The organism is Rugamonas sp. FW305-51 (genome assembly GCF_058786935.1).
This window is the reverse complement of sequence record NZ_JBYSZG010000014.1, coordinates 1-57,671: the sequence shown is the minus strand read 5'-3', so window position 1 is coordinate 57,671 and position 57,671 is coordinate 1. Positions and strand designations below refer to the sequence as shown.

Annotated in this window: 42 protein-coding genes (1 of these 42 running past the window's edge); 21 read left to right on the top strand and 21 right to left on the bottom strand. The window is 67.3% G+C overall.

Annotated elements, in window-relative coordinates:
• The 10 genes from AC3WOS_RS12075 to AC3WOS_RS12030 all read left to right on the top strand — a co-directional run.
• On the top strand, window positions 1–101 hold part of the coding region annotated (locus tag AC3WOS_RS12075; RefSeq protein WP_492716200.1) for a hypothetical protein (this coding region is incomplete at its 5' end). The annotated region extends 328 nt beyond the left edge of the window; 101 of 429 annotated nt are visible.
• Window positions 102–104: 3 nt separating this feature from the next.
• On the top strand, window positions 105–1,313 hold the full coding sequence (locus tag AC3WOS_RS12070) for a hypothetical protein (RefSeq protein ID WP_492716199.1): 1,209 nt from the start codon (window positions 105–107) through the stop codon (window positions 1,311–1,313).
• Window positions 1,310–2,368, top strand: a complete 1,059-nt coding sequence (locus tag AC3WOS_RS12065) for a hypothetical protein (protein ID WP_492716198.1) — start codon at window positions 1,310–1,312, stop codon at window positions 2,366–2,368. Before AC3WOS_RS12070 ends, AC3WOS_RS12065 begins: the two co-directional genes overlap by 4 nt.
• 91 nt (window positions 2,369–2,459) lie before the next feature.
• Window positions 2,460–4,805, top strand: a complete 2,346-nt coding sequence (locus AC3WOS_RS12060; RefSeq protein WP_492716197.1) for a coiled-coil domain-containing protein — start codon at window positions 2,460–2,462, stop codon at window positions 4,803–4,805.
• A 22-nt stretch (window positions 4,806–4,827) separates the two neighbouring features.
• Window positions 4,828–7,122 (top strand): SUMF1/EgtB/PvdO family nonheme iron enzyme, encoded by a 2,295-nt coding sequence (locus tag AC3WOS_RS12055; RefSeq protein ID WP_492716196.1) that lies wholly within the window; start codon window positions 4,828–4,830, stop codon window positions 7,120–7,122.
• 87 nt (window positions 7,123–7,209) lie between these two features.
• Window positions 7,210–7,554, top strand: coding sequence for a zinc ribbon domain-containing protein YjdM (locus AC3WOS_RS12050; protein WP_492716195.1), 345 nt, complete (start codon window positions 7,210–7,212; stop codon window positions 7,552–7,554).
• Window positions 7,555–7,713: 159 nt separating this feature from the next.
• On the top strand, window positions 7,714–8,112 hold the full coding sequence (locus AC3WOS_RS12045; protein WP_492716193.1) for an OsmC family protein: 399 nt from the start codon (window positions 7,714–7,716) through the stop codon (window positions 8,110–8,112).
• A gap of 5 nt (window positions 8,113–8,117) precedes the next feature.
• Window positions 8,118–8,996 carry a pirin family protein gene (locus AC3WOS_RS12040; RefSeq protein WP_492716192.1) on the top strand — a complete coding sequence of 293 codons (879 nt, stop codon included), beginning with the start codon at window positions 8,118–8,120 and terminating at the stop codon, window positions 8,994–8,996.
• 272 nt (window positions 8,997–9,268) lie between these two features.
• Window positions 9,269–11,029 carry a sigma-54-dependent Fis family transcriptional regulator gene (locus tag AC3WOS_RS12035; RefSeq protein ID WP_492716191.1) on the top strand — a complete coding sequence of 587 codons (1,761 nt, stop codon included), beginning with the start codon at window positions 9,269–9,271 and terminating at the stop codon, window positions 11,027–11,029.
• A gap of 50 nt (window positions 11,030–11,079) precedes the next feature.
• On the top strand, window positions 11,080–12,795 hold the full coding sequence (locus AC3WOS_RS12030) for a methyl-accepting chemotaxis protein (protein WP_492716190.1): 1,716 nt from the start codon (window positions 11,080–11,082) through the stop codon (window positions 12,793–12,795).
• 91 nt (window positions 12,796–12,886) lie between these two features.
• Here the strand turns inward: AC3WOS_RS12030 and AC3WOS_RS12025 are convergent, their stop codons facing one another.
• Both AC3WOS_RS12025 and AC3WOS_RS12020 read right to left on the bottom strand, forming a co-directional pair.
• Entirely contained in the window at window positions 12,887–13,348 is a 462-nt protein-coding gene (locus tag AC3WOS_RS12025; protein ID WP_492716189.1) for a GNAT family N-acetyltransferase, read from the bottom strand.
• A gap of 9 nt (window positions 13,349–13,357) precedes the next feature.
• Window positions 13,358–13,957, bottom strand: a complete 600-nt coding sequence (locus tag AC3WOS_RS12020) for a helix-turn-helix domain-containing protein (protein WP_492716188.1) — start codon at window positions 13,955–13,957, stop codon at window positions 13,358–13,360.
• A 404-nt stretch (window positions 13,958–14,361) separates the two neighbouring features.
• Between AC3WOS_RS12020 and AC3WOS_RS12015 the strand changes: the two genes are divergently transcribed.
• Window positions 14,362–16,650 (top strand): hypothetical protein, encoded by a 2,289-nt coding sequence (locus AC3WOS_RS12015; protein WP_492716187.1) that lies wholly within the window; start codon window positions 14,362–14,364, stop codon window positions 16,648–16,650.
• Window positions 16,647–19,010, top strand: a complete 2,364-nt coding sequence (locus AC3WOS_RS12010; protein WP_492716186.1) for an RHS repeat-associated core domain-containing protein — start codon at window positions 16,647–16,649, stop codon at window positions 19,008–19,010. The genes AC3WOS_RS12015 and AC3WOS_RS12010 overlap by 4 nt, the downstream gene beginning before the upstream one ends.
• 669 nt (window positions 19,011–19,679) lie before the next feature.
• On the opposite strand, the gene AC3WOS_RS12005 is transcribed toward AC3WOS_RS12010, so the two are convergent.
• From AC3WOS_RS12005 to AC3WOS_RS11970, 8 genes are all read right to left on the bottom strand, one after another.
• Complete coding sequence (locus tag AC3WOS_RS12005; RefSeq protein ID WP_492716185.1) at window positions 19,680–21,227, bottom strand: FHA domain-containing protein; 1,548 nt, start codon at window positions 21,225–21,227, stop codon at window positions 19,680–19,682.
• A 175-nt stretch (window positions 21,228–21,402) separates the two neighbouring features.
• Window positions 21,403–22,443 carry a PP2C family protein-serine/threonine phosphatase gene (locus tag AC3WOS_RS12000; protein WP_492716184.1) on the bottom strand — a complete coding sequence of 347 codons (1,041 nt, stop codon included), beginning with the start codon at window positions 22,441–22,443 and terminating at the stop codon, window positions 21,403–21,405.
• Window positions 22,440–23,063: an SH3 domain-containing protein gene (locus AC3WOS_RS11995; RefSeq protein WP_492716183.1), complete on the bottom strand. Its 624-nt coding sequence runs from the start codon at window positions 23,061–23,063 to the stop codon at window positions 22,440–22,442. Before AC3WOS_RS11995 ends, AC3WOS_RS12000 begins: the two co-directional genes overlap by 4 nt.
• Before the next feature lie 20 nt (window positions 23,064–23,083).
• The gene (locus AC3WOS_RS11990) at window positions 23,084–24,730 is read right to left on the bottom strand and encodes a hypothetical protein (RefSeq protein ID WP_492716182.1); all 1,647 of its coding nucleotides are present in this window, start codon (window positions 24,728–24,730) and stop codon (window positions 23,084–23,086) included.
• A complete protein-coding gene (locus AC3WOS_RS11985; RefSeq protein WP_492716181.1) occupies window positions 24,700–27,168 on the bottom strand; it encodes an FtsW/RodA/SpoVE family cell cycle protein in 2,469 nt (822 codons plus the stop codon). The genes AC3WOS_RS11990 and AC3WOS_RS11985 overlap by 31 nt, the downstream gene beginning before the upstream one ends.
• Window positions 27,169–27,179: 11 nt before the next feature.
• Window positions 27,180–28,220: a serine/threonine-protein kinase gene (locus AC3WOS_RS11980; protein WP_492716180.1), complete on the bottom strand. Its 1,041-nt coding sequence runs from the start codon at window positions 28,218–28,220 to the stop codon at window positions 27,180–27,182.
• Between the two features lie 121 nt (window positions 28,221–28,341).
• On the bottom strand, window positions 28,342–28,788 hold the full coding sequence (locus AC3WOS_RS11975) for a glycine zipper domain-containing protein (RefSeq protein ID WP_492716179.1): 447 nt from the start codon (window positions 28,786–28,788) through the stop codon (window positions 28,342–28,344).
• 104 nt (window positions 28,789–28,892) lie between these two features.
• On the bottom strand, window positions 28,893–29,468 hold the full coding sequence (locus AC3WOS_RS11970; RefSeq protein WP_492716178.1) for a GNAT family N-acetyltransferase: 576 nt from the start codon (window positions 29,466–29,468) through the stop codon (window positions 28,893–28,895).
• A 190-nt stretch (window positions 29,469–29,658) separates the two neighbouring features.
• Here AC3WOS_RS11970 and AC3WOS_RS11965 point away from each other — a divergent pair, with 190 nt between their 5' ends.
• From AC3WOS_RS11965 to AC3WOS_RS11955, 3 genes are all read left to right on the top strand, one after another.
• A complete protein-coding gene (locus AC3WOS_RS11965; RefSeq protein WP_492716177.1) occupies window positions 29,659–31,098 on the top strand; it encodes a M20/M25/M40 family metallo-hydrolase in 1,440 nt (479 codons plus the stop codon).
• Between the two features lie 127 nt (window positions 31,099–31,225).
• The gene (locus AC3WOS_RS11960) at window positions 31,226–31,474 is read left to right on the top strand and encodes a hypothetical protein (RefSeq protein ID WP_492716176.1); all 249 of its coding nucleotides are present in this window, start codon (window positions 31,226–31,228) and stop codon (window positions 31,472–31,474) included.
• Between the two features lie 195 nt (window positions 31,475–31,669).
• Window positions 31,670–32,935, top strand: coding sequence for a voltage-gated chloride channel family protein (locus AC3WOS_RS11955; RefSeq protein WP_492716175.1), 1,266 nt, complete (start codon window positions 31,670–31,672; stop codon window positions 32,933–32,935).
• 21 nt (window positions 32,936–32,956) lie between these two features.
• On the opposite strand, the gene AC3WOS_RS11950 is transcribed toward AC3WOS_RS11955, so the two are convergent.
• The gene (locus AC3WOS_RS11950; RefSeq protein WP_492716174.1) at window positions 32,957–34,126 is read right to left on the bottom strand and encodes a GGDEF domain-containing protein; all 1,170 of its coding nucleotides are present in this window, start codon (window positions 34,124–34,126) and stop codon (window positions 32,957–32,959) included.
• 114 nt (window positions 34,127–34,240) lie between these two features.
• Window positions 34,241–34,486 (bottom strand): helix-turn-helix domain-containing protein, encoded by a 246-nt coding sequence (locus tag AC3WOS_RS11945; RefSeq protein ID WP_492716173.1) that lies wholly within the window; start codon window positions 34,484–34,486, stop codon window positions 34,241–34,243.
• Window positions 34,487–34,896: 410 nt separating this feature from the next.
• On the opposite strand from AC3WOS_RS11945, the gene AC3WOS_RS11940 reads away from it, so the two are divergent.
• From AC3WOS_RS11940 to AC3WOS_RS11930, 3 genes are all read left to right on the top strand, one after another.
• Entirely contained in the window at window positions 34,897–35,529 is a 633-nt protein-coding gene (locus AC3WOS_RS11940) for a response regulator (protein WP_492716172.1), read from the top strand.
• 190 nt (window positions 35,530–35,719) lie between these two features.
• Window positions 35,720–36,094, top strand: coding sequence for an Hpt domain-containing protein (locus AC3WOS_RS11935; RefSeq protein WP_492716171.1), 375 nt, complete (start codon window positions 35,720–35,722; stop codon window positions 36,092–36,094).
• Window positions 36,091–38,391 carry an ATP-binding protein gene (locus tag AC3WOS_RS11930; RefSeq protein ID WP_492716170.1) on the top strand — a complete coding sequence of 767 codons (2,301 nt, stop codon included), beginning with the start codon at window positions 36,091–36,093 and terminating at the stop codon, window positions 38,389–38,391. Before AC3WOS_RS11935 ends, AC3WOS_RS11930 begins: the two co-directional genes overlap by 4 nt.
• On the opposite strand, the gene AC3WOS_RS11925 is transcribed toward AC3WOS_RS11930, so the two are convergent.
• On the bottom strand, window positions 38,300–39,382 hold the full coding sequence (locus AC3WOS_RS11925; protein ID WP_492716169.1) for a LysR family transcriptional regulator: 1,083 nt from the start codon (window positions 39,380–39,382) through the stop codon (window positions 38,300–38,302). The two genes, AC3WOS_RS11930 and AC3WOS_RS11925, sit on opposite strands and share 92 nt — an antisense overlap.
• A 106-nt stretch (window positions 39,383–39,488) precedes the next feature.
• On the opposite strand from AC3WOS_RS11925, the gene AC3WOS_RS11920 reads away from it, so the two are divergent.
• The 3 genes from AC3WOS_RS11920 to AC3WOS_RS11910 all read left to right on the top strand — a co-directional run bounded on the left by AC3WOS_RS11920 (window position 39,489) and on the right by AC3WOS_RS11910 (window position 42,510).
• Window positions 39,489–40,115, top strand: coding sequence for a glutathione S-transferase family protein (locus AC3WOS_RS11920; RefSeq protein WP_492716168.1), 627 nt, complete (start codon window positions 39,489–39,491; stop codon window positions 40,113–40,115).
• A complete protein-coding gene (locus AC3WOS_RS11915; protein WP_492716167.1) occupies window positions 40,112–41,035 on the top strand; it encodes a pyridoxamine 5'-phosphate oxidase family protein in 924 nt (307 codons plus the stop codon). The genes AC3WOS_RS11920 and AC3WOS_RS11915 overlap by 4 nt, the downstream gene beginning before the upstream one ends.
• Window positions 41,036–41,433: 398 nt before the next feature.
• Window positions 41,434–42,510, top strand: a complete 1,077-nt coding sequence (locus tag AC3WOS_RS11910; RefSeq protein WP_492716166.1) for a GGDEF domain-containing protein — start codon at window positions 41,434–41,436, stop codon at window positions 42,508–42,510.
• 28 nt (window positions 42,511–42,538) lie between these two features.
• Here AC3WOS_RS11910 and AC3WOS_RS11905 read toward each other — a convergent pair whose 3' ends face one another.
• From AC3WOS_RS11905 to AC3WOS_RS11870, 8 genes are all read right to left on the bottom strand, one after another.
• Complete coding sequence (locus AC3WOS_RS11905; protein ID WP_492716165.1) at window positions 42,539–43,456, bottom strand: diguanylate cyclase; 918 nt, start codon at window positions 43,454–43,456, stop codon at window positions 42,539–42,541.
• Window positions 43,437–47,639 carry a PAS domain-containing hybrid sensor histidine kinase/response regulator gene (locus AC3WOS_RS11900; protein WP_492716163.1) on the bottom strand — a complete coding sequence of 1,401 codons (4,203 nt, stop codon included), beginning with the start codon at window positions 47,637–47,639 and terminating at the stop codon, window positions 43,437–43,439. Before AC3WOS_RS11900 ends, AC3WOS_RS11905 begins: the two co-directional genes overlap by 20 nt.
• 180 nt (window positions 47,640–47,819) lie before the next feature.
• Window positions 47,820–48,431 carry an Hpt domain-containing protein gene (locus AC3WOS_RS11895; protein ID WP_492716162.1) on the bottom strand — a complete coding sequence of 204 codons (612 nt, stop codon included), beginning with the start codon at window positions 48,429–48,431 and terminating at the stop codon, window positions 47,820–47,822.
• Between the two features lie 13 nt (window positions 48,432–48,444).
• Window positions 48,445–49,374: a diguanylate cyclase domain-containing protein gene (locus tag AC3WOS_RS11890; protein ID WP_492716161.1), complete on the bottom strand. Its 930-nt coding sequence runs from the start codon at window positions 49,372–49,374 to the stop codon at window positions 48,445–48,447.
• Complete coding sequence (locus AC3WOS_RS11885) at window positions 49,371–52,889, bottom strand: response regulator (RefSeq protein WP_492716160.1); 3,519 nt, start codon at window positions 52,887–52,889, stop codon at window positions 49,371–49,373. The genes AC3WOS_RS11890 and AC3WOS_RS11885 overlap by 4 nt, the downstream gene beginning before the upstream one ends.
• Complete coding sequence (locus tag AC3WOS_RS11880; protein WP_492716159.1) at window positions 52,886–54,274, bottom strand: oxygenase MpaB family protein; 1,389 nt, start codon at window positions 54,272–54,274, stop codon at window positions 52,886–52,888. Before AC3WOS_RS11880 ends, AC3WOS_RS11885 begins: the two co-directional genes overlap by 4 nt.
• A complete protein-coding gene (locus AC3WOS_RS11875) occupies window positions 54,274–55,122 on the bottom strand; it encodes a carotenoid biosynthesis protein (RefSeq protein WP_492716158.1) in 849 nt (282 codons plus the stop codon). Before AC3WOS_RS11875 ends, AC3WOS_RS11880 begins: the two co-directional genes overlap by 1 nt.
• Before the next feature lie 79 nt (window positions 55,123–55,201).
• Window positions 55,202–57,457, bottom strand: coding sequence for a TonB-dependent receptor (locus AC3WOS_RS11870; RefSeq protein WP_492716156.1), 2,256 nt, complete (start codon window positions 57,455–57,457; stop codon window positions 55,202–55,204).
• Window positions 57,458–57,671 lie beyond the last annotated feature (214 nt).

Below are 57,671 nucleotides of genomic sequence, written 5' to 3'. Positions count from 1 at the left end.
CAGATGGCGAATGCGAAAAGAGCTGGCCGTTCGCCACTGCCCCGGCGCCGCACTTCCACCTGTACGGCGCGCGCTTCGCCGTCGAACCGGTCGCACCCTGAGTCATGGGACTGTTCAGACGCCGCCGCCGTCAGCCGACCGACACCAGCGCGCTGGGACGGTCGCAGATCGCCCAGCGCCTGGACCAGGGCGATATCGCGCCCGGGGTATGCTGTGTCGTCATCTTCAACCCGGGCGGCTATGCGCGCCGCGCGGCGGCCGGCAAGATCAACTGCGCCGAAGGTGAATCCGTATTCTGCTTCCACCCCGGCCCCTACAGCGTCGACCTGACTCCGTTCGCCGCCGCGCCGGAGCTGGGCCTGCGCCTGCAGTTCGTCATCGACGCCGTCGATCCCCGCGTGACGCAGCAGCGTTTCGACCTGTTCCTGTACAGCGAGGCGGAGGCCGGGCTGGATGTGGACGGCATGCGCGGGCGGATCGAGGCCGCCGTGCGGACGGAGCTGGCCCAGGGCACGCTCGAACTCCCACCCTGCACCACGCTCGACGAGTGGAACGCCTTCCGCGCGGGCCTGAACCAGCTGCTCTACACCCGCTTCGGCGTCACGGTGGACGATTGCGTACCAGTCGATCTTGGGGACGGCGTCGATTACGCCGACATCCTCGCCGAACGGGCCTTGCAGGCCGCCGCCGCAGCGGCGCCTGCCCCGGACGGGCCTGATTCCGCCGTAAGCGGCGCTGGTGCCGCCGTCCCCGCCGCAAGTGGTGCCGGTGCCGCCACCTCCGGCGCCACGGCTGCCGGCACCGGCCCGCAAGGATGGGAAGCCCCCGGTTACGTTGCCGGCAAGGTCGGGCCATCGGCCGGCCTGCCGCCCGCGGACAGCGACGCACGCTCCATGCGCCGGCTGTTCCTGGAACTGCCCGCCCTGACTACGGCACTGCGCCTGGCGCCCCTGCCTGCCGGCCCCGGGCCGTTCCAGGCCCAGCAAGCGTTGTTGCAGCGCCTGGCCTTGCTCAAGCTCGGTGTGGACACCATGCCGTCGCTGGCCTGGGCCGCACCGGATCAGCCGCTGGAGGCGGACCAGCAGGCCCGCCGCAGCCGTAACAGTACAGCCGCCGTGGCCGCGCTGGACGAGGCGTGGTCACTGTTGGCCCGCCTGCAACTGGCCGTACCGGTACAGTGGGCCGAACTGTCCGACGAGGCGGACCGCATCTGCGCCAATCTCGAACAGGCCCTGGCCCTGCGCCGCGCACCGTACGAACCGATACACGAGGACGAGCTGGCGCCGTCCGCCCGCCGGGAGCCATCGCTATGACCCTGCCTGCCACCGCACTATGCCTGGCCTTGCTGGCCGATGGCCGCCTGCTGACCATCACGGCCAGCCGCCGCCCGCGCGCCAACCGGGCCGACGTCAAGTGCACCGTGGCCGGTGCGCCGGCCATCTGCGAGCGCATGCAGGAAGTGGTGCGCCTGGCCCGCCACACGGAAGCGCGCTTCGACAGCCGCGAGCAGGTGGTGCTCAGCATGGATACGGCGCCGGAGCCGGACGAACGCGATTGGGAACTGGCTGCCGTGCTGGCCGACCGCATGGTGCGCGGCCTGTACCGGCCCACCGGCGGCACCGTGCTGGCCCATGGCCGCTCCGACGCCTGGCATCTGGGCCGGGTGGCGGCCGGCATCCCGCTTGCAATCGAGCGCATCCATCACCATCTGCCGGAAATGCCGGCGCTGGTGGCGGGCGCCGGCACGGCCGTGGCGCCGGACGTCGCCTGCCTGTCCATTTCCCACCTTGGCGGCTTGAACGGCCATCCCGATCCGGCTGCCGCCGTATCGGCCGCCATGGCCTGGTTCCCCCTGCACAGCGGCGGCGTCAACGATAGCCTGGGCTGGGTCGAGGTGAGCGTCTACCCGATCGGGCAGGGCGGGGCGGACGAGGAGGATACGATCGCGGCGCCGGGCCTGGACCTGGGTGGGCAGCTGGCCGTGCGCCAGGCGCTGGCCGGCGCCCGCCATTTCGACGGCCGGGGCCTGGGGCGCTGGCGCAGCGTGGTGCGCTTCGGCCAGCCCCGGTTCCAGGGCGCGTCCTACGAACTGGCGCTGGTCATGGCCGACCGCCTCGCGCGCGGGCGCGAGTGCGTGCCGCGCGGGCGCATCATCGCCACCGGCTGCTCCAGCGCCTGGCATGCGGGCCGGGTGGAGACGGTGGAAGGATGCGGGCCCAAGCTGGAGTTGATAATGAAGCAAGCAGCGACAGGCGACCGGGTGTTGCTGCCGGCCGATTGGCAGGGGCAATTGCCGGAGGGCTTCGGCGCCGCATTGCGGGCGCGCGGCGCCAGCTACGCATGCATAGAACGAATTGGCATGATCTGAATCGTGCGCAAAATGAGTACCGGCAGGCCCCTGCTAAAATCGTTGGCGGGCTGGGGCGGTTGCGGTGGATGAACCCAAGAAGGAGTCTGGCATGTTCCAAATGTTTGGTTTTGGCGGCGTCAAGTGTCCGCGCTGTGGGCACAAGAATGACGGGCAGTCGGGCTATTGCGCCGATTGCGGCCTGACGCTGGGCGCACCGCGCAACGAACCGGTGCTGCGCGACAATCGCTGGATACCCGCCGCCGACGAACTGGCCGTCTATTTCGGCGTGCGGGCGCTGGCCGGCATCTTCACCAAGACCCTGCGCGTGCCGGCCACGGCCCGAGCCTACATCCTGCAGGCCGACAAGGCCACCGAAGTGCCGCAGGGCGAATATGAGATCGAAGGCTTCTTCACGCGCCTGAACCACCTGCTGCGCAACCAGCACGCGGAAATCCTCGTTACACGCGGCACGCCGCTGCCGGTGGAGTTCGCGTTCGACGACCTGCACACGGCCGAACACCTGAAGATATCGGCCCGCTTCACGGTCGGCATCCGCATCGAGAACGTACCGGCCTTCGCCCAGCACTTCATGACGGCGCCGGGCACCGTCACCACCGGCCACCTGCATGAGTTGCTGGCGTCGTCCGTGCGCCAGCTGGCGGCCGAATTCGTCGGCGCCCGCTCGATGCGCGACATGGCCCACAATCCCGACCTGCGCGCCCAGCTGGACGAACGGCTGCAGGCGGCGCTCAAGCTGCGCCTGGCCGAATTCGGGCTGGCCGTGGCGCAGGTGGAAACGGCCGCCCTGCGGCACGACAAGTTCGACAACAACCGCGAGCGCATCGGCACCCTGTGGCTGGTGGCCGACGAGCGCCACGTGCAGCTGGAACATGTCAAGCAGCTCGATCAGATCTACGACGAGGAAGAATGGCAGGCCATCTGGCGCGAGGAGCAGAAGATGCGCACCCAGTACCGCCGCGCGGAACTGCGCCAGGACGCCAGTGTCGAAAAGGCCGAGCTGACGTTGCAGGAAGCGGAGCGGGTGCAGGCCATCCGCGCCCGCGAGGTGGACCTGTACGGCCGCATCATGGAGTCCAAGACGCGCAAGGTGGCGTTGGAAAAGGGCGCCGGCACCACGCTGGCGGAGCTTGAACATGAGCTGGCGAAAAGCCGCGCCGTGCGCGCCGGGGACGCGGCCGAATGGGAGCATGTGCGCGAACTGGCCCAGATCAGGATGCGCACCGGGCTGGAAATCGCCCAGCAGGAAGCGGCCGAACAGCGGCAACTGGCGCAGCAGCGCTTTTCGCACAAGCTGCACCAGCTGGCCATTGAAAACCAGATCGCCCAGGCACTGGCTATCGAGGATGAATCGCACCGCCGCGCCGAACTGGCCCGCCTGCGCCAGCGCGAGGCGGACGACAAGGAGCGCGAGGCGCAGCTGGAAGCGGAGCACCACATCGCCCGCCACCAGGGGCTGGTCCTGGCCAACCTGGCGCGCCGGCGCGAGGCCGAACGCGTCCAGGAGTGGGAAGACCAGATGCAGCTGGCGCGCCAGCGCGAGCTGCTGCGCGGGGACGCCGTCAAGGACGCGTCCAACGCCGTGCAGGTGGCCGAGATCAGCCAGCAGATCGAGGAGTTGCGCCGCACGGGCGCCCAGGCCGACGCCATCGCCCAGCACGAAAAGCTGCTGCGCACGATAGAGGCCGACAGCATCCACACCCGCAACAACCAGGCCAACGCGCGCCAGGCCATGCTGGACCAGCTGGCCGTCGACGAGCAGCGCCAGATGTTGCAGGAGCGCGAGCGCGAAGCCCAGTGGCAGCGCGAGCTGAAGGCCATGGAACATGAGCGCGACGAGAAATTCGCGCGCTGGAAAGGCGAGTACGATTTGCTGCTGGCGCGCCAGGCGCACGAGCTCGCGCATGTGGAAGCGATCGGCAAGCTGAGCGACATGGCCATGGTGGCCACGGCCGCCGTGCCCAATGCGGAAGCGGTGGCGCGCGTCATGCAGCTGCAGATCCAGGGCGGCATGTCGCCGGACCAGATCCAGTCGCTGGCTGCCGTGGTGGCCGCCGAGCGCGGCGTCAGCCCGGCCGAGGCCATGCGCCTGGCGCGCGAGCAGGTGCTGGAAGAACGCGCCCTGCGCGGCGCCGACGTGGACAAGGACCGCCGCCACCAGCTGGACCTGCTCAACCTGCAGAACGCGGCCAGCGCCGTCGCGCTGACCACGCAAAGCCAGCTCGGTGTCGGCGTGGCCCGCGCCGGCATCCCGGACCGTGGCACACTGGCCGTCGCCGCCGCGGCACCAGCGACGGCTATGACGACAGTCGCTGTGACCTCGACCTCGTCCGCCCCGGCGGCGTCCGTGCGCTGCTGCCGCAACGGCCACCCGCTGCGGCCGGACTCCCCGCATGACAAATTCTGCGCCGAATGCGGCGTGCCGCTGACGTCTTGATGGAGCAGGAAAAACACTCGCAATGATGCAAACAGCAAGAGACAAGATCCGCGAACTGCGCGCCCTGCATGAGGATGGCCTGTTGAGCCTGCAGGAATTCGATCGCCGCAAGAACGCCATCCTGGACGCCGAATACGCGCCGCCGGCGGGCAGCGGCGCGCCCGTGCTGGCGCGCCAGGGCACGGAGCTGGGCCTGATGGGAGGCCAGGAAATCGGCCCGCAGAACCGCCGCTACCGGCTCGAGCGCCTGATCGGCATGGGCGGCATGGGCCAGGTGTGGCTGGCGACCGACCTGGCCACGCACGCCGAACTGGGGCACAGCGACCAGGTGGCGCTGAAGATCCTGCCGCCGCAGCTGACCCAGAGCGCCACCCACGCCAAGCTGCTGATCGAGGAAGCCACCCAGGCCCGCAAGCTGGCCCACGAGAACATCGTGCGCGTGTATGAGTGGGCGCAGGACCCGGCCACCTCCAGCTATTTCATCATCATGGAATACCTGGAAGGCCAGGACCTCGATGCGCTGCTCGCGCACGAAGGCCCGATGGCGCTGGAGCGCGTCTGCCAGCTGCTGCAGCCGGTGGGCGAGGCGCTGCACTACGCCTGGGACAAGCACAAGCTGGTGCACCGCGACATCAAGCCCGGCAACGTGTTCCTGACCCAGCGTGGCGAGATCAAGCTGCTCGACTTCGGCATCGCCTCGCGCGCGCGCAGTGCCGGCAGCAGCCTGGGGCTGGAAGTACCCAACGCCGGCACGGCCGGCTACCGCGCGCCGGAAGCGGGCACCCATCAGCGCCAGCCCAGCCCCCGGCTGGACGTGTACGCCGTGGCCGTGATGGTCTACCAGCTGCTGGAAGGGCGCATGCCGTTCGACGATGTGCGCAGCGCCGACTTCCATCCGTCCGCGCCGGCGGCGCTCAACCTGCGCCAATGGCAGGTGCTGCAGGCGGGTTTCGCCTTCGCGCAGGAGCGCCGTCCGGCCAGCGTGGCCGAATTGCTGGAGGCGCTGCGCCGCGCCGCCGGCCCCAGCGAGGAGGAACTGGCGGCCCAGGCGGCAGCCGTCGAACAGGCCCGCGCCCGCGAAGCGCTGCGCCAGAAGGAGCTGGCGGCCCAGGCCGAACAGGGCCGCCTGGCCGAGCAGCAGCGCCAGGCGGAGCTGGCCGCCAAACGGCAGGCCGAGATCCAGGCCGCCGCCCAGGCCGCGGCGCTCGAGAAGGTCAGGCTCGACAAGCTGCGCCGCGAGCAGGAAGCCCGCCAGCGTGCCGAGGCGGAAGCGGCGGCCAAGGTGCGCAAGCAGCAGCTGCGCGAGCAGTTGCTGGCCCGGCGCGAGGCCGACGCCGCCGCCGCCCGCGCCGCGCGCGAAGAGCAGCAGCGCAAGGCCATGCAGCTCAAGGCGGAAGCAGCCTACCGCGCCGAGCAGGAGCGCCACCGCAAGGAGCAGGCCGAACGCAACGCGGCCGAACTGGCGGCCTTGCTGCCCACGCCCGGCAGTCCCGTGGCCGATCCCAGCGGCGTGTTGCGCGACCGCTTCCTCGACGGCACGGGCGTGGGCCCGGAGCTGGTGCTGATACCCACCGGCCGCTTCCAGATGGGTTCACCGGAACACGAACAGGCCGTCGCCATCAAGGCCGGCGCCCAGCAAGGCTGGCTGGAACGTGAAACGCCCCAGCACTGGGTGGGCATCGAGCATTCCTTCGCGCTGGGGCGCCATCCCGTCACGGTGGGGCAGTGGAAGCTGTTCGCCCGCGCCACGGGCTGGGAGTCGCTGTCCGACACGGACTGGCGCCAGCCCGGCTTTGCGCAGACGGACGACCATCCGGTGGTGGGCGTGAGCTGGAACGACGCGCAGCGCTATGTGCATTGGCTGTCCGAGCGCACCGGCCAGCTGTACCGGCTGCCCAGCGAGGCGGAGTGGGAATATGCTTGCCGGGCCGGCACCAGGACGGCGTTCAGCTTCGGCGACGAGATCAGCACCGAGCTGGCCAACTACGACGGTAACTACACCTACAACGGCAGCGCGCGCGGCGAGTTCCGCCAGGGGACGACCAAATGCGGCACGTTCGCGCCCAATCCCTGGGGCCTGTTCGACATGCACGGCAACGTGTGGGAATGGGTGCAGGACGTGGTGCACGATAACTACCTGGGCGCGCCGGCCGACGGCAGCGCATGGGAGGCCGGCGGCGACCAGGTGCGGCGCGTGCTGCGTGGCGGCTCGTGGCTGTACAACCCGCGCTATCTGCGCTCGGCCGTGCGCAACGGCTACTCGGCGGTGCTGGCCAACGACATCGTCGGTTTCCGGGTGGCGCGCAAATTGACGTAGATGGCAGCCGTTGGCTGGGAATTTGGGTGGTGAAGCTGTATAATGCTGGTTTTTGCCGGCAGTTGCCTAACTTTTCAGGACCATACGATGAGCGCTTTACCTCCATGCCCCAAATGCCATTCCGAATTCACCTATGAAGACGGCGACCAGTACGTGTGCCCGGAATGCGCCCACGAGTGGAGCGCGCAAGCTGCCGAAGCGGCCGAAGAAGGCGCCAAGGTGTACCGTGATTCCGTCGGCAACATCCTGCAGGACGGCGACACCGTCACCGTCATCAAGGACCTGAAGCTGAAGGGCGGCGGCGGCACCGTCAAGGTGGGCACCAAGGTCAAGAACATCCGTCTGGTCGACAGCGATCACGACATCGATTGCAAGATCGACGGTTTCGGCGCCATGAGCCTGAAGTCGGAATTCGTCAAGAAAGTGGTGTGATGCCCGGGCGGCCCCGTGCCGCCTGCGTTGCCCGACAGCGGCGGCCTTCCCGGGCCGCCGTTTGCATTTCCGGCGCCGCCATTGCGCTCTTGGGGCAGGCGCGAATCGCCCAAACGGTGTAAATTGTCGGTTCTGTATCATTGCCCAACAAGGAACGCCATGACTATCAAAGTAATCCGCGACCAGTCGCTGCCGATGCGCCACATCGTCCACGTGCGCAACCACCTGATCTCGACCGACGGCACGCTGGAAGAGGGCGGCAACGACGCCGGCCCTTCGCCGCACGACCTGTACGACGCCGCCATCAGTTCCTGCAAGGCGTTGACCGTGGTCTGGTACGCCAAGCGCAAGGGCATCCCCGTGGAACAGGTGGAAGTGACGACCGAGCGCGACGCGAGCGATGAGCGCAAGGGCACTTATCGCCTGGCCACCACGCTGCACCTGACGGGCGAGCTGACGGAGCAGCAGCGCGCCGACCTGCTGGCGGTGGCCCAGAAATGCCCGATCCACAAGCTGATGACGGCCGTGACCACCGAAGTGACGACCGTGCTGGGGTAAGCGCCATGACCATTTCCACCGTTTTAAAAGGCCACGAGAAGGATCTGGGCGGCGGCCTGGTGGTGCGGCGTTTCCTGCCGGCCGCCGTCAAGCAGGCCGTGGGCCCGTTCATCTTCTTCGACCATTTCGGCCCGATGGACGTGGCGCCGGGCGCCAACCACGACGTGCGGCCCCATCCCCACATCGGCCTGGCCACGGTCACCTATCTGTTCGAAGGGGCGATGGACCACCGCGACAGCATCGGCTCCGTGCAGCGCATCGAACCGGGCGCCATCAACTGGATGACGGCCGGACGCGGCATCGTCCACTCCGAGCGCACCCCCAAGGACCTGGTGGACCGCCCGCACCGCACCCACGGCCTGCAGCTGTGGGCCGCGCTGCCGCTGGCGCACGAGGAAGATGAACCGAGCTTCTGCCACACGGCGGCCGACGAGATTCCCGAGCTGACGGTGCAGGGCGCCCGGGTGCGGGTGCTGATCGGCAGCGCCTTCGGCAAGACCTCGCCTGTGCGCACCTACAGCCAGACCCTGTATCTGGATGTGACGCTGCAGGCGGGGCAGGAGATCGGCCTGACCGGCCTGCCGCCGGAAGCGGCCATCTACCCCATCAGCGGCGCGCTGGAAGTGGACGGCGTGCCGCTGGCGCTGCACACGATGGCGCTGCTCGACACGGCCACGCCCCAGCGCGTGCTGGCCGGCTCGGACGCGCAGTTCGTCGTGATCGGCGGCGAGCCGCTGGAAGGGCGGCGCTTCATGTCGTGGAACTTCGTCTCCTCGCGCAAGGAACGCATCGTGCAGGCGTCCGAGGACTGGAGCGCCCAGCGCATGGGCCAGGTGCCGGGCGAAACGGAATGGATTCCGCTGCCGCAAAGGATGCCGATCTGACCTGAACCGTCCGCGCCATACGCGCCTGCCCGATACCGTTGGTGTAGGCGCGTAACGGACTGTTTGTCGTCCATGGCGGCAGATGGTGCTCAAACTGTGGTGAGTAGGCGAAGTCAAGTGGTCGCTTGATGGGCGCCTTGATCTGCATCAAGGTTTTCTTCTGTTCCATCCGGGTACAGTGTGTGTGTCAGGATTTTTATCCTTCAATTAACACTGTCATCTGACGGCGCGCCCAGCAAATGCGCTCTTGCAGGTCCCAGGACGAGAGCGTGATGATGTCTACCAGTCTGCTGTTTGTTCATGCACTACCGGTATTGGATTTATTGCAGCACCAGATGATCGGCGCCGACACGACCATGCTGGTGGTCGACGCCGAGGGCAAGACTGTCCATGCGCGCGGTGGCGCGGACCTGGCGCAACAGACGGAACGCCTGGCCGACGCCGTGCGCGTCACCCTGGCCGGGCAGCATCCGGTCTGCCTGCCCACCCACTGCGGCGGCCAGTGCGCCCCGCCATGCCAGCATGACCTGCCGGGCGGCGCCACCGCCCCCATCGTCGACATCCGGGGGCAGTTGTGCGGCGCGCTGGCCATCGTCGGCGGCTGCGCCGGCGACCAGCCGTGCATGCTGGCGCTGGCCCGCATGGCGGCGCAAATGATAGAGCGCAAGCTGTTCCTGGCCGCGGCGCCGGGCGGGCTGACGCTGCAATTTCACGCCCGCAGCGCCGGTATCGGCACCCTGCAGGACGGCCTGGCCAGCTGCAACGTGGATGGCCGGGTGGTCATGCTTAACCAGGCCGGCCTGGACCAGCTTGGCCTGCCGCGCGCGGCGCTGGCCTCGCATACCTTCTCGTCGCTGTTCGGCGCCTCGCTGGCGCAGCTGACCGAGCGCTGCCGGGCCGCCGCGCCCGGCGACTTGCAGTGGCAATTGCCGCAGGGGCTGCAGGTACACTGCCGTGCGCAATTTTGGGACAACTGTGACACGATGGACCTGCGGGCAGCCGGCGCCGAGCCAGCTCAGTCGGCCCATCCGGCCCGCCGCGGCCGCGCCGCCCTGGGCCGGGGGGCGGACGCGCCGATCGCAACGGCGCTGGGCCAGCTGGACCTGGGCGATCCGCGCATGGCGCAGGTGATCGCCAAGTTGCGCAAGGTGGTCGGCTGCGACATCGGCGTGCTGATCACGGGCGAGACGGGCACCGGCAAGGAATGGCTGGCGCAGGCGATCCACCGCGATTCGCCGCGCGCGCAGCGGCCTTTCGTGGCCATCAATTGCGCCTCCATCCCCGAAACGCTGATCGAATCGGAGCTGTTCGGCTACGAGGAAGGGGCGTTCACGGGCGCGCGCCGCAAGGGCAACACCGGCAGGATCGTGCAGGCCAATGGCGGCACGCTGTTCCTTGACGAGATAGGCGACATGCCGCTGTCGCTGCAGGCGCGGCTGCTGCGCGTGCTGCAAGAGCGACAGGTGACGCCGCTGGGCAGCGACAAGTCCATCGCGGTCGACATCGCGCTGGTATGCGCCACGCACCGCAACCTGCGCGAACAGATCGCCGCCAAGACCTTCCGCGAAGACCTGTATTACCGGATCAACGGCATGGTGGTCAAACTGCCGGCCCTGCGCGAACGGGCGGATTTGCCAGCGCTGGCCGCGCGCGTGCTGGCCGAGGAAGGGCCGGGGCGGACCCTGGCGCCGGCCGTGGCACGGCTGCTGGAACGCCACCGCTGGCCGGGCAACCTGCGCCAGTTGCGCAACGTGCTGCGCACGGCCGCCGTGATGGCCGGGCCGGACGGCGAGATCGGCCTCGAACATCTGCCCGACGATTTCATGGACGATCTGCCGCCGCTTGCGGCAGGCATGGAAGCTGCTTGTATTGACAATGCACCGGTGCTGGGCCTGGACGAGATGGAGTTGCAAGTCATCCAGCGCACGCTGGCCGCGCACGGCGGCAATACATCCGCCGCCGCGCGCGCGTTGGGCATCTCGCGCAACACGATCTACCGCAAGCTGGGAATGGACCGGCTGGCGGCGGCGTGAAGCGCGCCAGCGCCGGTAGCGACACCATAACGAGACAGCGGGAGACGACTATGTATGCGCAATCGGTGCTGCGGCAGCGGATGACGGTAATGGGTACGGTGGTGGTGTTCGCCGCGCTGGCTCTGGGCGCGAGCGCCCTGGTTGGAGCGGCGTGGCCGGCGCAGGTGGCGGCGGCGCTGTCGGCGGCCGGTGGCATGGCGCTGGGCGCGCTCCTGCGCGGACGCGGCGCCGGCACGCCGGAACAGCTGCTGGCCAGCAGCGGCCCCATGATAGACCAGATGATGATAGGCGCAGCCGAAACGTCGCACTTCATCGACACTATCCGCAAGCAGGTCGAGCATGACCTGCAGGCGGTGCAGGAGATCGTGCGGCACGCGGCCCATTCGACGGCCAACACGGAGCATATCGCCGCCAACGCCGAGCGGGCCTCCGCCGTGGCGGCCGACGTGCGCCGCGCCAGCCTGGCCGGGCGTACCGAGGCCGACCAGAGCCTGCAGCAGATCGGCCAGGCACGCGAGGACGCCCATGCGGCCGTGGCCCTGATGCGGGCCTTGCAGGAAAAATCGCGCAGCATCAACAGCATCACCGACACCATCAACCAGATCGCCCAGCGCACCAACCTGCTGGCACTGAACGCGGCCATCGAGGCCGCCCGCGCCGGCGAGCATGGGCGGGGCTTTGCCGTGGTGGCCGGCGAAGTGCGCCAGCTGGCCATGCGCACCAGCGAATCGAGCCACGAGATCGGCCAGCTGGTGCGCACCATCAGCGAACAGGCCGAGCGCGCCGCCAGCGGCATGGAAGCGCTGAGCGGCAAGGTCGTGGCGGCCAGTGGCAAGGTCGAGCAGGTGCATACCTTCTTCCGCACCATCGACCAGGCCTCCGCCACGGCCGAGGGGGAAGTGCAGGCCATCGCGCTGTCCTCGCGCAGCCATGTGGACAGCACGCGCGTGATCGGCGGCGCCATCGAAGCGATCCGCGACGGCATGCTCAATACCCAGACTGAATTGCCGCTGGCCTCGCAGTCGGCCATGATGGTGAGCGAGAAGGCCGAACTGCTGTTCCATGCCGGCGCCGGCGGCCAGTCGGCCGGTGCGCACGACGCCATCCGCGCCGCGGCCCAGCAGGCCGCGCGCGAGGTGGGCGAACTGTTCGAGCAGGCGCTCAAGTGCGGCGTCATCAGCGAGCAGGCCCTGTTCGACCGGCACTACACGCCTATCCCCGGCACCAATCCGCCCAAGTACCGCACGGCGTTTGACGCCTACACGGACCGCGTGCTGCCGGCCATCCAGGAAGCGGTGCTGGAACGGCTGCCGCAGCTGGCCTACGCGGGTGCGGTGGATGACCATGGCTACTTCCCCACCCATAATCGCAAGTTCAGCCAGCCACTGACGGGCGATGTCGACTATGACCTGCTGCACAACCGCACCAAGCGTATTTTCGACGACCGCATCGGCGCCCGCTGCGGCTCGCATACCCAGCCCTATCTGCTGCAGACCTACAAGCGCGATACGGGCGAGGTGATGCACGACCTGTCCGCGCCCATCATGGTACGGGGCCGGCATTGGGGCGGCTTCCGCATCGGCTACCGTTCGGACGCGGCGCCGGCCGCCGTGGCGGCCGCGCCAGCCGCCTCGGCCCCGGCGCGTATTGGGGCAGGCAAAGGCGCGGTCAAAGGGGCGGGCAAGGGAGCAGCGCTAACGGCACGTCGCCCGGCACTGCCGGCAACGACAGCAGTTGCCGGCGCCGCGGCCCGGCCTGCGCGCTGAAGGTCGATGGCAGCGGTACTTGCACGTGCCGCCGGAGCATGACGGATGGGGCGGCGCCAAGGCTCACAAAAAGTGACGCAACGCCCCCCGCTCATTGGTGATTGACGAGCTTCTTTTGCATGAACACGCTTAGCGGATCGTCGGTGTACGCACCGTAGGGGCCACAACGCTCGTAGCCGCAGCGCGCGTACAGACCGAGCGCCTCCGGCTGGTACGGTCCGCTTTCCAGTTTCAGCACGCTGCAAGACGAGGCAATGGCCTCGGCCTCCAGCGTTTGCAGTATCCTCGTCGCCAGTCCCAGTCCGCGTTGGTCGGGGCGCACATACATGCGCTTGAGCTCACCGTATTCCCTCGATAAGACCACGGCGCCGCATCCGACGGCTTGCCCTGCATCGTCCCGCGCCATTACAAAGCGCAGCCCTTGTTCGGCGACCGAAGTCAGGTCCAGCGCGTGATGGCTTTCGGGTGGATAGAGCGCGCTCTGGTAGGCGTCCAGTTCAGCGATCAGCGCGATGGCGTCCGCCTGGTTGGGTGATTCAAACGAAATCTGCATGGTGTCCTTTCAGGGCGTGAGAAAACCGGTGTTGACCACCACGATATAGCGCGCCGGCAGCTTGCTGGTGTTCTGAAAAACGATGCGCTGGTTCTCCTGCATCGCCAGGCAGTCGCCCGCCTGCAAGCGGTGGTGGTGGCCGTTGAAAATCAATTCCATGCTGCCCTCCAGCACCCACACTTGCTGATGGATGCCGACCTCGCGCAATCCCGCCTCATATGTCACTGTGGCGCCGGCCGGAAAATCGATCTGGACAATCTGCAGCGGCGAGCGGAAATGGGGCGGCGAAACATTGCGCCGCGTGTAACCGGACTGCGGATCGGTCCACTGCAACTGGTCGGCCCGGCGGACGAGCGGGCTGGCGTCGGGGAGGGGCGCCTCAAACAAGGACGCCAGCGTGACGCCCAGGCCAAACGCCAATTTGTCCAGCACCACGGCGGTGGGACTGGTTTCGCCACGTTCGATCAATGAAATCATCGAACGGCTGACATCGCTCTTTTTCGCCAGGGCGTCCAGCGACAGGCCACGCTCGGCGCGCAGGGCGCTGATCCGGTCGGCGATGCGCTGGTTGATGTCGGGTGGCGCGGTGGTGGTTGGGTTATCTTTCATGCTGGAAGTATTGTCCAGTATGGTGGAGATGTCAATCGATGTTGGCGCAGCTCATCGACCGGAAGGCGTCAAAGTTGCTATTCAAAGAGTATTCGATGAGCGCGCAGTGTCTGTTTTCCGGCCACGCGGCAAAACAAAGTCGAGCCGCTTCCTCAAGCGAAGACAGTTCATGCGTACTTAGTTTTGCCTCTGCGATTCAATCAGTGACATTTGGAGAGTTTGCAAGACAATAAATAGTGCATCATTCACAGACTTTCCATGCGGATACAGACATTCTATCATGGCAATATATTGCGTAAACATTAATAGAGACAAATCGGAAACTAAACTAAACTAGTTTACTTTTTGATGATGTTGTTAAATGCGGTGTTAAATCACAATAAACTAAACAACTAAAGACTGACATGTATAATTTTCGAATTTCAAAATACGGCGTGAAGCTGCTAAAAATGCTGTGTATGTGTCTCGTTGTTTCAATTCCGTTGTTATCGCAGGCGGTAACCACTCGCCCAAAAATTATCGGAGTCTACGCTTCAAATTTGAGCACAGGGGTTTCTGGTATTTTTTCATCCATTGGCGATGCCGCGAATGTCGTATGCCAAGGGGCATGGGTGACAGGGATCGATCATATTGATGGAAATAACATTTATTGCAAGATTATAATCGATCCAAAAAATCCAGCTACTGAACCAATATATCAAGGAACGTTCCCCACAGTGGACGCATGTCCGGGTTCGCCTCAATACTGGGCACATGATGACTCAAGGGTTTGTTACGATGCGCCTGAAAAGAAGCCAGATTGTGACTGTTCTGGTAATCCGGTTAGATTTGGGGCGAAAGAAAAAGTGCAAATTGAAACAGACTATACATCCAAACAGGGATTGAATTTTGTGCGTTATTACAGCAGCAAGAAGTTCCTCGATGGAGCTGAAATAATTGGGTTGTCATGGGGGCATAGTTATTCAAAGCGACTACGCACTTTAAAGCCACATATATACGCGATAGATGATATTGATAAGCCAACGCATTGCCGGGCCTATAGTTGGAAAGGAGTTAGTGGAAATGGGGGAGATTGGTATCCAAATGAATACCCGCCACTTCAAGATTATCCAGTTTACTCAACAATAATTACCCGGCCAGACGGATATGGCTACTATTTCGCTTCCAGCGACGGCGGTGCGACCTGGCATGCTGACTCAGACGGAAAAGAGCAGCTTTTCGTGCTTCAGTATGACTATCTGGGAAATATTACTCAATGGAAATTGATTACTACTGAGAATGAAATCGAATTCTACGATAAGGATGGGATGTTAACGTCAATTTCCTATCCAAGTGGGTACGTTCAGATTCTGACATACCGCGTTGGAATGTTGGAAAAAGTAACTGATAGTTTTGGTAGAGAATTAAATTTCACTTATGACGATTCTAAACATCTTGTTGCAATGGTCGATCCCGCAGGAAATAAATATACATACACTTATCAAGGTGCGAATGTGCTGAATAGTGTCACATATCCCGATGGTTTAAGGAGAATATATTACTACAACGAATCATTATATATGGGCGCTCAATTGCCGGATAGTAAATATCTGACAGGAATTGCCGACGAGATTAGTCAAGGCAATATTATTCGCTATGGAACATATCGCTATGATAACAAAGGTTTCCCTATTTCCACTGAACATGCGAACGGTGTTGATAAATATACCTTTGATTATTACAATAGTTCAGTTACAGATCCGATGGGAGCTGTTCGCACTTATAGTTTTGAAACTGTAAGTGGTCGATTAATGCAAAGCGATATAACCCAACCGGACGGAACAGGTTCCGTTGCTTCGAGTTCAACGATGCATGACGCAAATGGAAATATTGCTTTTGCAAGGGATTTCAAGCGGACCCTAACTGTCTACAATTATGATCTGACTCGCAATCTCGAAATTCGACGCGTCGAAGCCTCCGGTACTCCCCAAGCGCGCACAACGACTACCAGTTGGCATTCAACCCTCAGGTTGCCGCTACAAATCGCCGAGCCGAATCGGCTAACCACCTTTACCTATGACGCAACCGGAAATCTGTTAAGTAAAACCATTCAGGCCACCACGGATACGACTGGCTCGCAGGGACTGAGCTCTACCCTGTCAGGTATGCCGCGTAGCTGGGCCTTTACTTACAATAGTTTGGGACAGGTACTTACCGTAACCGGTCCCCGTATCGACGTCAATGATGTTACACATTATGAGTACGACGCATCAGGAAACCTGATTACGATTACCAATGCTGCAGGTCACGTGACGAGACTGTCTAATTATGATGCCAATGGTAATGTGGGAACTATCACCGATCCGAATGGCGCCAGTACAAGTTTCACCTATACCCCGCGAGGCTGGATCAGCTCTCGAACCGTTAGCACGGCCGGTAACAATGAGACGACAAATTTTGAATATGATGGCGCAGGCGATTTAATTAAAGTGACGATGCCGGATGGTAGTACCTTAGACTACAGCTTTGATGATGCTCACCGCATGACCGGGGTGAGCGATAAACTTGGAAACAGCATCGTCTACACCCTTGATAACATAGGAAATCGTATTTCAGAGAAAGTTAAGGACATGAATGGAGGTTTGGCCCGGCAGACTTCGCGTGTCTACGATGTATTGAGCCGTGTTAAACAACAGACGGGTGGTGTCCAATGAGCCGCTTGAACATTGTCCACACCGCTACGGGCGTATTAATATTTTCATTGTCCTATATGCCAGTTATTGGCGAATTCACGGGCTTATTGGTATATGCACAAGAACAAAACACAACTTACAATTACGCTTACGACGTCAATGGCAATCTGACCCAAATCAGCGATTCTCTTGGAAATAGTACGAATATCTATTTCGACGTACTGAACAGGGCTTTTAGGAAAGTACAGCCTGTGCCCCAAACAGGTATTGCCAGGCCAACCATTAATTACACCGTTGATGGCCGCGATCAACCCGCTACCGTGGTTGATCCCAGAGGGCTGACGACAACATACACTAGCGATGGCTTGGGCAATCAGCAAATGCTTGCAAGTCCGGATACCGGCGCTACGAATCGTACGTTTGACGCGGCAGGAAATTTGCGGACCAGCACTGACGCCCGAGGTAAAGTCACTACGTTCACGTATGACGTACTCAACCGGCTAACCAACGTCTCCTATTCCACAGGAACGCCGACCCTTCTGGAATATGATGGCGGGCCAACCGGTGCGCCTAACGCGCTGGGGCATCTGACTAAAATGACGGATGAGTCGGGACAGACCGCCTACGCTTATGATCAAGCCGGCCGCCTGCTTGCCAAGACGCAAACAACAATAAATGCGGTTGCGACGGTCAGTCGGACTATCAACTATGCCTATGGCACAAATGGAAAACTGCTCAGCCTGACCTACCCCAGCGGTAGTCGCTTGATTTATACCTACGACCTGGCAGGGCACGTCAGCAATCTCACCCTTAATCCACCGGACGGCAATGGTGGGACGGATTCGACTACCACTATCGTTTTGCTTGATCAGATCAATTACGTTCCATTCGGGGCCGCGCAAAGCTGGACCTGGGGCAACAACAGCGAACAGAGTCCAAATCATTATGTCCGCACGTTTGATCTGGACGGTCGCCTGGTCAGCTATCGGCTGGGGAGTGAGGGCGATGCGGTGGCCGGCATGATACGCACCGTTACCTACGACGCGGCAAGCAGGATCACTGCGATGACCCATACCGGCAATCCGTCCGCTGCGGCATATGACCAGAGCTTCACGTATGATGGACTGGGGCGGCTGCTCACCTTCACAAACAGCACGGGCACTCAGGGCTATTCCTATGACGCCAGCGGTAACCGGACGCAGTTCCGGGTAGGTGCAAATAGCTATAACAATACCATCAGTGGCTCCAGCAATCGCTTGGCCGCGACCACCGGCCCCGTTCCCGCCAAGAATAATGTTTTCGATGCGGCTGGCAACCTGAAAAGCGATGGCACGATAGCCTATTCTTATAGCGATCGCGGCCGACTAATGACGGCCGTCAACGGTACGGTCACCACCAACTATCTCTACAATGGCCTGGGGCAGCGCACGAGCAAGACGGGTGGTGTCGTGCCGACCGGCGCAACGGAGTATGCTTACGATGAGCAAGGCCGGCTGTTGGGAGAATATGATGCCAATGGCACTACTCTGCAGGAGACGGTCTATCTGGGCAATTTGCCTGTTGTGGTACTGAAGCAGCAAGCCGGTGTTGCCGCGCCGGCAGTCTACTATGTTTATGCTGACCACATTAATACGCCACGGATCATTACGGACGCCGTGACGAACAGCGTGGTATGGAGTTGGGTACTAACTGATCCATTTGGTTTGGGACAGCCTAACGAAAATCCGGGCGGCGCGGGTAATTTTACCTACAATGCACGCTTCCCTGGGCAGGTATTTGATGGTGAAACCAATAACCACTACAACTACTTCAGGGATTATGATCCGCAGACGGGCAAGTATGTTGAAAGCGATCCGATCGGCCTGAGTGGTGGTATTAATACGTACGCATATGCTCACGGAAGCCCCGTTTCCCATACGGACATGTTTGGACTGCGAGATGTGATCGTCGCGATCTGGACATCGCGACTGGCAGATGGCTCTGTCGGCCATGTGTTTATGGGGGAGATGGACGGGACAACATTGACAAGTCAATTTCCGACTCCTCATGGCACTGAGGGCGCAAATACAACTAAATCATGGCCAGATACAGTTGCTGCGGAAGGACGCGACGCAGATTATGTGTATAAGGTAAATGTGCCTAATGACGGAGCATTTGATGCGGCTATTGAAAGAGTCCGACGGGCGCCACGATGGTATGCGTTTCCGGATGGAGAAAATTCGACACAATGCGCAAAAGCGGCGTCAGGGGCGATGTCCGCTGGGGGAGTTAAAGGCATACCAAGTTCAGGCAGTATCTGGCCTAATTGGTTGAACAGTGACCTGCTTTTGGATTCTGTTTTTGGGAATCAAGTAACGCGTTTGCCAAGGGTGCCATTTTGAAAAGCAATTCTGTCCGGAGCACTGTCGCTCGCGGCGCGATATGCTCTTTTATATTTGTTATTTTTTTGATAATTACAATCATCGTTTCAGTGATTCGCGATGAGGGCAATTACCGACTGGTGACAGCATTCTTAACATATCCGATGTCATGGGCGATTTTCTCAATATTTCATCCTGTGCTCGAATGGCTGGGGCCTGTGGGCTCAACTTTGCGAATTGTGTGCGAGTGGAGCCTTCTCGGATTAGCGGGCATTGTTCAGTATTTGTTAATTGGAATTTTGATCGTTTTTCTCTGGGATAGTAGTCGCGGTTCTGGTGAAAAATGAAAGGCTGGAAGCGGGTTTTCCAATGTTCAGTTGGATGCTGGGCGGCCCGCAGGTCTGTTCAATGGAAATCCTTGCAGGCATGTATCACGTATCCCACATCGCCATGTACCGGCATCTTGCCAGTGGGGGCCCGTAGTCTTGCTACGGTTAAGATTGGCGGGGACCCTCAAGGCTGTCCCGAATACGAGGATGTAGGCGGGCTTTCGCACAGTTCCCGCGTCGGACAGTCCGGATGTTCCGCCATTGAGAGACCCTCGTAAATCGGACAATGCTGGGCGTTATCGTTTGACACGGAAAAGCGCGCAAGCCAAGTGATATTAGAAACCCGCAGATATGGCGCTGATCAGGCGGTATGCATATCGTGCGCAGCAATGGTGCTGTACAGGCCGGCCGCGCCGATGCGGATGATCCAGTGTTCGGGATAGGGTTCGCTGGCAAAGCGGTTGTGGCGCGCAATGCGGGTCAACTTGTCGAGCGAGGTGGCGGGCGCCAGCGCCGTTTCCTTGCCGCTCAGCTGGTCCAGGTGCCAAAAGCCGCCGTCGTGGTGCAGCAGCAGCGGCAGCGCGGACGCCAGCGGCGTGCTGGCATAGGACGGCATCGGGTAGCCGGGATGGGTTTCCGGCGCGACCAGATAGAAGCATTCGGCGCGGGCGCCATCGTCGATGCGGTGCAGGATGACGGCGTGCGGCAGGATGGCCGACACGGTCAGCACGACGATGCCCTTGATGCTGGCGCTCAGTTCGATGCGCATGCCCAGCCGCAAAGGCGTGGGCTTGTGCTTGCCGGGCCATACGCCGTCCAGCAGCAGGCCGTAGCGCGACACGTCCTCGATCTCGAAACCATGGCTGCCGCGGCGGATCACGGCGTGGCGGCCGGACAGGCGCCGCGTGAGTCCGTTCGGTTGCTGGCCGTCGCTGCCGTAATGGGTGAGCAGGGCGTCGGCCTCGGGGTCGACCAGCTCGAAGCGGCCGAACACGCATTCTTCCAGCGCGAACAGGCGGATCTGGCGCTGCGCGCCCGCTTCCGGCGCCGCGTTGACCAGGCAGGCGGCCCGGCTGGGGTGGGGATGCAGGCCGGCGCTGGCCGGCATGTCGATCTCGATCAGGTCCTCATCCCAGGCGATGGTGGAAAAGCCCAGGTCCACCTTGCCCTGCGGCGCGCCCAGGTCGAGGTGGGCGATGCCGGCGTTGCGGGCCGTGACGTCGATGTCGAGCCGGTCGCCGCCCTGCGCGCTGACGCGGGCGATTGAGGCATCGTCCGCCATCACCCGCACGTTCTTGTGGGTGGACAGGAAGATGCGGTGGATTTCCGTCAGCGTGGCATCGGGGCGGGGCACCAGGATCACGAAGGTGCACACCCATTTGCGCGCCGCCAGTTCCGGATGCTGGCTCAATACTTCGATGCTGATCTGGTACTGGCCATGCTCCATGCCGCGCGAGGAAAACTCCACGAACACGGGGCGCCAGTCGCCGTTGGTCGAGCGCACCATCTGCTGGCGCGCGGCGCCGTGGGGAATCAGGTCCGATTGCAGTTGCAGCGCCAGTTGCGGCGCGCAGCCTTGCGGCATGCCGCGCAATTCCATCTTCAGGGTCTGGCGGCCGCCGGCGGCGCGCGGGTCGAAGCCGCTGATGTGGAGCTGGGGCCGTTCGGCCTGGGCCCGCACCAGCGTGCGGGCATAGGCCGGCGCCAGGGCGGCGGCCGTGCTTGTGCCCGGAATTGCGGCCGGGATTGCGGTGGTATTGTCGTCGGGATGGTCCGGGCCGTGGGCAGCCGCCTGCGCCGCGGCCGGAATCTCGGCACGGCCATGGCGCACGGCACTGAGCAGGTCGTAGCTGGTGGGTTGCCGCGCGGCTTGGGCGTGTCCGCCCGCGCAAGCGTCTTCCCCGGGCATGACCCAGTACGTGCAGTGCGGGTGCTGCGGGTTACTGCATTTTTTCATGGCGTTCAGACCGACGGGATAACCATGAGTTTATGCGCTTTTAGCTGCGTTTGGCAATCGGCGTGGCCAGGGCGGGCATGATTTGTGGCCTGCCAGCGCCGGATTGCTGTTTTCGTAACAACATCGGTCAGAAAAAGGTGGTTAAATTGGTATCGGGCAGTGCCGTCTCGTCAATGTTTTCCGCCGGGAAGCGCACGGCGATGGCGCTCATGTTGTCGATATATAACTGAGGCGGCGGATCGCCGCTCCATGTCTGGAACAGGCTGGCCAGGGCGGCGGCTATGCCATCGGGCCGGCGCGCCAGCAGCGGCGGCCAGCGCGCCGTCCAGGGCAGCGGCTGGCCGCATGCCCACAGCCCGTCCGTGGCCAGCAGGTACAGCGCGCCGGGGCGCAGTCTCAGCGCGCGGCGGTCCGCCAGCCGGTGCAGAAAGGGCGGCAGCGTGTGCCGGTCCAGCGGCTGCAGGCCATCGTCCAGCACTTGCGGATTGGCGAACGCGTTGCCAAGGATGAAGGCCTGGGCGATCTGCGAGCGGTGTTCGCCGTGCACCTGCTGCCACCACTCCTGCGGCCCCAGCATGCCATGCATGGCGTAGCCGGTGGCCGGCACGTGGTCGATGGTGAGGGGATGAGCCGCGTCGGCCGTCACTTCGTACAGGCGCGAATCGCCCACGTGGTACAGCAGCGGGGCCTGGCCCGGTGCGATTTCCAACAGCGTGAGCGTGGTGCCGGGACGGCGGAAGTGGTCGTGGTCGCCCGGCTGGCGGAAGCGGGCCTGCAGCGTCGCGTGCAGCGCGTCGAGGCGGGACGACAGCTGCTCCAGCGTGTCGCAGGCCGGCACGTCCAGCACGGCCGAGGCCACGGCCTCCGCCGCCTGCCTGCCGTCGCCATGGCCGCCCATGCCGTCCAGCACGGCCAGCCGCACATGGCCGGCGGGCCAGCCGGCGATGCGGGTGCGGAACGGCGCTTCGCCGCGCAGGCAGACGGCGTGACCGGTGGCGTCGATCAGCACCACGTTGTCCTGGTTTTCCGGCACCACCAGCTTGCTGGCGCTGGCGGCGCTGCGGGCGGCCACTTCCAGGCCGGGGCCGAAGTCCAGCCCGGCGGCCAGACATGTCATCGAATCGGGCGCGGCGGCCGGTGCGGGGCGCCGCGCGCGCAGCGGCATCATTCGCCGCTCCGGCGCAGCCACAGGCTGCTCACCCAGCCCACGTCGCTGCCGTCGGCCATCGTGGCCCGCACCTGCCACCAGTCGCCGTCGCGGGCGCCGGTCGGGGTGACGGTGGCGCCGGGAGGGACGGTGGCCAACAGCGGCGCGGCCACGCCGGCGGCGGCACGCAGGTGCAGCGCCTGGTGGACCTGGAACGGCTGGCCGGCGATGGCGGGCTGGCCTCCGTCGCTGCCGCTGCCGTTGTTGCCGCCGCCGTTGCCGCCGCTGCCGCGGTTGCCCCTGCCGTCGCTGCCGCTGCCGTTGCCGCTAGCCGGGCCGGCGTCGGGAATGGTGCCGGGTAGGGTGTCTGCTGAAGTGTCGGGCAAGCCCGCGCGCCCGGTCGCGCCGGCAGCCGGCGCGGCGGCGTTGGCGCCGTCAAGCGCAGCTGCCTGCGCCAAGGCGCGCGGCGCGGGTGCGAGGCTGAGGATGATGCTGCCGAAACCCCAGGTGCCGGCGACGAGGATCAGCAGCGCGCGCGCGTTCGGCCGGCGCCACCACTGGCGCGGCGTCAGGCACGATGCCAGGAACAGCGTCAGCACCAGTCCGGCGAGGAAGGCGCCGGCCCCGTACAGTTTAGCCATGTCCATGCCGCCTCCCGCCGTCACGCGTCGAAGCGCAGTACATAGTGGCCGGCCGCCAGGTGGTGGCCGGGTGGCAGCAGGTAGGGCGCCTCGGCGCTCGCCTCGCCTATGCTGGCGACGAAGGCCAGCTTGTCGTCCAGGTGGAACAGGGCCTGGGTCGCGGCCAGGCGGCCGATCTGGTAGCCCTGCGGCGTGGCCTCGAAGCTGAACGCCGTGCGCGACAGGCCAATGCGGTCGGCGCTGGCGCCATCGGTGCCGGCGGCACGCCGCAGGAAGCGGGGCGAATCGAGCACCCGCAGCCCGGCCAGCATAGCGCTGCTGCGGCCGAAGGTGAAGCGCGCGCCGCCCGCCACCGGTGCCGCCAGCGGTTGGGCCAAAGACAGCAGGGCGCAATAGCGCTCGGCCATCTCCGGCGCCACGGCCAGCAGCGCCATGCTGCGGCCTTCGACCGGGCAGAAGGTGGCCGGCGCGGCGATGCGCTGACGGCCCGCCGCCGTGCAGGCATACAGCTCGTCAGCGGCCGTGACGCCGAAGGTGATGGCCGCCGGGCTGTCGTGTGAGACGGCCAGCGCGGCATCGAACGGCAATTCCAGCGCGCTGGCGCCCGTGTCTCGGTAGCGGCTCAGGCGGGGCAAGGCCAGCGCCACCAGGCTTACGCGTTGCTGGGCGGCGGGCGCGTAGGTCGCCTCGCTCTCGGCAGGTCGATAGGCGGCCTTGTGGCTGCTGACGGGCAGCGCTGTCAGGTCGTCGCCGGCCGGCGCAGGCCGCGAGGCGGAGCGGTTGTGCCAGACGGCCGGCTTGATGCTGTTCCGAGATGAAGCCGGCGACAGCGACGAATACTGCGATGACGATGACGATTGCGGATGCGGTTGCGATGACGACAGCGCAGACTGCGAAGGGGCCGACGGAACAGGCGCCGCAGCGGGGGCGGAGCCGACCCGGGCAATTTTCAGCATCAGCCGCGGGCTGCCGCCGGTGGCGTCGATGCCGCCCCGTTTCGATTTGATCGTGTAGTAGCCGCTACGCGGATCGAAGCGGCAATCGAAGGCATCCTTGGGCCGCATCTGCACGGCGGGCGGCGCGTCCGGGCCATCGTTGATGATGAGGATGGCGCCCTCCGGGCCGAACGGCCAGCCGGGCGCGGCGCAGCTGGCTGCGCCGCCATCGGCGCCGATCAGCACCAGGCGCTGGTTGGGGTAGATGGGGCAGACTGGATGCCACACGGCGCTGTCGCGCGACACGCTGACATTGAACAGGATCTTTTCGTCCGGCGCCGGCAGGTAGACGGCGTGGCCGAACTTGACCTCGATCTGGCCCGGCGCCAGCGCCTCCGTGCCCACCACGTCGTAGCGCACCTGGTCGGCGCCCAGCAGGTCGCCGAAGTCCTTCTGGTGCAGGGCCGTCAGCGTCTGCGCCAGGTCGCGCGCGCGCGCGCCGCGCGTGAGGTGGTAGTCGTCATCGACTTCCTCCTGCGGCAGCATCAGCGTCACATGCGAGAAGCAGCGCGTGACGGCGCGGCCCCGGTGTTCGCGCGGGCAGCGTTCCAGCAGGTCGCGCAGCAGCGGGCGGCGTGCGAACAGCGCCAGCCCGGGCGCCTGCCAGATGGCTTCGGCGTTGAATACGTCCGGTATCCGGCCTAAGACTTCGTGTTGAACATAGATCGGCATGATTCGTTCTCCTCAAATGATGACGCGCTGACCGCAACCATTGCTAGCAGGGGGCACAGGAAAAACAGCAGGTGGCTGCCGCCGGCCGACAGGAAACTCATGGGCTGGCCCATGATGGGGAAGATGGCCAGGTTGGTGCCCCACGACAGCAGGAAGTGGCCGAGCGCGAAGGCGGCGCCGCCGCACAGGGCGAAGTAGGCGTAGCGCCCGGCCCAGGCGGCGCGGTGATGGCGGGCCGCGGCGCCGGCCGCCAGGCAGCGGGCCGCCGTGGCGAGGACGCCTGCCACGAACGCGGCCTGCCAGGCCCACAGCAGCAGGCCGGCCGCCAGCCCATGCCGGTTCAGGAAGAAGGACGGGGCGAAGTCGTCCTGCACGGCGGGGATGCGCAGCACGCTGCCCAGCGGCTGGCCCAGTGTGCGCAATCCGAACAGGTGGTCGGCGCCCCACCAGCCGCCGTCGGCCATGGCCCGCGCGCCCAGCAGCAGCTGCTGGCCCGTGTGCGGGTGTTCGGCCGGGTTGAGCCAGACCAGGAAACGGTCGGCATAGAAGCCCCATTTGATCAGGTCATCGGTGCCCGTCAGGCGCAGCCAGGCGATGGCGCCCATGGCCGCCAGCACCAGCAACAGCAGGGCCGCGGCCAGCGTGACGTTGCGCGTGGCCGTCGCGTAGGCCAGCGCCATGGCCGTGCTCCAGACGAGCAGCAGGATCAGGGGCGAATAATCGTCCACCTGCACCAGCGCCAATCCCAGCAGGGCGAGGAACAGCAGGGCCGGCGCGGCCAGCCGCAGCCAGCGCATGCCGAGCTCGGACCAGCCATGCGGACCGCGCTGCCAGCCGAAACGCAGCGCCAGGCAGTGGGCGGTGAGGGCCGTCAGGGCCAGCTTGGCCAGTTCCACCGGCTGCAGATCGAACACGCCCGTCTCGTCGCCCCACAGCACCTGGGCCGCCAGCGCGGCCAGCGCCACGGCGGCGAACAGCATCAGCAGCCATTCGACGCGGCGCTGTGGCAGCCGGGCGCCCAGGCGGGCCGCGCACAGGCGCCATGCCGCCCCCAGCGCCGTGCCGATGGCCAGCATGGCGGCGCTCTTCTGGTAGTAGCGCAGCCACGACGCTTCGTCGGCCCCCAGGCCCAATTCCAGCTGGGCCAGCAATCCGGCCGCCAGCAGGATCACGGCGGCGGCCACCGGCAACGACAGCCGGCCCGGCAGCGCGAGCCACGTGGCCAGCGCCCAGCAGGCCAGCAGCAGGGAGCAGGCGGCGCCGGGCGGATGGCCTGCGCGTTGCAGTACCAGCGCCGCCGTGCCGCCAACGAGCAGACAACCGGCGGACCACAGCGCCGCCGCCGAAGGCCATGGGGAATTTACGATCGTGGGCCGTGGCGTCCATCGCACAGCCATCTGGCCCGTCATCAGGACGCACAGGCCGGCCAGGCCGGACAGCATCGCGCCGAGCACGATGCTGTCGCCGTCCCCGTTCCACAGTGTGCGTTGCCGCCATTGCCACTCGACGGCGGACGGCAGGCGCACTTCCGGCATGCTGTGCAGGGCGATGCGGCGGCTTGGCGTCAGGGTCAGCATATCGCCCGACAGATTCACTTCGAAGCGTGTGTGGCCGACGACGAGCGCTTGCACATGGGCCAGCGGCGCTTCCTGCCGCCGCAGGTCGGCCGCTTGCGGCCCATCCAATATCTGCACGGCGGCCGGTTCGCCATCCGGATTGCCCGCGCTGAGCACGATCCGGCCTCCGTCGCGCTCCAGCCGTGCCGCGCCGGGCGTTACATCGGCCAGGCCGAGCCGGTTGCCGCAATGAAGATTGCCGCCGAAGGTGAGCGGGTGGGCTACCGTCAGCGGCGCCGGCATCCAGCGGTTCCACAACGCCAGCAGCCTGGCGCCGCCATGCGCATCGGGGCAGGCTGGCTGCGGCTGACCGTTGCGGTACAGCGTGGCGCCGTCGAACCACCAGTGCTGGCCGGCCATGGCGAAAGCGGCGGCGCCCGCGCCGGACGGTTCGATGGCAAAGCGCTGGTCGTCGATCTGGAAGCCGCGCTTGCCCTGCAGGGAGGTGCTGCCCATGCGCTGTTCGCCGTCCGCGTCCTGCAGCACCAACTGGCGGGACTGGCTCAGATTCGCCAGCATCCAGACCCCGTCGGCGTCGCGCCGCAGGGCCAGATGGGTCTTGTCGGCCTGCGGCGCGGCCAGCTCGTGTCGCCCCAGTGTCACGTTCGCGCCCGGCGTCAGCGTGACCTTGATGGCGGCCGGCAGCCAGGCCGGCGGCGCGCGCCACAGCGACCAGGCTTGCAAGGCGCACAGCAGCGTGGCCAGCACGGTGACCACGGCCAGCAGGCCGTTGCGGGCCATCGCGCCGCAGCAGGCGCGTATGCCTGCTGCGGCCAGCGCCGGAAGCGACGGCCAGGAACGGAACGGCAACACCGACGCCATGGCGGTCCCCATCATGCGCTCTGGATGCTGCGCCAGCCGTTGGCCGCTGTGGGACGGGCCAGGTCATGCGCCAGTTCATGCAGGGCCGGCATGCCGGCGTGGGGCAGGGTGTGACGGATAGCGGCCAGCAGCCGGCTGATCTGCACCGCGTGAAGGGGCCGCTGCGCCGGGTCGGCGGCCAGCAGGGTGCGCAGCAGCTGCAGGGCCGGCGCCCGCGCCTGCGGCTGCGCGCGCGCGATGGCGTCGCCGAATTGCTGGGCCTCGTCCTCATCCAGGATGGGCGGGATGGCGCCGCCATGCGCTTGCCGCAGCACCCCGGCGCCGGCCGTGTGGTGGCAGCGGTAAGCGTGGCCGCAATCGCTGCAGAAGCGCAGCGGCTGGCCGCCGGTGGCCAGGAAGTAGAACATGGCACCGAGCGAAAAATAGTCGCTGCGGGCATCGGTGGCATAGCCGCCGCCGTCGGCAGGGAAGAACTGTTCCGGCGCCTGCCAGTTGGCGGTGCCCGCATACGAATGGGTGTGGACACTATCGAGCAGGCGGTTGGTGCCGAAATCGGCCAGCTTGACGGTGGACAGGTGCGGGTCCAGCAGTACGTTGGCCGGCTTCAGGTCCAGGTAGCGCCAGCCGTACTGGTGGACCTTGGCCAGTGCCTGGTTGATCTGCGCGATCCAGTCCAGCAGCTGGGGCAACGGTATCGATTCGCCCCGTGCCTTCAGGGCCGCCGTGTGCCGGCCCAGGTCCGTGCCCATCAATTCGAGCGCCAACACGGGCAGGCCGTCGTGCCAGCCGCTGTCGAGCAGGCGCACGATGTGGCGTTCGTCCCAAGGCTCCAGCGACTGCAGGAAGGCGATCTCGTTGCGGGCGCTGTCGGTCCAGCGGGCGCGCTGTTCCGGCAGGGCGCGCGCCATCTGCTCCTGGTTGATCAGCTTGACCGCCACGTCGCGCGTGGCGCGCGGCCCGCTGGCGCGCCAGATGACGCCATAGGCCGAACCGGCGATCTGTTCGCGCAGCCGGTAATGGCCCAGTTCCAAGGTGATGATAGTGTCCGTCATGATTCCCCCGCCGGCCCGGTGCCGTCATGCCGGTGTAGCGGAGGGAGACGAAAAAGACGAAAAAAAAGCCTGACGCCGGGAGCGTCAGGCCATGGCCGCTGGGGTGCGCGGCGCGTAACGGTCAGCGGTCGTAGTAACCCCGCTCGTATCCCCGGTGATGTTCGTGGTATTCGCGTTCGTAGTAGCCGCGGCCATGGTGTTCACGGTATTCGCGGTAGTAGGGCCGTGCCGGTTCCACATAGACCACGCGCGGCGGCTCATAGTAGCGCGGCGGCGGGGCGTAGTACACGGGCGCCTGCTGGTAGTACACGGGCGCCGGCTGGGTGTAGACCCGGGTTTCGACATAGCCGCGCCGGTAGCCGCGGTCGTTCGTGCTGATGCTGTTGCCCACGGCCGCGCCCACCAGGCCGCCGACGATGGCGCCGTCACGCCCGCCGCTGTTGCTGCCGATGGCCGCGCCGATCACGGCGCCGGCCGCCGTGTTGAAGTCTCTGTCCCCGGCCATTGCGCCCGACGATACGGCAACTGCGGCCAGCATCACCGCACCCAGGATTTTCTTGTTCAACATGGCGTTTCCCCTCGCATCGGCACTGGTCGGAATGACCGGTTCAGCCGTTGTATGAGCTTCACTATATCGTCCGCCAAAAAAATCGCCACGGCTTATACACATTCTTACATTCCGGGCAGCCGTGTAACATTTGACGGTACCCCGGCCAGACTGGCGCGCCGGCGCTCCCACTCCGGCCGCAACAGACTGTACACGGTCACGTCGCGGTAGGCGCCGTTGATGAAGAAGCATTGGCGCAGCGTGCCTTCGGCCGTGAAGCCGCACTTCTCGGCCACCCGCACCGAGGCCGTGTTCTCGGGCGCCGTCAGCAGTTCGAGCCGGTGGTACTGGCTCACATTGAACAGGTAGTCGATCAGCAGCCTGCAGGCTTCGGTCACATAACCGCGTCCGGCCAGCGTCTGGTCGAACAGGCGGTAACCGATTTCGCGGTTGGTGGCCGTGCGCGCCTTGAAATGGGTGATGACGCCGACGATGTGGTGCAGCTGGTCTTCGATGACGAACAGTTCACTGTCCTCGGAGGCAAAGCCGTTCTGCATGAACTCCTTGCGCATCGTTTCGGGCGACTTGAAATGGCTGGAAAAATAGTCGCCCCGCGACGGCAGGTCGTTGACCAGCGCGATGAAGGTGTTCAGGTCGGCCGTGAGCAGATGGCGCACGGTACACAGTTTCCCTTGGAGCATAGACGCTTTCGTGGCAAGGCACAGACTCCCATGGTAAGGCAAGCTTGCCGCCGAATCAACAGCAACCGGGATGCGTAAAACGTAACATTTGCTGCGGAAAATAGTCAAATAGGCTATCGTTTCATTCCCTCGCCATCCGCCAGGGAACTGTTGATAAAAACCAAACACCCACCCACGAGACTGGATACGCATGCATACCGTTTTTGAACAAGCCCTGGGCCACAAGCCCGTACTGACCCTGCTGGCCGGCTGCCTGCTGGGCGGCGCCGCGCTGGCCGCGCCGGCCAACGACAGCGCCACGCTGGGCAAGATCCGCGACAGCGCCATGCAGGACAACTGGGCCTACGAGCGCCTGGCCGACCTGACCGACCTGGTGGGACCGCGCCTGTCCGGTTCGCCCGGCGCGGCGGCCGCCGTGGAGCAGGTGGCGGAAGCGATGCGCAAGCTGGGCGCCAAGGTCACGCTGCAGCCCGTCAAGGTGCCGCACTGGGTGCGCGGCGCCGAGTCGGGCGAACTGGTGGACTACGCCGGCCGTCCCGCCGGCATCACCCAGCGCGTGGTGCTGACGGCCCTGGGCGGCTCGGGCGCCACCCCGGCCGCCGGCCTGACGGCGCCGGTGCTGGTGGTGCACGGCTTCGAGGAGCTGCAAACCCGCGCGGCCGAGGCCAAGGGCCGCATCGTGCTGTTCGACGTGCCGTTCGACCAGCAGATGGCCGACCGCGGCCTGGCCGGCCCGGCCTACGGCCATGGCGCCAACTACCGCGTCAACGGTCCGCGCAAGGCCGCTGAACTGGGCGCGGTGGCGGCCCTGGTGCGCGCCGTGGGCGGCGCCGACTACCGCATCCAGCACACGGGCGCCACGCTGCTCGACGCCAAGGCCCGCATCCCGGCCGCCGCCGTCACCACGGAAGACGCGCTGCTGATGACCCGCCTGTCGGCCCGCGGCCCGCTGCAGATGCACCTGACCCTGACCCCGCAGACCCTGCCCGACGCCGACAGCTACAACGTCATAGCCGACCTGCCCGGCAGCGACAAGGCCGACGAGGTGGTGATCGTGTCCGGCCACCTCGATTCCTGGGACCTGGCCACCGGCGCCAACGACGACGGCGCCGGGGTGGCCGGCGCCATGGGCGTGCTGGCCACGCTCAAGAAGCTCAACCTGCAGCCGCGCCGCACCATCCGCGTGATCGCCTGGATGAACGAGGAGAACGGCACCCGCGGCGGCAAGGCCTACTTCGCCGCCAACAAGGAGCACCTCGAGCGCCAGGTGGCCGGCATCGAAAGCGATTCCGGTTCCGGCCGGCCGTTCGGGCTGTTGTCCAGCGTGGCGCCCAAGGCCGCACCGCTGTTCGAGCCGCTGATGGCAGCGCTCGAGCCTATCGGCGCCGGCGCCTTCACCCGGCGCGACGTGCTCGGCGCGGCCGACCTGTCGCCGCTGGAGGAGGCGGGCATGCCCGTGTTCGAGCCGCATGTCGATACCCACAGCTATTTCCACTACCACCACACGCCGGCCGATACGCTCGACAAGGTCAACCCGGCCGACCTGCAGCGCCATGTGGCTGTGATGTCGGCCCTGTCCTGGTTCCTGGCCAATATGGAGCAGCCCATCGGCCGCACGCTCAAGCAGTAAGCGCGGCCCGGTTTGCGCAGACGTGCTGCCCGGCGCGATTGCTTCGTGCTAGTCTGTAGGCTGGCGTCCGCCGCGGACGCCGGCCAGCCAAGGCAGGCATGGCAAACGAACGGGAAAGGAGAGTGCCATGGACCAGCAGTCGAAAATCCACTACAAGGGTTGGGAAATCATGCCGGTGGCGTTGCCCACCAGCGACAGGCGGTGGACGGCCAGCTGCGACATCGCCCGCGCCGGCGTGGACGGCGTGGAAACGTTCGAAGGCGCCACCATGCAGTTCCTGCGCGAGACGGAGGACGACGCCATCGCCGCCGCCTGCGACGAGGCGATCCGCCAGATCGACAACCTGATCGCCAATCCCCTGGTGCGCCTGGCCTGAGGTTTCTGGACAAAGGCTTCCGGCTTAAGGCGTCTGGCCAGAAGCGTGTCCGGCCGCGCCGGCGCCACGGGCGCCCGGCGGCGTCGTTGTTGCTGGCCGCGACCTTTTTTGTTAGCATCTGCGCCACCGTCTCCCTGTACAGGCCGCATCGTTGTCCAGGCCGCACACACCTGACACTTGCCGACGCCTGGCGCAATGAAACCATTTAGCTATCCTGAACAAATCGCGCTGCTGCCCTACATCGGCAAGTGGCTGGCCATCGCCGGCCTGGTGGCGGCGCTCAGCGGCACCGCCTCGGCCTTCTTCCTGTTTTCGCTCGACTGGGCCACGGCCTGGCGCGACAGCCACGCCTGGGTGATCTGGCTGCTGCCGCTGGCCGGCTTCGCCGTCGGCTGGGTCTACCTCAAGCTGGGCCGCAGCGTGGAGGCCGGCAACAACCTGCTGATCGACGAAATCCACGACCCGAAAAAAGTGGTGCCGCTGCGGCTGGCGCCGCTGGTGCTGGGCGGCACCGTCATCTCGCACCTGTTTGGCGCCTCCGTCGGGCGCGAGGGGACGGCCGTGCAGATGGGCGGCGCCCTGGCCGACCAGCTTACCCACGTGTTCCGGCTGCGCCATGACGAGCGCCGCATCCTGCTGATGGCCGGCATCAGTGCCGGTTTCGCCTCCGTGTTCGGCACGCCGCTGGCCGGCGCCGTGTTCGGACTGGAAGTGCTGGCCATCGGCCGCATGCGCTACGACGCCATCTTCCCCTGCATGGTGGCGGCCATCGCGGCCGACCAGGTGGGCATGGCGTGGGGCGTACACCACACCCACTATCCGCTGCACGGCGTGGCCCAGCTGACCGTCTGGAGCGTAGCGGCCGTGATCGCGGCCGGCATGCTGTTCGGCCTGATCGGCATGCTGTTCGCTACCGCCACCCACGCCGGCGCCGCCTTCATGAAGCGCCACGTGGCGTACGCGCCGCTGCGGCCCCTGCTGGGCGGCACCGTGGTGGCCGTGGCCGTGTGGCTGGTCGGCACCCGCTACATCGGCCTGGGCATCCCCGTCATCGTGGAGGCGTTCCAGCACCCGCTGGCGCCGGCCGATTTCGCCGGCAAGTTCGTCTTCACGGTTGGTTCGCTGGCCTCCGGCTTCAAGGGCGGGGAGGTGACGCCGCTGTTCTACATCGGCGCCACGCTGGGCAACGCGCTGGCGCCGCTGCTGCACTTGCCGTTTTCGCTGCTGGCCGGGATAGGTTTCGTGGCCGTGTTCGCGGGCGCGGCCAATACCCCCATCGCCTCGACCATCATGGCCATCGAGTTGTTCGGACCGGAGATCGGCCCGTTCGCGGCCCTGGCCTGCGTGGTGAGCTACCTGTTCTCGGGCCACACGGGCATCTATCACGCGCAAAAGGTGGGGCAGGTCAAGCACGGCTCGGTGACGGTGGCGGCGCACCGCCGGCCGCCGGCGGCCGACTGACCGCGCCGGCCGGGGCGTTGTTCAGCCGGCGCCGGCCAGCGCCACCCGGTTGCGGCCTTCATGCTTGGCGCGGTACAAGGCCAGGTCGGCGTCATGCAGCAGGGCCGGCCAGTCGGCATGGCCAGGTCCGTAAATGGCCACCCCCACGCTGACGGTGAAGTGCAGCGGTCCGCCGGGCGTGGGCACAGCCAGCAGGGACAGGCTGTGGCGCAACCGTTCGGCGCAGCGCAGTGCGTCGCCGCGGTCCGTTTCCGGCAGCACGCAGACGAATTCCTCGCCGCCCAGCCGGCCGAAATGGTCGATCTCGCGCAATTCGGCGGTGCAGCTGCGCACCAGCGCCTGCAGCACCCGGTCGCCCGTTTCATGGCCATACTCGTCGTTGACCAGTTTGAAGTGGTCGATGTCGAGCATGGCCACGGCCAGCTTGCGGTCGTGGCGCTGGGCCAGCGCCAGCTCGCGCTCGGCCACTTCCTCCAGGTAGCGCCGGTTGCAGGCGCCCGTCAGGCTGTCGTGCTGCGACAGGTGCAGCAATTCCTGCTCCAGCAGGAAGGATTTTTGCTGGAATACCCGCATCACCAGCAGCACGACGACGGCCAGCGCGACGGCGAACAGGTACTGCATCAAGCCGCTGACAAATTCCAGCCACGGCAGGCGCCACGCGCTCAGCACCACATACAGCACGGAAGGCGCGGCCAGCATGCGGGCGAACACGGCCAGGCGCAGCGTGGACAGGGCGGCCGCAAAGTTGCAGGCGGCCACGCCCGCCAGCCCGTACACCATGCCTTGCGGCAGCAGGAATTCACACAGGATGAGGACACTGACGTGGCTTACGTAGATGAGGGTGCAGCGCCGTTGCACGCTCCAGCGCAGCGCGTTGGGCAGGTAGGCGGCGCTGCCGATCAGCACCGCCAGCGCGCGCAGTACCAGCGTGTATTCGGCCAGGCGGGCGTCGAGCAGCATATCCCACACGGCAAACAACACCATGCCCAGTCCGAACAGGGGGCCGAGCACAGGCAGCAGCTGTTCCAGCTCCGCATCGTGCTGGGCGTGCATGGCCCGTTCGGCCGGCGGCGGCAGGGTACGCAGGCGGTGCAGGCCCAGCTTTTGCAGGACCGATTGACGCAGCGGACTTCCGGTTGGATCCGCATGAGCGGCGTGGTGGGCGGCCGGTGGCCGCGGCGTGACGTTCATTGCGCGCTTTCCGTATCAGTAGATTCAGAATAGCAAGTTAATAGTCAGTCGTGTTTGATCTGGGTCAAGCGGTTGGGCGGTGCCGGCGGGCGCCCACCCGCCGGCGCCAAGCGTTCAGAGGCATTCCATGCTCAGGCTTTTCAGTTCGGCGATCGGGATCATGAACGTCTCGTGGATGCGCAGTACGAGGTCGGCGTTGACGGTCAGCTTACCATGCCGGATCTTGCTCAGGCGCGGTGCCGACACTTGCAGTGCCCGGCCCAGGGCGGCATCGTTCTTCAGCTCGTGGCGGGCGATCACGGTGTCGAGCAGGAGGTGCGGGTTGCGTGGCTGATGGGGGCGAGGGGGCGCGATAGTCATGCGGCTTTCCTTTCAGGCTGGGGTGGGGACGCGTGGTGTTGCTGGCCGATGGCGCGTACGCAATCGGTTCGGTTTGGTGTGGACCGGGTGGTGCGGCGTTGCTGCCCAGTGCGGCTGCCGTCGTCTATTCCTGTCGTGTTGCCGGTTCATGGTGACCTCGCTCCGCTGTTGGAATTCGTTTTCCACGTCAGCAAAACGCGATATTCCATACAATTCGCAAATTTGCACTGCCGTCCCCGCCGTCCCCTTGCTATGCCGGGAACCGTTTTGGCGGCATAATGCCCTCAGCGGCGTGAAGAAAAAATGTTGTCCGTCTTCCGCGGCTGAAACAATTATAATGATTTTGTCTTAAAATTGTTGGAATTGAGAGAATTAATTTTGAATTTAATGAGAACAAGAAAGCCCCAGCCATGAAAATGAAGGAAGCCGTGCCGGACGAAGTGTGTACCACCCAGCAGGCGGCCGAGATCCTGGGTATTTCCGTGTCGTCGGTGCAACAGTTGGTGGAAGCGGGCGTGATCGAAGCGTGGAAGACCAAGGGTGGCCACCGCCGCATCCCCCGCCATGCCGTGTTGGCTTACAAGACGGCGCCGTTGTCGGCCGGCGCGTCGCGTGCTGCGGCCGGGCCGGCTCCCGCGCCAGCCGCCGGCGGCCCCGTGTCGATCATGGTCATCGAGGACAATCCCATCCAGCGCGCCCTGTACGAGCGCCAGATCGGCGGCTGGGGGCTGCCGGTGCAGCTGGCCTTCTGCGAGAATGGCTACCAGGCCTTGCTGCAGATCGCGCGCGGCCAGCCCGACGTGCTGCTGGCCGATATCATGATGGACGGCATAGACGGCTACGAAGTGGTCAAGACCATCCTGGACGATCCCAAGCTGGCGTCGATGCAGATCGCCATCCTGTCCGGGCTGACGGAGCAGCAACTGGAAGCGCGCGGCGGGGTGCCGCCCGGGGTCGTGTTCTTCGCCAAGCCCGTCAATTATGACGAGCTGCGCGGCTATTTGCGGGCCTGCTGCGCCCAGCGCGCCCGGCAGTGGAAGTGAAATGATCAAATTCACTGAATTTGACAGTTAAAGAAATCCGGAGCACCATCTGACAGCAAGCCCTGCGCGCGGCCATTCCGGCCCGCGACGGCGGCGGCAGGGAGAGCGCAATGTGGCGATTATCGGTCAAGAAATTGAGCGTGGCCCTGAGCGTGTCCGAATCGGGCTGCGCGCTGGTGGCGGAGGCGGCATGAGCGCAGCCCCTTACCACCACATCGACCCGGCCGTGCTGATGCGCTCAGTGGCCGGCGACGCGGACTCGTTCCGCTCCCTGTCCCAGGTCTACCTGGCCATCGCGTCGCCGGCCCTGGCGCGCATGCGCGCCGCGCGCGCGGCCGGCGACCTGCGCGCGCTGGCGCACGAGAGCCACGCCCTCAAAGGCAGCGCCATGCTGGTGGGCGCGCAGGATCTGTGCGCGCTGCTGCAGCGGATCGAGCTGCTGGCCGGCACCGGCGGCGACAGCGCGGCCCTGTGGCCGGAGCTGGAACGGCAGTTCGGACTGGTGATCGACGAGGTGAGCGACAGCATCGCCCACTATTCCGGCCAGGCAGGAGCGGGCGCATGACGGCGCCCGGCCCGGTGCCGGCACCGCCGGACGGCGGCGCGCGCCATCCGCTGCGCTGGGCCGGCCTCAGTGCGCGCCGCGCGTCCAGCCTGATCGGCGGCGCCGTGATCTTGCTGCTGTGCCTGGCGACGCTGGGCGCGGCCTGGCTGCTGCGCCAGCGCGCCCTGGAGGACTGGCGCGGCGACATGGCCAGCCTGTCGCTGGTGCTGGCCGAGAATGTGTCGCAGACCATGGCCTCGACCTATCTGGTGCTGGACGGCCTGACCGAGGTGGTGCAGGCGATCCAGCAGCGCAGCCCCGCACCGCTGGCCGCCGCGGTCCGCAACGAGCAGCTGTTCCAGTCCATGCGCGACAAGATCAGCGGCCTGCCCCAGGTGGACGTGGCCACCGTGGCCGACGCGGACGGCACGGTACTCAATTTCACCCGCAGCTATCCGGCCCCGCCCATCAATCTGGCCGACCGCGACTACTTCGTCTATCACCGCACCCATACCGACAGCGCCCCCTTCCTCAGCCAGCCGGTGCGCAACAAGGGTAACGGCAAATGGACTTTCTACGTCAGCCGGCGTCTGGACGACGCGCATGGCCGCTTTGCCGGCGTGGTGCTGGTGGGGGTGTCGTGCGAATTCTTCAGCGCCTTCTTCCGCAACGTGAGCCTGGGCGAACACGCGGCCATCTCGCTGTACCGGCGCGACCAGACGCTGCTGGCGCGCTGGCCGCAAGTAGAGGAGGTGATGGGCAAGCGCATCACGGCCGGCACCACCAGCCAGGTATTGGCCCGGGGCCTGGAGCACGCCGTGCTGCTCAGCACCAGCCCGCGCGAATCGGCCGGCGGGCGGCCCGTGTACCGCATGGGGGCGGTGCGGCTGGTGCGTAACTTCCCGCTCGTGATCAACGCCACCATCACCGAGGAATTGCTGTTGGCCGGCTACTGGCGCAACCTGCGCCTGCTGGGCGGTATCGCCCTGGGCAGCCTGGTGGCGCTGTCGGCGGCGTTCTGGATGATGGGCCAGCTGCTCAAGCGGCGCGAACAGGACGCCGAGCAGGCGCGCGCCCTGATGCGCATGGCCGATGCGGCCAGCGAAGCGAAGACCCGTTTCCTGGCCATGATGAGCCACGAAATCCGCACCCCGATGAACGGCATCGTCGGCATGTCGGAACTGATGCTCTCCACCCCGCTCGACGAGATCCAGCGCGGCTACGCCCGCAATGTGCACAGCGGGGTGCTGGAACTGATGGAGATCATTAACGAGGTGCTCGATTTTTCCAAGATCGAATCGGGGCGCATGGAACTGGTGCTGGACATGTTCGACCCGGCCGCACACGTGCGCCAGGTGGCGGCCCTGCACCGCGCCAGCGCCGAGAAGAAGGGCTTGCAGCTCGAGGTGCGGGTCGGCCCCTGTCCGCGCCAGGTCTACGGCGACGCAACCCATCTGCGCCAGGTGCTCGGTAACCTGATCAGCAACGCCATCAAGTTCACGCCGGCCGGCCGGGTCACCGTCACGCTGGAGGCCGGGCCCGAGGGCGGCCGGGGCGGGGCCTGGCGCTTGTGCTACACGGTGCAGGACAGCGGCATCGGCATGGACGCCGATGTGCAGCGGCGCCTGTTCGAACCGTTCAGCCAGGCCGACAGCACCATCAGCCGCCAATACGGCGGCACGGGACTGGGGCTGGCCATCTGCCGGCGCCTGGTGCAGCTGATGGAGGGCCACATCGATTGCAGCAGCGCGCCGGGGGCCGGCTCCCTCTTCCGGGTCGAGCTGCCTTGCCGGCTGGTCGCGCCGGTCACGGAGGCCGGCGGCAAGACGGCGACAGCCGCCGCCGATGCCGCCTCTTCATACGCGAGCACCCCGGCGCCGCAATCTGCGCCAGAGCTGGCGCCGCTACGGGGGCTGGTGGCCGAAGACACAGAAATGAACCGCCAGCTGGCCCGCATCCTGCTCACCCGGCTCGGCTGCGAGGTGGACGAAGCCGTCAACGGCCAGCTGGCGCTCGACGCGCTGGCGTCGGCCAGCTACGATCTGGTGCTGATGGACTGCATGATGCCCGTGCTGGATGGTTACGAAGCATGCCGCCGGTTGCGCCAGAGAGAAACGGCGGCCGGTGCGCCGCGCGTGCCCGTGATCGCGCTGACGGCCAGCGCCATTGAAGGCGACCGCCAGCGCTGCCTGGCCGCCGGCATGGACGATTATCTGGCCAAGCCGTTCACGGCCGCCGAGTTTTCCGAGATGGTGCTGCGCTGGGGGCACCGCCTGGCGCCCCGGCCTTCGTCGCCCGCGCCGTCTTCATCGCCTTAGTGGCCTCGCTTGCCTTGGTTGTCTTGGCCGCCTTGTTTGCCTGGGTCGCCTGCGCCTGCCGGGGCGGGCGCAGCAGCGGCACGGGCGCGGGCGCCAAAGGCCGCAGCGGGGCCAACTGGCTGAGCTGCCCGGCCAGGAAGTCGAGCAGGGCGCGCAGCTTGGGCGCCATGTAGCGCGCGCTCGATACCACCAGGTGCACCGGCAGCGGTTCGGGTTCGTACTCGGGCAGCAGCCGCACCAGCGTGCCGGCCGCCAGGTCGTCCGCCACCTGGTAGGACAGCGCCCGTCCCAGCCCGAAGCCGGCCCGCACTGCCACCAGCGTCGCCTCGGTGTCGTTCAGCGCCAGGCGCGGGGCCAGCCGCACGGCGATATCGCGCCCGCCGTGGCGGAAACGCCATTCCTCCAGCGGCGAGCGGAGCGCCGTAAACACCACGTCATGCCGCTCCAGCGCCTGCGGGGTATCGGGCGTGCCGCGCCGCGCCAGGTATGCCGGGCTGGCCACCAACATGCGGCGCACCTCGCCCACCCGGCGCGCCACCAGGCCGGCGTCGGCCAGCGGGCCGATACGCACGGCCAGGTCCAGCCCTTCCTCGATCAGGTCCAGGTTGCGGTCGTTGAACATCAGCTCCACCTGCATGGACGGATGCTCGTCCAGGAAGCGCATCACCAGCGCCGTCACGTGGCGCCGGCCGAACACCTGGGGCGCCGTCATGCGCAGCTTGCCGCGCAGCGGGGCGTGCGGATCTTCGCGCACGGCCTGCTCGTAGTCGGCCAGCACGCGGCGCGCCATGTCGGCCAGCTGCAGCCCGGCTTCGGTGGGCGCCAGGCGGCGCGTGGTGCGTTCGATCAGGCGCGCGCCCAGGCGCTCCTCGAGCGCGGCCAGCGCCCGGGTGACGGCCGGCGCCGAACGGCGCAGCCGGCGCGCCGCGCCACTCAGGCTGGCGCATTCGAGGATGGCGACAAAGATGGCCAGTTCGTCCAGGCGGTCCATTGATTATTCCAGTAACTGAAAAAGTAATTTTCAATATAGCATTATTTACATCGATTTGGGCAATGGCTACCATGGTCGCATCCCATCAACGAACAAGGAGCATCCCATGACGCCAGCCACCCACCTGACCCTGCACGGCACCCGCCTGTCCGGCCACGTCCACCGCGTGGAACTGCTGCTGCACATGCTGGGCCTGCCCTACGAACTGGTCGATGCGCCGGCCGAGGTGCGCAACAGCGCCGCCTTCCGCGCCATGAACCCGCTGGGCCAGATCCCCGTGCTGCAGGATGGCGACCTGGCGCTGGCCGACAGCAACGCCATCCTGACCTACCTGGCGCGCCGCTACGCACCCGATGGCGGCTGGCTGTCGGACGACCCGGTGGAAGCGGCCGAGATCACCCGCTGGCTCTCGATCGCCGCCGGCGAGCTGCGTTACGGCCCGGCCACGGCGCGCATCGTCACGCTGTGGAACATGGACGGCGACCTGGCGCGCGCCCAAGCCATCGCGGCCCGCCTGCTGGCGATGATGGAACAGCACCTAGCCACGCGCAGCTTCCTGGCCGCGGGCCGGCCCACGCTGGCCGACCTGGCCTGCTACAGCTACGTGGCCCATGCGCCCGAAGGCGGCATCGCGCTCGATGCCTATCCCGCCGTGCGCGCCTGGCTGCAGCGGGTGGAGGCATTGCCGGGCTTCGTGCCCATGCCCGTCAGCACGCCGCCGGTGCGCACATGAACGGGCCGTTCCACCCGGGCGAGCTGCACGCCCAGCAACTGGCCGGCAAGGGCAGCAGCGGCGGCGCCATCCGCGATTACATGCCAGACCAACACCGTGAATTCTTTGCCATGCTGCCGTTCGTGCTGGTGGCCACGGTGGCGACAGACGGCTGGCCCCGGGCCCGGGTGCTGAGCGGCGCGCCCGGCTTCGTGCACAGCCCCGATCCGGCCACGCTGCGGGTGGCGGCGGCCATCGACGCGCCGGCCGGCAGCCGCATTGGCCTGCTGGGCCTGGACTTCGGCACCCGCCGCCGCAACCGTGCCAACGGCACCATCGCGACGGTGGACGCGCACGGCTTCACCATCGCCGTGAACGAATCGTTCGGCAACTGCCCGAAATACATCCGGCTGCGCGACGTCGAACCGGCGCCGCGGGAGGTGGCCGGTGTGGCGGCCGGTGTGGCAGGTGCGAAGGGTGCGGTAGGTGCGGCGGCAGGGGAGGCGGCAGGGGAGGCGGCGCCGGCCGCCGTCTCCTTCAGCGGACTGACGGACGACGCGCGCCGCATGGTGGCCGCCGCCGATACCTTGTTCGTCGCCACCACGGGCGGCCAGTACGGCGCCGACATCTCGCACCGGGGCGGCGAACCGGGTTTTGTACTGATCGACGGCGACACGCTGACCGTGCCCGACTTCGCCGGCAACCGCTACTACAACACGCTGGGCAATATGCTGGTGGACGACCGCACGGCGCTGCTGTTGATCGATTACGCCAGCGGCGACGTGCTGCATTTGCAGGGCCGGGCCGAGGTGGAGTGGAGCGCGGCGGCAGCGGCCGGCCTGCCCGGCGCCGAGCGCCTGTGGCGGCTGCGGGTCGAACGGGGCACCCTGCAGCGGGCCGCCGTGCCGCTGCGCTGGCGGTTGCGCGCGGCGGTGGATTAGGGCCCCAGCCCCGGCCGGCCTGTTGTTCGTTTCCACAGTGCACGAATTATCGCTTGTGGCGCCGCTCAATCCTTGCTAGCATCTGAATCACCCCGTTGACGCTTGTGGACCACGCCGCCGCCGTGCCGCAGTCCGGCCGCAGCCTCGACAGGACAGGACGTCGGCCGCCCCATCCCCGCAGCCTCACACCATTTCCCTTTTGCTGGTTTCCAGCGCGGCCCTGCGTGCCGCGCCGTGTCGCAATGGCGCCCGCCGCCCTTGCCCTGACTCCGACGCCGGCTCCCATGCGCTTGCTCCGTCCCTCCCGCCCTGGCGCGCCGCGCCCGCCGGATGGTCATCCCTATCCCTGTGTTTTCCGCCTGCCCGGCATGGAAAACGCGCGCACCTGGAACGACACTATGCTTAGCCTGAAACCGGAACGCCCCGCACCCAGCGTGCTCAAACAGCTGGGGGAAATGACCGCCTGCCGCGACATGCACCTGGTCGAGCAAAGCCTGTTGCGCACGCTGGGGCCCTTGCTGGGCGTGCAGCGCACCTCGCTGTACCGGGTCGACGACCAGGGCGTCGTCACGCGCGTGCTGCACCACACGCGCGATACGGCCATCGTGGGCGGGGAGCTGCACCGCACCAGCGACCAGATCGAGGAACTGAGCAGCGCCATTGCGCTCGACCCGGCCGTCGCCACCTTGCTCGACACCTTGCGCCTGCTGGACCGCAGCTGCACCCGTCCGCAACCGGATGGCTACCTGATCGGCTACCCGCTGCACGGCGCCGACCACCTGTGCGGCTACTTCGTGTTCGAGCGCGGCCATGAAGTCACGCCCACCGAACATGCCGTCATCCACGGCGTGCTGGAAGTGTTCTCCAATTACTATGCGCTGCTCGACGCCAGCCAGCGCGACCGCCTCACCGGCCTGCTGAACCGCTATTCGCTCGAGATCAACCTGAACCGGCTTTGGGACTTGCTGGCCCAGCGCCTCAAGCCCGGCGCCGACAGCGGCCACGCCAACCGGCGCGGCGGCCGGGCCCAGACCTACTGGCTGGGGGTGCTCGACATCGATCACTTCAAGAAGGTCAACGATACCCACGGCCACATCATCGGCGATGAGATCCTGCTGCTGACGGCGCGCCTGCTGGAAGGCGCGTTCCGCCGCTCCGACCTGCTGTACCGCTACGGCGGCGAGGAATTCATTGCCATCGTGGCCGCCAACGACCTGGAGACGGCGACCCAGATCTTCGAGCGCGCGCGCCAGGCCGTGGCCCTTTTCATCTTCCCCCAGGTGGGGCGGCTCTCCATCAGCGGCGGCTTCAGCATGGCCGATCCGCACGTGCTGCCGCAGACCATCATCAACCGCGCCGACCGGGCCTTGTACGAGGCCAAGGCCGATGGCCGCAACCGGGTCCATTTCTACGATGAGCTGATCCGCCAGGGCCGGCTGGAAGAAATCCAGTCCGGCACCATCGACCTGTTCTGACGCCACACGCCGCAGCGGCGGCGCGCCGTCACTGGGCCAGGCTGCAGCGGTTGCGGCCCGCGTCCTTGGCCCGGTACAGGGCCTGGTCGGCCAGCCGCAGCAGCGCGGCGCAGTCGCCGTCGGCTTGCGGGTGGGTCACGGCCACGCCGACGCTGATGGTGACGTGGCCGGCGACGGGGCTGTCGTCGTGCTCCATCGCCAGCGCGGCGACCGCCAGCCGCAGCTCCTCGGCGATGGCCAGGGCGCCGGCGCCGTCCGTGTCCGGCAACAGGCAGGCGAATTCCTCGCCGCCGTAGCGGGCCGCCAGGTCGTAGGGCCGTTTCAGGCGTTCCTTGAGCGTCAGCGCCACCCGCTTCAGGCATTCATCGCCGGCCTGGTGGCCATAGCGGTCGTTGTAGCGCTTGAAGAAATCCACGTCGATCATCAGCATGGCCAGCGGCGCGCCGCCGCGGCCGCAGCGCCGGAACTCGGAGTCCAGCGTGTCGTCGAACAGGCGCCGGTTGGCCACGCCCGTCAGGCCGTCGGCGAACGCCATCGCCTGCAGCGCGTCCATGTGCAGCTTGAACTGCAGGTGGGCCAGCACCCGGTTGCGCAGCGTGAGCGGGTTGACCGGCTTGGAGACGAAATCGGCCGCGCCCGCGCTCCAGCAGGCGTTCTCCTCCTCGGGCTGGGTGCCGGCCGTGACGAAGATGACGGGGATGGCCCGCGTCTCCAGGTCCTGCTTGAGGCGGCGGCACACTTCCAGGCCGTCCATGCCGGGCATGACGACGTCGAGCAGGATCAGGTCCGGCTTGTTCTTCTGGCAGAAGTCGAGCGCTTGCGCGCCGCTGGTGGCGGCGAACACTTCGAATTCCTGCGCCAGCACGGCATGCAGCATGCGGATGTTGATGGGCTGGTCATCGACGACCAGGACCCGGCCGCGGCGTTCAGGAGAGAGCTTGAGCATGGCGGTGCTTTTCAGGTTGGGTGAGGGAGTCCAGACGCTCCAGTATGGCACGGCAGATGGCGGCCGCCTGCGCCAGGTCGAAGCTTTCCATGGCCAGTTCCAGTCTGGCCGTATCGGGTTGCATGGCCTGGCCATGGTCGCGCAGCAGGCGGTCGAACAGGGGCAGCGCGTCCAGGCTGGACGCTTCGAGCAGGCGCTGCAGGCTGGCCAGTTCTGCCGGCAGGGCGGCCGGGTCGGCCGCCGCACCGTCCGCGTCCGGCCCGCCGAATGCGGCCAGGTGCTCGGCCAGGTTGCCGGCCAGCTCGGCGCCGGCCGTCGCCGCGCGCCGCGCCTCGGCGATCAGGCGCGCGTGCTCGACCTGCCAGTCGATGGCGCTGGGCTGGCTGCGCAGCTGCAGTTCCATGGTCTGGGCCAGGGCGGCCAGGGCGTCGGCGCCGACGGTGGCGGCCAGCCCCTTGAGGCCATGCAGGTTGCGCGCCGCCGTGGCCGCCGCCTCCGGCCCGTCGAGTGACTCCGGCACGGCCGCCGCCAGCGCGCCGCATTCGGTGGTGAAGCGCTGCAGCGCGCGCTGGTAGACGGGCGTGTTGCCGTTAAAGCGCGCCAGCGCGGCGGCGCCGTTGATGCCCAGCGCCGGCGGCACGTGCAGCGGCGCCTGCGCCGCGCCCGGTATGGTGACGGCGCGCCCCGTGTGGCGGGCGATGGTGGCCAGCAGCTGCCCCAGGTCGAACGGTTTGCCGATGTGGTCGTTCATGCCGGCCCGGAACGCTTCCTCGCGGTCCGACAGCATGGCGTTGGCCGTCATGGCGATGATGGGCAGGGCGGTCATGCCGAGCCGCTCGCGGATCAGGCGCGTGGCCTGGTAGCCGTCCATCAGCGGCATCTGCACGTCCATCAGCACGCAGTCGTACTGGCCGCCGGCGGCCAGTGCATCGAGCGCGGCCTGGCCATGCTCGGCCACGTCCACGCTGGCGCCCGCGTGGCACAACAGTTCGCGCGCCACCTGCTGGTTGATGGCATTGTCTTCCACCAGCAGCAGGCGCAGGCCGGCCAGCGCCAGGCCGTCCGCGCCGGTGGCCGTCTCCGTGCCGGCCGCCGCCGTGGCGGGCAGCGCCGGCAAGGTCAGCACCGGCGCCGGCGCCGCCTGCAACGGCAGATCGAACGAGAAGGTGCTGCCGGCGCCCTCCACGCTGTCGACCCGCAGCGTGCCGCCCATCATCTGCACCAGCCGGCGGCAGATGGCCAGTCCCAGTCCGGAGCCGCCATAACGGCGGGCGGTGGACGCCTCGGCCTGGGAAAAGCCGTCGAAGATGCGCTCGAGCTGGGCCGGCGCGATGCCGATGCCCGTATCGCGTACGGTAAAGCGCAGCGCGCCCTGGCCACCGTATGTGGCCGGCAGCACGGCCACGGCCAGGGTGACCTCGCCCTGGTGGGTGAACTTGATGGCGTTGCCGCCCAGGTTGAGCAGCACTTGCTGCAGCCGCAGCGCGTCGCCCACTACCCAGGGCGGCAGCGCCTCGTCGAGCTGGTAGCGCAGCGCGATGGCGCGCGCGCCCACGTTGGCGCTGAGGATGATGTCGACTTCGTGCAACAACTGGCCGATGCTGAAGGTGTGCGGATCGAGCGCCAGCTTGCCCGCCTCGACCCGCGAGAAGTCGAGAATGTCGTTGAGGATGCCCAGCAGGGCGCGGCCGGCGCCTTCGCACTTGTCGGCGTAGTCGCGCTGGCGGGCGTCGAGCGGGGTCAGCTTGAGCAGGGTCAGCATGCCCAGCACGGCGTTCAGGGGGGAGCGGATCTCGTGGCTCATGTTGGCCAGGAACTCGGACTTGGCGCGGTTGGCCGCATCGGCCGCCCCCATGGCCGCGCGCAGGGCCTGCTCGGCCTCGTGCTGGGAGGTGATGTCGCGGTTGATGCCCAGCACGCGGATCACCTGGCCCTGGCCGTTGCGTTCGACCGAGGTGGCGGCCTGCATGTGGCGCAGCGCGCCGTCCCGGCACATGATGCGGAACGTGATCTGGGGCGGCTGGTTGCCGGCGGTGGCCGCGCGCAAGCTCGCTTCCACCGGTGCGCGGTCGTCCGGGTGCAGGCGCGCCAGCCACGGCATGTAGTAGGGCCCGCTGCGTTCGGTCGCCGGCACGTCGTAGAAGTCGAACATGCGCTCGTTCCATTCGACGGCGCCGCTGGCCGGGGTCCAGGTCCAGATGCCCAGCTCGGCCACCTTGGACGCGTTCAGCAGCTGGTCGCGCGCGGCCACCAGCGTGCGCCGGTCCTGCTCGCGGGCGGAAATGTCGGCGGCGATGCCGAGAAAGCCGATGATGGCGCCGCTGTCCTCGCGCAGCGCGCTCACCGACAGCAAGACGGGGAAGGCATTGCCATCCTTGCGCACGAAGGTGCAGGCGCTCTCGTTGGGCAGGCCCCGCCTGGCCTTGGCGACGAACACCTCGAAGCCGGGCGCGATCGGGCGTCCCAGCTCCAGCGACAGGGCGGCCGCCCGCGCCGCCATTTCGCCCCGATCATGCAGCAGTTCGGGAGTCGACACGCCCAGCAGCTCCTCGGCGCGGTAGCCCAGCATGCGTTCGGCCGCCGGGTTGAACAGGCGGATGATGCCGTCCGTGCCGGTGGCGATGATGGCGTGCGAGGCGTGGGTCAGGATGGCGCGCTGCAGGATGGTGACCGATTCGATCTGGCGCGTGCGCTCGCGCACCTGCTGCTCCAGCGTGACATTCAGTTCGCGGATGCGGGCCGTGGCGGCCGCCTGCTCGCTGACGTCGCGCACGGTGATCGAGCAGCCCGGCGCCGCATGGCGCGGCGCGCGCACCGGAGCCAGCGACAGCGAGACGGCGATGGTGTCGCCGCCGGCGCGCCGCAGCGTGGTGTTGAAGTGGCGCACCGGCTCCCCGCGCGCGATGCGCTCGTTGAGCCAGTCTATGGTCCAGCTGTCGTGGCCGGGCACGATCAGGGTGGCGATGTGGCGGCCCACGGCGTCGGCCGCCGCGACGCCGAAGATGTCGGTGGCGCTGCGGTTCCAGCTGGTGACGATGCCGTCGCTGCCGGTGGCGATGATGGCGTCGAGCGAATGTTCGATCAGGGCCGACATGCGGGCCTGGTATTCGCCCAGCCGGCGGCGCTGGCGCCGCAGCAGGTGGTTGGCGCCGGCCACCAGCAGGGCGCCGCTCAGCATGGCCGTCAGCAGCGTGAGCTGGGCTGTGTGGCGGGCCGCCGCGGCCGGCGCCAGCGCCGTGGCCAGGGCCAGCATCAGGTCGCGTTGCGGGTGCGCGCGGTCGATGGCCACGCGCCGCGCCGCCACCACCACCGGCCCTTGCGGCCCGTCGTAGCGGGCCAGCACCGGGTCGGCGCCGTCTTCGGTGCGGTGGAATTCGTCCTGCCAGCGCGCGCGCCGTCCGCGCTCGAAAGCGAAGGTGCGGGCGATGTCCGGATGGAGCAGGTAGTCGCCCTGGCCGTTGGTCAGGTAGACCGCCAGGTCGGGCGGCAGGTTGGCCAGCGGCGGGGTCAGGATGGCGCGCGCCGCGTAGTTGACCACCACCACGCCAAACAGCATGCCCTGGCCGTCGTAGACCGGAGTGGCCGCCCGCAGGGTGGGACTGGCCGGCGGCGCCGGCTGGGCCGGTTCGGCGCCCAGGTCGATGTCGGACACGTAGACCTGGCCGGCCGGCAGCCGGGCCGCGGCCCGCATGAAGGGAGTGTCGCCGCTCTGGCGCAGCTGGTCCGGACCGACGGCGTCGATGGTGCCGCCGGCGCGGACCACGCGCACCAGTTCGCGCCCGCGGCCGGCCATGCCGATCAGGCGCACCTGGGCGATGTCGGGATTGGTGGCGGCGTAGGCCTTGAAGATGCTCACCAGGCGCCGGTGCCACAGGGCGATCGGCGTCATTTCCTGGGCGTCGTAACCGTCGTTGCCGCTGGCGCGCACGATGCCGCCCACCGGCGGCAGGCTGGCCAGGAACAGCACATCGCGCTCCAGGGTGCCGATCTGCTGCTCGAGCAGGCTGGCGCTGACGGCGCTGCGCCCGAGCAGGCGGCTCTCGAGCGTGGCCATGGCGCGCCGCTCCTCGCGCTGGCCGGCCCACTGCATGGCGGCGCCCAGTGCAGCGGCCAGCAGCAGCGCCGCGCCGGCCCGCTTCCAGGTCGCAGGCTGCTTCAGGTAGGGCGCGATCGCGCTGGTCATGTCCCGCATCGTCATCATCACAAGGGCCCGCACGTGGCGCGCATTCCGCTCCGTCCGGGCCGCCGGCGCAGGGCGCTGCGCGGGCTACGGCCGTACGCTTAAGGAGAAATTAATTGTACTGCCTTGTGCTGGACAACTGGGGGAAATTGTGGCGGCGGCGTGTCCGGCCGGGGGCTGTTGTCAACCCAGCGCGACGCCCAGCCGTTCGGCCAGGGCCGCCGCCTGCTCCGTTTCCAGGTCGTCGAACTGGCGCCGGATGGCCGCCAGCAGGGTTGTGTGGCCGCTGCCGGCCAGCAGCGCGTCGAGCCGGTCGAGCAGGGTGGCGGCCGCATAGTCGCCGTCGCGCAGCAGCGGCAGCAGCTGGCCCACCAGCATGGCGCCGGCGGCGCACTGCGCGCTGTCCGGGACGGCCGCCGGCGGCGCGGGCGCGGCCTGGGGCAGGGCGGCCTGCATGGCCGCCAGCGCCGCCTCCAGTTCGGCCTGGAAGGCCAGCCCCAGGGCCGGCAGGCGGGCCGTGTCGGCCGCACGCACGGCATCTTCCAGGGCCCCGGCCGCGCCGCTCAGACGGTAGGCGCCCAGCAGCGTGGCGGCGCCCTTGATGCGGTGCGCGGCCTGGCATAGCTCGCCGTAGTCGGCGCCGGCCAGGTGGCTGGCGACCCGGGCCGGCCACAGGCCATAGCTTTGCACGAAGGCGCGCGCGGCGTTGAGCAGCAGGCTGCGCTGCACGCCGTTGCGGGCGCAGGCGTCGTCCAGATCGAGCACGGTGGCGGGGCTGCGCACGTCCATTTTCATGCCGGCGCCCCTCTCACTGGCCGTCCGGCGCCGGTTCCTGGCGCCAGACGATGCGGTTGCGCCCGGCCTGCTTGGCCTGGTACAGGTGGCTGTCGACGGCGCCGAACAGATCGGGCGCGCTTTCGCCGGCCGTCAGCCGCAAGGTGGCGCCACCGGCGCTGACGGTGAGCACCGGCGCGGCCGTGGAGGCGGCGTGGGCGATCGCTTGCAGCGCCACTTCCTGGCAGATCGCATGCACCAGCCGGCAGGCCTGGGCGGCGTCCGTGTCGGGCATCAGCAGCACCAGTTCCTCGCCGCCGTAGCGCGCGGCCAGGTCGGCCGGACGCTGCATGTGGCCGGCGGCGGCCCGCGCCACGGCGCGCAGCGCGCGGTCGCCGGCCGGGTGGCCGTAATGGTCGTTGTATTGCTTGAAGCAGTCGATGTCGAGCATGGCCAGCGACAGCGGCCGGCCGTTGCGCTGGGCGCGCTGCCACTCGTTGCCGTACACCTCGTCGAAGCGGCGCCGGTTGGCCAGTTCCGTCAGGCCGTCCACGTGGGCCAGGTGTTCCAGCATGCGCTGCTGGCGCACCACCTGCAGGTGCAGCGCCACCCGGGCCAGCACCACGGTGGCGTTGAACGGCTTGGCGATGTAGTCGGATACGCCCATTTTCAGGCCATTGGCCTCGTCTTCCGGCCGGTCCAGGCCGGAGATGAAGATGACGGCGATATCGGCCGTCTGCGGGTCGGCCCGCAGCTGGCGCAATACCTCGAAGCCGTCCAGGTCGGGCATCATCACGTCCAGCAGGATCAGGTCCGGCGCGTGGCGCGCAGCCCGTTCCAGGGCCTGCGCGCCATTCTTGGCCAGCAGCACCGTGTACTCGGGCTTGAGCAGCTCGGCCAGCACCTGGCGGTTGATGGCGTCGTCGTCGGCGACGAGTACTTTTTGCATTCCTGGCAAGTTCATGCGCTCATTTCCAAGTTCAGATTCAGGGCGCGCGCCAGTGCCGCGAGCGGTGCCAATGCCACATCATATTCGATCTCGTCCACGGCCTGCTGAATCTCCGCCAGCAGGGCGCCATGGTCGGCCGCGCCGGGCAGCGCCTGCAAGGCGTGCAAGGCATCCTCGGCGCGCGCGTCGTCGCCGCGCAGGTAGGCTTCCAGCTGGCGGATCAGGGGGGCGGCGCCTGGCATGGCCTGGCCGCCGCCGGTGGTGGCGGCAGTGGCCGCGGGGGGCGCCGCCGTCTCCAGCTGTGCCAGGCCGGCCAGCACGGTCTCCAGCGTGGCCGCCAGTTCCGGCGCCAGCGCCGCGCAGCGCTCGTGCTGGCCCGAACGCAGCGCCTGTTCCACGGCGTTGGCCAGGGCCGACAGTTCGGCCGCGCCCAGGTAGGCCGCGCTCGATTTGAGATTGTGGGCCAGGCTTTGCAGGGCCGCATGATGGCCCGCCTGCAGCGCCTCGCGCACCACCTGCGGCCCGCCCTGGTATTCCTGCACGAAGCTGGCGATGCGCTTGTGCAGGCGGCTGTGCTGCTGGCCCACGCTGTCGAGCGCCTGTTGCCAGACGATGCCGGCCACCGGCGGCAGCGGCGCGGCGGCGCCACCGTCCTGGTCCGGCTCGGGGCGCGGCGCCGGCAGCTGGCGCCCGGCCAGGCGGGCCGGCGCGATCCACTTGAGCAGGGCGCGGAACAGCAGTTCGGGGTTGATCGGCTTGGTCACATGGTCGTTCATGCCGGCCGCCAGGCTCTTGTCGCGGTCGCCGGCCATGGCGTGCGCCGTCATGGCGATGATGGGCAGTTCGCGCAGGTGGGCGTGGGCGCGGATCTGCGTGGTGGCCGTCAGGCCGTCCACTTCCTGCATCTGGATGTCCATCAGCACCAGGTCGTAGTCGCGTTCCTGCACCATGGCCACCGCCTGGCCGCCGTGCATGGCCACGTCCACTTCGACCCGGGCCATGGCCAGGAAGTCGAGCGCCACTTCGCGGTTGTTGGCGTTGTCTTCCACCAGCAGGATGCGCGCGCCGTTCAGGCGCGCCAGGTCGAGCGCGCGCAGGCCGCCGCCGGGCCCGGCGCCGGCCGCGCCGGCCAGGTCCGGGCGCAGCACCTGCAGCAGGCTGTGATAGAGCAGGGCCGGGCCGACCGGCTTGGTCAGGAAGCCATGCAGCGGCAGCTGGCCTTCCTGCTGCTGCACCGTCTCGCGGGTGCAGGCGCTGACCATGAGGATGGCCGGCGGCGCCGCCAGGCGCGGGTCGGCGTGGATGCGGCGGATGGTTTCCACACCATCCCAGCCCGGCATCATGTAGTCCATCAGCACCACCTGGTAGGGTTCGCCGGCGTCGACGGCGCGTGCCAGCATCGCCAGCGACTGTTCGCCCGAGCAGGCCGCGTGGGCCGTGACGCCGAACGATCCCAGCATCTCGACCAGGGCATCGCGCGCGGTGGCGCTGTCGTCCACCACCATCACCCGCACCTGCTGCAGGGCGGCCGCCGGCGGCGCCACCGGGGCGCTGGCCGGATCGGCCACGCCCAGCGCGACGGTGAAGCTGAAGCGGCTGCCCACGCCGGGCGTGCTGTTGACGCGGATGGTGCCGCCCATCAGCTCGACCAGCTGCTTGGAGATCGACAGCCCCAGGCCGGTGCCGCCGTAGCGGCGCGTGATGGAACCGTCGGCCTGGCTGAAGGACTGGAACAGCCGTACCAGCTGCTCCTCGTTCATGCCGATGCCCGTGTCGCTGACGCTGAAGCGCAGCGTGACCTGCTCGCCGCGCCGTTCGGCCACGTCGACCGCCACCACGATCTCGCCCCGTTCCGTGAACTTGACGGCGTTGGTGGTAAGGTTGATCAGGATCTGGCCCACCCGCAGCGGATCGCCCACCAGCCGGGCCGGTACGCCCCGTTCGACCCGGAACACCAGCTCCACCCGCTTGGCGTCGGTCTTGATGGCCGTCAGGCTGGCCAGGTGTTCGAGCAGGTCGTCCAGCGCGAACGGTACCGTTTCCAGCGCCAGCTTGCCGGCCTCGATCTTGGAAAAGTCGAGGATGTCGTTGATGATGCCCAGCAGGTGCTGGCCGGCCCCTTCGATCTTGCTCACGTAGTTGCGCAGGCGGGGGCTAGGTTCGGCCATCATGGCCAGCTGGCTCATGCCGATGATGGCGTTGAGCGGGGTGCGGATCTCGTGGCTCATGTTGGCCAGGAAGTCGGACTTCATGCGGGTGGCCGCTTCGGCCCGCAGCATGGCGCTTTGCATGGCCTTGGTGCGCAGGCCGAGGATGCGCATGAACACCAGCATGTCGAACAGGTTGCCGAACTGGAGCGCATGCATGGTCCAGAAATTGGCCGCCACGGCGCCGCTGATGACGCGCGACAGCAGCACCGAGGACAGGAAGCTGACGGCCCAGCCGACCAGGAAGTAGATGCCGACGGCGTCGCCGCGGCGGGCCCGCATGAAGGCGCCGGGCAGGCCAAGCAGCATGGGCATCAGGCCCAGCGTGCTGACGATGGCCACCAGCGTCTGCACCCCGATCACGTCGGCCGCGTAGGCGCCGGCGCTGAGCAGGGCCAGTACGGCGCCGCTCTGCATCAGGCGGCTGAAGGTGCGGTCCATGCCGGGCCGGGCCAGCGCCTGCTCCACGAACAGGTAGGCGCCGCAGGACGCCATCAGCGCGAACAGGCCGCCGGCGTGGGTGGTCATCCAGGGGTGGCTGCCCCACAGGTACTGGCCGCCCAGGCCGAAGAATTCGACCGAGAACATGGTGGTGCCGGCCGTCAGCAGCGCATATTTGCCGAACAGGGGCTCGCGCAGGTTGATCCACTGGGCCAGGCTGTAGAGCAGCAGGCACAGGCTCAGGCCGATCAGCAGGCCTTGCAGCATCTGTTCGTTGAGGGCGGCGGCGTGGAAGGCGGCCGGCGTGGACAGGCGGATCGGCAGGATCATGGAGCCCGAGTTTTCCACCCGCAGCCACAGCTCCTGGCCCGTGCCCTGGGCCAGTTTGAGGGCCACGGCCGGCGCCCGTCCCCGTTCGCCCGGCGCCGGCCGCGGCAGCAGGTTGCCGATGGCCGCATGGTGGACGATGGCGCCGCGGGCGCTGACGTAGACGTCGACCCGGTTGATGGCGGCGTAATCGATATTGAGTACCCAGTCGCCGTCGCCGCCCGGGGCCACGGTGACAGGGATATGCAGCCACAATACGTCGCGGTGTACGCCCAGCGTGGCGTAGGCCGAGCCGGGCGGGGTGTAGCGGGCGACGGCGTCGCGCGCCGCTTCCACATCGAGCTTGCCGCCGGGGTCGGACAGCACCGTCAGGGCGGGCCAGGCATCGACCTGGCCCAGGGCGTCGTCCAGCAGCAGGGCGGCTGGCGCGCAGCGTGCCGGCGGCGCCAGCAGCAGTAACAGCAGAAACAGCGGCAGCAGCAGCGCGGGCGCCAGGTGCGCGCCCAGGCCTGTCAGCCGGGGCGCCGCCGGCATGGGAGCGGGCAGCGCGCTCATGGTTGCGGCCCGGTGGGCAAGGTGCGCTTACGGCGGCCCGTCAGCCGCGTTTCGAGCGCGTTGATCCAGCGCGGCGCCTGCGGATCTTCAGCCCAGCCGGCCGTGACGGCGCCGACCTGGTTGAGCAGGGCCTGCGGCAGTTTCAGGGGCCGGGTCTGGTCCATCAGCAGCTTGACGGTGAACTGGTAGCCGACCACGCGCGTGACGAGGCGCGACAGCGAGAACTGGGGGCAGAACAGGCGCGCCGTGCCGTCGACCAGGCGTATCGTGCCCATGGCGGCGGCGAACAGGGCGCGCGACGGCCACGACACGCGGGCCGTCAGGCCCAGGTCGCGCGAGGCGGCCGGGCCGCACAGGTGGCGCGTGAGCAGCACGGGGAAGGGCTTGAGTATGCGCAGCGGCAGTTCCTTTTCCATGGTGTGCATCAGGGCCGCGCCCAGCGCGGGGCGCGCATCGGGCAGGTAGGGGTGGTCCCGGCCGCTGGCCTGCATGCGGGTAAACAGCGCCGCGGCCTGCTCCATCGTGTCGGCCATCATGCCCCGTTCGATGCCCAGTATGTGGCCGACCACGTTCCAGGCGTGCAGGTAGGCGTGTTCGTCGGCGGCCGGCAATCCCAGGCCCAGCTTGCGCAGGGCGCGCAGGAACACATAGCTGAAGGTCAGCAGCGTATAGGCCAGTTCTTCCTGGTTGCACGGCAGGCCGTCGCGTTCCACGTTCCAGCCGTGGGCATACAGCGTGCCCTGCATGCTGAGGGGCTCGCCGGCCAGCGCGGCCAAAGGCGGCACCACGGCGGGCGCGCCGTCGCGCGCCGCGTCGGCTGGATTGCCGCGCAGGATCAGGTGGCGGATGGTGGCGTGGATCAGGCGCACCTTGAGCGTTTGCGCCACCCCGCCGCCCTCGGCGTCGGTCAGGCCGCCGTGCATCATGACGGGGAACAGCATGGCGGCCGTGGAGCGGATGCGGTAGTCGGTGTGCTGCTCGAGCTGGCCGGCCGCGTGCAGCACGCCGGCCAGGTCGGGGATTACATAGCACTCAGGCAGGCTGGCGCAGAACAGCAGGGTGCATGAGAGCATGCTCATGTCCATGAACAGCTGCTCGGCGCGGGCGATCTTGGCCGGCTCGGCCCAGTCGGGCAGGCGCAGGCCGGCCTGGATATAGGCTTCCAGCGCGGCCGCGATGGCCGGCGGCACGCCGGCGCCGGCACGCCAGCCGGGCAGGGCGCCATTGGCCTGCCACTGCGACAGCTGGTCGTTGACGGTGGCGATGGCCTGCCATTGGGCCGCGTTGGCGCCGTTCTGGTCCCAGGGGCCGAGGATGCGGGCGATGGTGTCGTCGGCCAGCGGGTCGGCGCGCAGGGTGCTGGCGTGGGAGATGGTATCGCGCATTATGCCCTCGCTGCCTTGGGGGCGGCGGCATCGGCCGGCGCCGTGGCCAGGGCCGGCTGGCGCCAGCGCTCAAAGCCGCACAGGGCCACCAGCAACGGGATGCCCATCGCGAACAGGGCGATGGTGCGGGTCTCCACCGGCGTGCCTTCGGCCACCTGGAACGCCATGCTGCCGCCGTACACCAGCAACGGCACCAGCGCATGGCGGCGCGCCACCGGCAGCGCGGCCACGGGCGGGCGCTTGCGCAGCGTGAGGCGGAACAGGAACACGATCACGAACGACACCAGCATCCAGCCCACGAAGCCCTGCAGGGTCTCGCCGAACCACCAGCCGTCGGTCTTGGTCATGATCCAGGCCTTGAGACCGTACACCATGTAGGGGTCGGCGCCCAAGTCATAGGCCGTCACGATCATGGCCGCCAGCAGCGACATGGTGAGGCTCTGGCGCAGCGGCGCCACGCCGTCGGACGGCGACTGCCACACGATCAGGTTGCCGATCACGTAGGCCACGTAGCACAGCGCGAACCACATGAGGGGAATGATGACGGGCACGGCGCCCAGGCGCGGCCCCAGCACGTCGGTGTAGGTATAGCTGCCGAAGAACCAGCCGTAGCTGGCGCCCAGCTGTTCGGCCAGCCAGCCCAGCACGACGCCGATAACGACGAAGTTGCGGGCCGCGCGCGCGCCCAGCAGGTGGATGGCGCTGCTCCAGCAGCAGGCGAACATGACGAGCGAACTGACGATGAGCAACCTGGTGGTATCGCCCTGGCCGCGCGACAGCGTGACGGCCAGGAACACGATCAGCAGGATGTAGGTGAAGCGGGGCAGGTGGTGCAGGACAGACTTCATGAGCGGTTTTTTCGGATCATAGAGTGGATAGGCGCCGCGCGCACGCGGCGGACTGGCTGCGGGCTTTCAACAACGGACTTCAAAAACGATAATCGAAACGCACGGCGACGGTACGCGGGTCGCTGGGTACCACCATGCCGAAACTGTCGATGGTGATCGGTTGTACCTTGTTCTCCAGGTTCTTGACCTGGGCCTGCACGCTCCACGGGGCGCCGCCGGGCTGGTAGCGCACGGTGGCGTCGCTGGCGGTACGGGCCGGGATGCGGTATTGCAGCTGCTGGGTCGGCACGCCGATGGTGTAGGCGGCGCTGCGGCGCGCCACGATACCGGCCCGCAGCTGGCCGCCGGCCAGCAGGAAGCGGTGTTCGTAGCCGGCCGTGACGGTGTGCGACGGTGCCCGATCGAGCTTGCTGCCGGCCCAGGAGTGCACGCCGTCCGGCGTGTAGCGCACGTAATGGGCGTCGAGCAGGGTCAGGCCGTAGCTGAGGCGGTCGTCGGCGCTGGGGTTGAGCTGGCCGTCCGCCTCCAGGCCCTTGACGCTGGCCACGCCGGCATTGGTGGTCACGTAGCGCGGCGCGCCCTGCAGCAGGGCCACGCCCGACAATTGCAGGTTGCGGTAGTCGTAGTCGAACACGGCCACGTTCAGGCTGGCGCGGTGCTGCCAGAAACGGGTCTTGAGACCGGCCTCGCGGGCCGTCAGCGTTTCGGGCTGGTAGTACAGCGTGCTGGCGGGGACGGCCACGGCGGCCGGACAGGCGATGCCCAGCGCGCTGGTGCCGGCCTGGCAACCGTCGTTGAAGCCGCCCGACTTGTAGCCGGTCGACAGCGTGGCGTAGATGAAGGTGGCCGGCGTCAGGTCGTAGTCGACACCGAGCCGCCACGTGTTCTTGTGCGTGTTGAGCGAGGCCGCGTTGAGCAGCCTGAAGTCGGTGGCCGGGTTGAAGTCGGGACCGCGCTGGAAATTGGTGGAGCCCACGCGCGACTTGTCGTCGTTGGTGTAGCGTACGCCGGCCGTGGCGCGCAGGCGGTCCGTCACGCGCCAGGTGGCCTGGCCGAATATGGCCTTGCTGCGGGCGATGACAGGGCCGGTGGGGAATACGTAGTACGGCGGCAGGCCCAGCAGGTCCAGGTTGCGGAAGCGGTACACCGAGTCGGTCTGCTCGTGGAAGTAGTACAGGCCCGCCTGCGCCGTGACGGGGCCGTTGCCGTTGGTGGCCACGCGTAGTTCGTGCGACTCTTCCGTGTTGCTGCCGGTGTAGGTCTGGTGCACGCCGATGGCGAAGCCCGGCGCCACCCGGTAGTAGTAGTTGAACAGGACGTCGTTGTCGAAACGGCGGTGGGCGCCCAGCCAGGTCACGGTGGCCGGCCCCAGGTCCCACGTCAGCTCGGCCGACAGGCCGGTGGTGTGCAGGCGGTGGTGGCCCTGTTCGGGCCGGGTGTTGGACGGCACGAAGCCGTTGGTCAGGCGTTGCGCCGTGCTGGCGTCGTACCAGGTGGGCTGGCCGCTGGCCACGCCGCGGTAGAAATTGGTGTCGGGGACGATGCTGTCGCTGTTGTCGTGCGTGGTGCTGTGGTCCAGGCGCAGCAGCAGCGCGGCCGTCGCGCCCAGCGCCAGCCGGGCCGACAGGCGGGCCGACAGGTCATCGCGGTCCAGGCCCAGTTCGTAGGGCGTGCCCTGGCCGTTGATCAGGTAACTGTCGTGGCGGTTGGCGGCCATGGCCGCGCGCAGCGCCAGCGCGTCGTTGACGGGCAGGTTGAGCATGGCGTTGAGCTTGCGGCTGGCGTAGTCGCCCAGTTCCACGCCGACCGTCCCTTCCAGCTGGCGGCCGGGCGCGTTGGTGATGACGTTGATGGCGCCGGCCGTCGTGTTGCGGCCGTACAGCGTGCCTTGCGGGCCGCGCAGCACTTCGATACGGTCCACGTCATACAGGCTCAGTGTTTGCAGCTGGGGGCGTGGCAGGACGACGCCGTCGACCATGAAGGCGGCCGACGGGTCGCCTTTTTCCGTGGTGTCGGCGTTGGTCACGCCGCGGATGGTGATCTTCAATCCGGCCGGCGCGCCGTCCAGGTGGATGTTGGGCAGGCGGGCGGCCAGGGCGGACGGCTGGTCGATGCCGGCCTGGCGCAGCTGCTCGCCCGTCAGCACTGTCATGGCGACCGGCGTGCGCGACTCCAACGATGCGGTGCGCTGCGCCGTGACCACGACTTCCTGTATCTGTCCCTCCGCCGCGTCGCCTGCGGACGGTACGCCCTGTGCCTGCGCGGCGCCATGCAGCGCAGCCGATACCGATGCGGCCAGCAGCGCCGGCTTCCAGCGCCCCTTGTCGTTGTTCATAAAACCATTCCCCAGTCTGGTCGTGCTAACCGCCACCCCCGGCCCTGCCACGGAATGTTAGTTTCACCACGCGCTTAATTATTTGATAACGGCGTTGCTATATGCCACAAGGGATAAGAGTCTAACAGGTCATGTTGCTAGGAAATAGTCCTTCCCCGCGGCCGAAGCGGAAAAACCGACACTTTCCATGCCATTTCAGCGGGATGTGGGCGGG

Coding starts and splice junctions, on each gene's coding strand:
- AC3WOS_RS11890 (WP_492716161.1), bottom strand. CDS start 49,374: ATGAACTTGCCAGGAATGCAAAAAGTACTCGTCGCCGACGACGACGCC.
- AC3WOS_RS11870 (WP_492716156.1), bottom strand. CDS start 57,457: ATGAACAACGACAAGGGGCGCTGGAAGCCGGCGCTGCTGGCCGCATCG.
- AC3WOS_RS11985 (WP_492716181.1), bottom strand. CDS start 27,168: ATGGCGTCGGTGTTGCCGTTCCGTTCCTGGCCGTCGCTTCCGGCGCTG.
- AC3WOS_RS11915 (WP_492716167.1), top strand. CDS start 40,112: ATGAACGGGCCGTTCCACCCGGGCGAGCTGCACGCCCAGCAACTGGCC.
- AC3WOS_RS11905 (WP_492716165.1), bottom strand. CDS start 43,456: ATGCTCAAGCTCTCTCCTGAACGCCGCGGCCGGGTCCTGGTCGTCGAT.
- AC3WOS_RS12070 (WP_492716199.1), top strand. CDS start 105: ATGGGACTGTTCAGACGCCGCCGCCGTCAGCCGACCGACACCAGCGCG.
- AC3WOS_RS11900 (WP_492716163.1), bottom strand. CDS start 47,639: ATGACCAGCGCGATCGCGCCCTACCTGAAGCAGCCTGCGACCTGGAAG.
- AC3WOS_RS12025 (WP_492716189.1), bottom strand. CDS start 13,348: ATGCAGATTTCGTTTGAATCACCCAACCAGGCGGACGCCATCGCGCTG.
- AC3WOS_RS11960 (WP_492716176.1), top strand. CDS start 31,226: ATGGACCAGCAGTCGAAAATCCACTACAAGGGTTGGGAAATCATGCCG.
- AC3WOS_RS11935 (WP_492716171.1), top strand. CDS start 35,720: ATGAGCGCAGCCCCTTACCACCACATCGACCCGGCCGTGCTGATGCGC.
- AC3WOS_RS11965 (WP_492716177.1), top strand. CDS start 29,659: ATGCATACCGTTTTTGAACAAGCCCTGGGCCACAAGCCCGTACTGACC.
- AC3WOS_RS11880 (WP_492716159.1), bottom strand. CDS start 54,274: ATGCGCGATACCATCTCCCACGCCAGCACCCTGCGCGCCGACCCGCTG.
- AC3WOS_RS11875 (WP_492716158.1), bottom strand. CDS start 55,122: ATGAAGTCTGTCCTGCACCACCTGCCCCGCTTCACCTACATCCTGCTG.
- AC3WOS_RS12035 (WP_492716191.1), top strand. CDS start 9,269: ATGATGTCTACCAGTCTGCTGTTTGTTCATGCACTACCGGTATTGGAT.
- AC3WOS_RS12045 (WP_492716193.1), top strand. CDS start 7,714: ATGACTATCAAAGTAATCCGCGACCAGTCGCTGCCGATGCGCCACATC.
- AC3WOS_RS12060 (WP_492716197.1), top strand. CDS start 2,460: ATGTTCCAAATGTTTGGTTTTGGCGGCGTCAAGTGTCCGCGCTGTGGG.
- AC3WOS_RS11895 (WP_492716162.1), bottom strand. CDS start 48,431: ATGAAAATGGACGTGCGCAGCCCCGCCACCGTGCTCGATCTGGACGAC.
- AC3WOS_RS12005 (WP_492716185.1), bottom strand. CDS start 21,227: ATGCCCGGGGAAGACGCTTGCGCGGGCGGACACGCCCAAGCCGCGCGG.
- AC3WOS_RS11950 (WP_492716174.1), bottom strand. CDS start 34,126: ATGAACGTCACGCCGCGGCCACCGGCCGCCCACCACGCCGCTCATGCG.
- AC3WOS_RS12065 (WP_492716198.1), top strand. CDS start 1,310: ATGACCCTGCCTGCCACCGCACTATGCCTGGCCTTGCTGGCCGATGGC.
- AC3WOS_RS11945 (WP_492716173.1), bottom strand. CDS start 34,486: ATGACTATCGCGCCCCCTCGCCCCCATCAGCCACGCAACCCGCACCTC.
- AC3WOS_RS11930 (WP_492716170.1), top strand. CDS start 36,091: ATGACGGCGCCCGGCCCGGTGCCGGCACCGCCGGACGGCGGCGCGCGC.
- AC3WOS_RS11940 (WP_492716172.1), top strand. CDS start 34,897: ATGAAAATGAAGGAAGCCGTGCCGGACGAAGTGTGTACCACCCAGCAG.
- AC3WOS_RS12055 (WP_492716196.1), top strand. CDS start 4,828: ATGATGCAAACAGCAAGAGACAAGATCCGCGAACTGCGCGCCCTGCAT.
- AC3WOS_RS12000 (WP_492716184.1), bottom strand. CDS start 22,443: ATGATGCCGCTGCGCGCGCGGCGCCCCGCACCGGCCGCCGCGCCCGAT.
- AC3WOS_RS12040 (WP_492716192.1), top strand. CDS start 8,118: ATGACCATTTCCACCGTTTTAAAAGGCCACGAGAAGGATCTGGGCGGC.
- AC3WOS_RS11920 (WP_492716168.1), top strand. CDS start 39,489: ATGACGCCAGCCACCCACCTGACCCTGCACGGCACCCGCCTGTCCGGC.
- AC3WOS_RS12020 (WP_492716188.1), bottom strand. CDS start 13,957: ATGAAAGATAACCCAACCACCACCGCGCCACCCGACATCAACCAGCGC.
- AC3WOS_RS11990 (WP_492716182.1), bottom strand. CDS start 24,730: ATGCCGATCTATGTTCAACACGAAGTCTTAGGCCGGATACCGGACGTA.
- AC3WOS_RS12015 (WP_492716187.1), top strand. CDS start 14,362: ATGTATAATTTTCGAATTTCAAAATACGGCGTGAAGCTGCTAAAAATG.
- AC3WOS_RS12010 (WP_492716186.1), top strand. CDS start 16,647: ATGAGCCGCTTGAACATTGTCCACACCGCTACGGGCGTATTAATATTT.
- AC3WOS_RS12050 (WP_492716195.1), top strand. CDS start 7,210: ATGAGCGCTTTACCTCCATGCCCCAAATGCCATTCCGAATTCACCTAT.
- AC3WOS_RS12030 (WP_492716190.1), top strand. CDS start 11,080: ATGTATGCGCAATCGGTGCTGCGGCAGCGGATGACGGTAATGGGTACG.
- AC3WOS_RS11955 (WP_492716175.1), top strand. CDS start 31,670: ATGAAACCATTTAGCTATCCTGAACAAATCGCGCTGCTGCCCTACATC.
- AC3WOS_RS11995 (WP_492716183.1), bottom strand. CDS start 23,063: ATGGCTAAACTGTACGGGGCCGGCGCCTTCCTCGCCGGACTGGTGCTG.
- AC3WOS_RS11975 (WP_492716179.1), bottom strand. CDS start 28,788: ATGTTGAACAAGAAAATCCTGGGTGCGGTGATGCTGGCCGCAGTTGCC.
- AC3WOS_RS11980 (WP_492716180.1), bottom strand. CDS start 28,220: ATGACGGACACTATCATCACCTTGGAACTGGGCCATTACCGGCTGCGC.
- AC3WOS_RS11970 (WP_492716178.1), bottom strand. CDS start 29,468: ATGCTCCAAGGGAAACTGTGTACCGTGCGCCATCTGCTCACGGCCGAC.
- AC3WOS_RS11910 (WP_492716166.1), top strand. CDS start 41,434: ATGCTTAGCCTGAAACCGGAACGCCCCGCACCCAGCGTGCTCAAACAG.
- AC3WOS_RS11925 (WP_492716169.1), bottom strand. CDS start 39,382: ATGGACCGCCTGGACGAACTGGCCATCTTTGTCGCCATCCTCGAATGC.
- AC3WOS_RS11885 (WP_492716160.1), bottom strand. CDS start 52,889: ATGAGCGCGCTGCCCGCTCCCATGCCGGCGGCGCCCCGGCTGACAGGC.